Raw genomic sequence first — 57,671 nt, forward strand, 5'->3', positions numbered from 1 at the left:
GTGGACGAGTCGGTGCAGATCTATAACAACGAGCGGCCTCATCTGTCGCTGAAATACAAAACGCCCGATGCGGTGCATCGGGCGTTTTGAGGCTGAAACAGGTGTAAACCTATTTCAGGACTAGACAGCGGACCGCGTATCAATCGTCGTGCAGCAATCCTGAACTGTATTCGCCGAAGCTATTGCCGAGCGCGCTGCCATGGAAATTCATCTTGGCGGCATTGCTGTTGGTCGGACCCGGGCCAAAGCCAGCCGGCTGCACCGAGTCGGTCGAATAATCGCTATGGGAGCTCACACCGGAACAGGCGCTCAACAGCAAAGCACCGGCGATCAGCGAGACTTTGACAAGGTTTGCGATCATTTTTTTATTCCTGTGAGTTGAGGCGCGGGGACATGACCTTTGGTGGTCATCCTATGCCTCACTTCAACGACACATCATGAAACTTTTCGGCAAGTCAGCGTTGGTTCAGGCAATGCGATGTCTTAAAAAACGGTGCCACTGCTCAAAAAGAGCAGCGTCCTACACGACATCAGGAATTGTCCGTACACTCCGCCATTGCTGCGCCTTTGCCACGAGTCCTATAGTCCGACCCACGCCCTCACGGCGTGTCGGGTTTGGCGACTCGATTGCAATTGAACTGAAGTCTTCGACCATTTCGGAGCGCTTCGGAACGCACCTAGCTGCCTGTTTTATGGTGGCTGTGCGCGGGAGACCTCAGGGTCTGCCGGTTTCTCCATTGCCCGGTTCGCCAACCCGCGTACGGCTACCACCCTCTCGTTTTGGCGACGATTGAGTGATAGCTCTCATGAACTAATGGAGCTTCACTTATGAATGAGTACATCGCTTTAACCAGCAATGCCGATGACCTGCCCTCGCTGTTCGTCAACACCACACAACCTCTGCATTCACTGTTCAGCACCGCCAGCTACAGAATTCGAGCTGTGACGCAGATTCTTGAAAATCTTGCAATGCGTGGTGATATCACCAGCGATACGGTGGTTCTCAGCGACTTTGCGTTGTTGTGCTGCGTGCCATTGCGCGATGGTTGTGATGTGTTGGATGTGATTGCACGGCGGATGGATTCAGAGCCGTCCTGAAATCAGGAGGGGCGTTCTACTTGGGCGCCCCTTTGTAACGGTGTCCGCGTATCAATCGTCGTGCAGCAATCCTGAACTGTATTCGCCGAAGCTATTGCCGAGCGCGCTGCCATGGAAATTCATCTTGGCGGCATTGCTGTTGGTTGGCCCCGGGCCAAAGCCGGCCGGCTGCACTGAGTCGGTCGAATAATCGCTATGGGAGCTCACACCCGAACAGGCGCTCAACAGCAAAGCACCGGCTATCAGCGAGACTTTGACGAAGTTTGCGATCATTTTTCAGATTCCTGTGGGTTGAGGCGCAGGGGAAATAACATATGGCCATCAGCCTACGCCTCGTCTGTGCCGGACAACATGAAACTTTGTGGGGCGACAGCGTTGGCTCAGGAACCGTGTGCTCCTGGCGATATCTCACTCCCACTGCCTTGCGGATCGACATTGTCCAAAGCTCGATTCACCAACAACTCCCCCACCACCGCCAGTTGCTGAATCGACAACGCCAAACTGCGGGTTGAACCTTCGAGCTTGCAAGCCAGGTCAGTGGTCAAGACGTTCAACGAGGCGAGAGTTTCGCAGGCGTGACACAGGAGCGTTTCAGTGTCGACGTTGGGAAGAATGGTGAACACATGGCAGACGGGATCAGCGTGATTCGGGTTTCGCAGGCGTTTGCTGACCACCCGCTGAGAGTCAGCGGATAGTTGAGGAAGATCGAGAGAATCGGAAGCCATTGCGGTTTCCGGAGGGTCAGGCGTGATCTTTTTCATCATTTTCGTTCCTAGAATTAACCAAAGGAACTGCCAGCATCACTTCCACATGATGGGGTGGCAGCTGTGCACGGGTGTGGAAGACCGGGGATCTAGGAACCCGACGCACCCGAAAGTGCCCCGCGCACAGCCGCCATAATTTAACAGCAGACATGAAAAAAGCGCCTGCTTAAATTTAGGTGGCGCCCTGTGCGCCTAGATCTTGTGAAGGGCTTCCACACCCTTGTCGCTGAATTTGCAGCGACGAAGGGAGGTTAGCCGGGTGATCAGTGGGAGGGCAATATGGGCAATGGGGACGCGACTTGAGGGAAATTTCCTACTTTTTCGTGATGTTATCAACGCAATACCCAGCACCTGCCCAATCGTCCTGAGGCATGCCCAAGCTCCATCAGCCCATTCCTGATAAACTCCCTCACCTCCCAGCCTCACCGATTCCAGATCCCTCATGTCCGTAACCACCGCCACACCCGCCCCACTCTCCCGCCGTTTCTCCGTCGCGCCGATGATGGATTGGACAGATAGACACTGCCGCTTCTTCCTGCGCCTATTGTCGAAAAACGCCCTGCTCTACACCGAAATGGTCACCACCGGCGCCCTGCTTAACGGCGACCACGACCGCTTCCTGCGCCACAACGAAGCCGAGCACCCGCTGGCCCTGCAACTCGGCGGCAGTGTGCCGCTGGACCTGGCCGCGTGCGCGCGGATGGCGCAGGAGCACGGTTACGACGAAGTGAACCTGAATGTCGGCTGCCCGAGTGATCGGGTGCAGAACAACATGATCGGCGCGTGCCTGATGGGGCATCCGCAGTTGGTGGCCGATTGTGTGAAGGCGATGCGTGATGCGGTGTCGATTCCGGTGACGGTCAAGCACCGTATCGGGATCAACGGGCGCGACAGTTACGAAGAACTGTGTGATTTCGTCGGTACGGTTCGCGAGGCCGGCTGCACCAGTTTTACCGTGCACGCGCGGATCGCGATTCTGGAGGGATTGTCGCCAAAGGAGAACCGGGACATCCCGCCTCTGCGTTATGACGTAGCGGCGCGGTTGAAGGCGGACTTTCCGGAGCTGGAGATTATCCTGAACGGCGGGATCAAGACGCTGGAGGCCTGCCACGAGCATTTGCAGACGTTCGACGGCGTGATGCTGGGCCGTGAGGCGTATCACAACCCTTATGTGATGGCCGAGGTGGATCAGCAGCTGTTCGCCAGCACGGCGCCGGTGATCAGCCGGGCTGAGGCGCTGTCGCAGTTGCGTCCTTATATAGCGGCGCACATCGCTGCAGGCGGCTCGATGCACCACATCACCCGACATGTACTGGGCCTGGGCACCGGGTTCCCGGGGGCTCGCAAGTTTCGGCAGTTATTGTCGGTGGACATTCACAAGGCCAAAGAGCCATTGGCGTTGCTGGATCAAGCGGCGGAGCTGCTTGAGGGGCGTTAACGGTTAGCCGCTTCCCTGCGACCAGGCTGCATGTCCCGCAGCCTGGTGCGAGTGTCAGTGCGCTGCAGCCCCGCTCCAGTCAACCCAACCGAATACCCACGTTGCCAGAATCAGCAAACCGAATCCGATCCGGTACCAGGCGAACACGGCGTAACTGTGGGCGGCGATAAACTTGAGCAAACCACGCACGGCGATCATGGCGAAAAAGAACGCCGTCACGAAACCCAGCGCAAACACCGGCAAGTCACTGGCCAGGAACAGATCCCGATACTTATAGCCTGAATACACGGCGGCACCGACCATGGTCGGCATCGCCAGAAAGAACGAAAACTCCGTGGCAGCCTTGCGCGACAGGCCAAACAGTAACCCACCGATAATGGTCGACCCAGAGCGCGAGGTGCCCGGAATCATCGCCAGGCATTGCACGAAACCGACCTTGAGGGCGTCGGTCCAGCGCATGTCGTCAACATGGTCGACAGACACCACATGTCTGCGCTGCTCGGCCCACAACATGATGATGCCACCCACCACTAATGCCACTGCAACAGTGATTGGATTAAACAGATACTCATGGATCTTATCGGCGAACAACACCCCCAAGACCACTGCCGGAAGAAAACCGATTAACAGATTCAAGGTGAAACGTTGTGCATTGCGTTGGGTCGGCAAGCCGGTAACGATCTCGAGAATCTTGCGGCGGAACTCCCAGACAACCGCCAGGATCGCGCCCAATTGAATGATGATGTTGAAGGCCATGGCTCGCTCGCCGCCAAAGCCCAGCAAGTCCGCGACGATAATCTGGTGCCCTGTACTTGATATCGGCAAGAACTCCGTCAGACCTTCGACCATCCCTAAAATCAACACTGTGATGGTTGTCCAAAGATCCATTAAGCCCCCTCAACGACAAATACCCATGCATCGACTTCGCACTAATTCAACGCCAACACGATAGTAAAGCGCATCAGGCCGATTAATAAAACTCAATGTTATGAAATGTCCATGGGCGACACCACCAATACCAACGTTAGATAACGGTTAATATTCGAGAGTGCCGAGCCAGACAAGAGCAAAAAATCGCACTTGAAACCACAAAACCCTACCGCCTCATGACGCCCAAACAAAAAAAGTCAGGTGGCTGAAACTTTACCGACATGCACGGTCATATGGCTGCGAAAATACGGGGCATTGGACCAATAGATGGCACAATGCCATGCCCCATCAACCCCACGAGATTGCCATCGGTCATTAGGCACCTCGAACCACCGGTGGGCAAACGATCACGTCAGAATCACCGGCAATGTTAAAAAAACGAGACGGCCGTCTGAAAAAACAGTGAAATGTTACCAATTGTCAGTCACAAGCGAGAATTGGTGCTTTAACATTCGAATGCCAGCACCTATCCGAGTCAAAGCATGATGCTTACAGGGAAATTAACGACTACAGGCCACAGCGACGTGAAGGAGGAGACAGGTGTTCTCACCATTGGGCGAACCCATACGCTAGCTGAGGGCTTTAGGGAATTAGTCGCAAGCCACGTAGGCAAGGATATTGCCGTTGATGCAATGTGCTATAGCAACTCATTCAAAAGAAACAAGAATTCCAATTCATACCGTGCAATTTTTATCGTAATCGACAGCCCTCAGGCGTTTGTTGAGAGCCTCACCCTGGTAGAAAACATTCGCGCCGAAAATCTGGCGTCAATAATTTTCATCGCTATCACCGGTAGAGGCACCTACAACAAGATGAAATATTATCTTGCCGGGGCCGACTACTGTATTAATTGCGACACTTTTGCAGACGAAAATACCGATGCACTGTCGGAGTTTTTCAGCAGTCCAGAATGGCAAAAAAAGCATAACCTGCTTTTGGACCCCACCCGCATGTGCCTGATTGGCGACTATAAAAAGCTGGACGTATCGTTTGCGGAAATGAAAATTCTCGAGGCTTTCTCTCAAACGAAGAACCAGATATTGAGCCATGATGAAATCGCCAGAATCATGGGGCTGAATATAAATTTTTATGACCCAAGAGCCTTGGAAAAGTCGATCAGTCGCCTTCGCGGCAAAATAAAAGGCATGTATGGCAGCAACGCCATTCAAAGTATTCGTGGGCATGGATATCGTTTAATCAGGGGTCTGATCTCGACAACCTGATTCTTAATGTAAAAGGGAGTTTCTGTATTATGAACGCAACAGGGAGCGTGCGACTCTACGGTCACGCAGAGCATTACCTGTCTCGACAATTGATTCTCACTCGGGATGACTGCCCGTTTGGCAGCGAGATCAGAATACATTTTGACGACTCCGCCTGCGCGTCCCGCGCGCCAGAAGCGCATCAGATGAGTGGGATCTACAGTGAAGTACTGATGCAGACCAGGCTGATTGCCTTCTCGCTGAAAGATCACAACACCACCAACGGAAACAAATACCTGAGCCGTAGATTTGTTTGCGTAGGACAGTCAGATCTCGCCAGCTCTGCACTCACGGAAGAGCTGATACAGTCCGGCGCTGCTCTGCGCGAATTTGGCCAGACACTGGTTGTCGCGCTCAACGAGCTCCCCCTGTCGGCTATCAGCTTCGCAGAAAAAAAGAAAATCCTTCACAACGTATATCTGTTGAAAGATCACGGCATAGAAATCGCGCTCGACGACTACAACATCGACGATGAAAGTACCGAAATCTTTACCACCCTGAATCTATTCGACTATATAAAGATCTCCACCGCCTCTCTGGACTTGAGCCTCAAGCTCAGTGGCAACCCAGAGTTATTCAATCGTCTCCACGAACGTATGACCATGCTCACTCACAACACAAAAGTCTCGTTTATAGCGGACAGAGTCGAGCATGCTGCTAGCCATATACTGGCACGTGCACTGCCCTTTGATTACTTTCAAGGGAGTCACTACTCCCCTGCAGACAACCTTTAAACCAAATTCAAGACGTGCAACTAAGGAGAGAGCCATGGATAGCAGCACAAACCTCCCAAGAAAATACTTTGTCGTGGTTACACACAACCCCGCACTGCAACTGGAGCTTGAGGCATTACTGTCCAGCAAGCGATACAACAGTTACGGCACGTCACAGGCAAAAATGTTTTTTGAAGGCGTTGCCCCGCCAGCTTCTGCCCCCAAGCTTATGGAAATTATTTCCCCGCAAATGGCCAGAATGCTTCCGCCGGTGATCAAGCACGATACCCAGCGCATCCTTTCGACGTTCAAGTCCGAATGGCAAACCGCCCTAACCGTAACAAAGTTTACGCACTTCACATCAACCGCAGACAGCGCCAGGGATGACGCCAGGGAATTCGTTTCCCAGCCAGCCAAACCGCACACTCCAGCGGCTGAAACCTGGAGACTGAGCGACAGCAGTGGCGCGCTGATCAAGGATGACGTGGAAATTGTCTTGACTGGCCTGGAGGCCGCGCTGCTTAAAAAAATGCTGCACCATGAAGATCGCGTGGTCAGCAAGGACGACCTTATCCGCAGCATCGGCAGAGAACCTGAACAATATCGGGGTCTCGAAATGTGCCTGAGTCGACTGCAGGAAAAATTTAAAAAAGCCAGTCATGGCGAGCGCCTTTTTCGTGCAGTGAGAAATCGTGGGTACTGCGTGATACAAAAAATCGTACGCGTAAAAATCTAGTCTGAGAAATTCAGATTCACGCCTCGGCAGTGCAATACAACAATAATAGAGCACGCCAACTTATCCTCCCCCGCCTCCTCTATACAGTCGCGTTAAAAAGCTGAAGCCAGACCATTTCTAACGCCATTCTCACCCAGACATATCAACCAGATACATCACCCGCTCGTTAAAAGTCGTCAGACAGTGCCCGCACCAATAATTTAACCTATGAACTGATGACAGCGCCGCCCGTGTGGCGTTTCGGTCGTCAATGCATCGCAATCTAACATGAACAACAACTCTTACCGCATTGATTTTGGCTCTTGATTGTCGAAACACGAATGGACGTATTTTGGGGATATCGTATGGTTAACAATCTTCGTATCAATCGAAATACCACCCTCAAAGGACTGACCTTCTGGGGACAGTGGGCACTGGGTCAGGGCTTTGTTGTCGCCCTGTTACTTCTATTGGTTTATTACCAGACTGGAACGGTAGAGTTCTACTATCGAGTATGCGCAACGCTTACCGTGCTTGCATCGGTTCCGGCCTATACATGGTGCGGCGCCTATGCAAAAAAGGACAATTACCTGGAAGGGTTGATAAGACTGCTGATGGGTTGGTCAATGACACTGGCAGCGTTAGCTATTGTCGCCTTTCTCTGTAAGGCCAACGAACTGTTTTCTCGTCAAATCATCCTGATCTGGGCTTTCTGCAGCTACATCGGGCAGGCGGTTTTGTATGTCCCGCTGCATGGTTTTTCGAAGTACTACCAACGGGCGCTTCAAATTGAGCGTAGAACGCTGATTGTGGGTACTGGCGAGTTGGCACTGGGCCTGGCTAACAAGCTTCGTGCCCTGGAGCACTTTCCGTTGGTCGGCCTGGTAAGCTCCGACACCACGTCCTTGTTGGAGGCGGGCATGCCACCTGTCGTAGGTCCGCAAGAGGAACTGCTTGAACTGATCAAGACCCATGACATCCGACGCCTGTACATCACGCTACCCCTGAGCGAAGCGGCACAAATCGAAGAAATGTATGTCGACTTGCTGGATGCCAACGTTGATGTGGTCTGGGTCCCGGACTTGAACAGCCTGACGCTGCTCAATCACTCGGTCAGTGATGTGGATGGCATGCCGGCAATCCACTTGATTGAGTGCCCGCTGAGCAGCCAACCCACTGCCGCGCTGAGCAAAAGCCTGTTCGATAAAAGCCTGGCGCTGATGGCCATTGTCGCTCTAAGCCCGTTACTGCTGATCATTGGCCTGGCCGTCAAATTCACCTCCCATGGCCCGGTGTTTTTCAAACAGGACCGCCACGGGTGGAACGGGAAGGTCATCAAGGTCTGGAAGTTTCGCTCGATGCGCGTACACGACGATCACGAGGTCAAGCAAGCAAGCCGTAATGACTCGCGGATCACCCCGATAGGGCGCTTTATCCGTCGCACGTCCCTCGACGAGTTGCCGCAGTTGTTCAACGTCTTGCAGGGCCATATGGCGCTGGTCGGGCCACGCCCTCATGCCGTTGCGCACAACAACTACTACTCCGGCAAGATTCTCGCCTACATGGCGCGCCACCGAATCAAACCAGGGATCACTGGGCTGGCTCAAATCAACGGTTGCCGCGGCGAGACCGACACCATCGACAAGATGCAGAAACGCGTTGAGATCGACCTCAAGTACATCAATAACTGGTCGTTGTGGCTGGATGTGAAAATCCTGGCGAAGACACCGTTTACCTTGCTGTCAAAAGACATCTATTGATGGTGCACCTGCAGGCTAACCAGGCGACGCAAGCCATTTGCGTAGCGCGTTAGCCTCGTCACGCGTGGCTGGATCTTCACCAGCCACGCGTGCAACTGCAGCAACAGCGACAGGCTGTTCTGCTGTCGACTTTCGTGGCGATGTTCATCGCCAACTTCTTTTAAATCTCCGCCCGATACCGTACAGCTTGTTGACCCGATTCAGGGCGATATCGGCATGCCCGAACTTACCTTCAGGCAGGCGCAACGGCAGCAGTCGACCGCAAAAAAAGCATGAGCACGCTCCCCTGTAGGAGCTGGCTTGCCAGCGAAGGTCGTTAACGATAACGCGTATTTTCTGTCTAAACGCGGCGCTCTTGAGTCCATCGCGAGCAAGCTCGCTCCTACAGTTCCTCGGGAAGCCACTTCATTTTCAACCAAGACGCAGTCTGTAGGAGCTGGCGTGCCAGCGATGGTCGTTAACGATAACGCGAGTGAACCGGATAAATGCGGCGTCCTTGAGTCCATCGCCGGCAAGCCGGCTCCTACAGTTCCCCGGGATTGCGTGAAGAACCAAAAAAAGGATACCGGGTAATCGCGTGACGGCATAAACCTGTTCGCGAGCCGGAACGTCAGCTACGCCATAAAGATGCGGCCCTGACTGAGACCGCCACCTTCTCGGGGTTGCGAAAAAAGCTTAATGCCTACTAAGGGGAGGAGCGAGGACGAGAGCAACTGACCTTGTTGCCAGAATGGTATCTGCTCGTTGATTGGCTGGCTGGGACCAATGCACCGTATCAATGCTTACTGATATCAACCAGGGGGATGCTGATTCTTTGCTCACGTTGCAGCAGTGTCATCAGGAGCAACACACGCTGCTCTCCCTCCATCGCCAGGAAGATCGCTTCCACATCGACAAAAGGCCCCTCCTTGATACGCACCCGCTCGCCACAGGCAAACCGAGCATCCATTGGGGCTCCGTTATCGTGCTCATAAAGTCGGGCGATCAAGTCATCACCTACGGGCAACGGCTTGCCGCCAAAACTGACAACTCGCAATACACCGCGGGTAGAACGCAAAGGCGCCCAGCTCTCACCCGAGCCTAGCTGGATAAACAGATAACCCGGAAACAGCGATTCGCGAACAATCCTCCTGCGCCCCTGTAAATCACGTTCGCGCTGGTGCGTTGGGCGAAAACAGGTATACCCCTGGTTATCCAGATTAATCTCTGCACGCTCGTCCTGGTTCGCCTTGCATTGAACCAAATACCAGGCGCTAGCAGTGAGACTCTCAGACAAGGTCGCTTGAACCGCCAAAACACAATGGATGGACACAATCAACCCCTTCTACGCCTACGTGGCCAAGTAGCTCCGTGGTTATCTCCTCGACCTTGCGACGGATTTCTCCCAAGGATGGAAACGCACCCGAGAAACGGAATTGGCCGATCATGGAAACTGCGCCCTTTAAAAACACGCGAAACTCATTGGCAATAAACGAATGCTGGAGAGCGCTTTATCCAAAGCAATCCCCTACACTTATCATCAAACTGCACCTCACGTACGCCTAGCACACGCCAATGCAGAGCAACACAAAAAAAATCAAAAACGTTATAATTCGTCTGAAAAGATCAGAAAATGTTATTTAATATCTGGCTTTATGTGTGGATATTTTATCGCCATATAGCATCAACTAATCGCCTGCCATTTAATGGTTGATGTTGTCGTGGGTTGGCAGTTATGATTTTTAGCATAGCAGCTGTTAAGCACGCTCCACGTCCAGATTCCAGCAGACCAGAGTCTTCGCAGTGAAAAGCTTCATCCAGCACGGTAACTCCTCACGGAAAGAGGCACACACCCAATAGCTGCAAACCGTCAAAGAAGTGCCGTTGAAGAAAAACAGAATTTCAGTCTTTCCAATTGCACCATCACCGCAAGTGTGGAATTTCCAGGGAGGTTGCCTTGTTTAACAAGATTCTAATCGTTTGCATTGGCAACATTTGCCGAAGCCCCACTGCAGAACATTTGTTGCGAGATGCACTGGGCCGATCCGACATCGAAGTCAGCTCCGCGGGTCTTGGCGCGCTACAAGACCATCCGATCGAGCCCACCGCCCGGGTCGTACTGGAAGAGCATGGCCATCTGCCAAACGAGCACAAAGCCAATCAACTGACCCCTACCACCATCAGCGGATCGGATCTGATCCTGGTGATGGAGCAGTCGCACATAGACCGCGTTCTCAAGATCGCGCCTGAAGCGCGAGGTAAGGTCTTCTTGCTGGGCAAGTGGCAGAACAACCGCGAAATCAGCGACCCCTACCGTCAAGGCAAACCTGCTTTTGTACATGCTTACGCGTTGATTGAAGAAGCAGTAACCGCCTGGGCAAGGCGTCTCGCACGCTAAACCACTCCTCGAATATCTGTTAAAAAAGAACCCACTTATGCAGCAAACTCCAGCATTAACCTCACATGACGATGATGTAATCGACTTGATGGGCCTACTCGGGACACTGGTCGATCATAAATGGTTGATTGCCGGGATCACTGCTGCCTCTATGGCTGTTGGTACGGCGTATTCGGTGTTGGCCACTCCTGTTTACGAGGCAACCGCCTTGATACAGGTAGAGGCCAAAAAAAATGACATGCTCGGCTTCTCCGATATCAACAGCATGTTGGGTAAAGAGTCGCCTTCAGCCACAGAAATTGAATTAATCAAGTCGCGCGCCATTATCGGCAAGGTTGTCGACAATCTATCGCTCGACATCACTGTCGAGCCGAACCGTTTTCCGGTGATTGGCGAATTTATTGCTCGCCGGTTCAAACCAGACGCAGTTAATACGGTTGCGACGCCATGGTTTGGCATGAATAGTTTTGCCTGGGGTGGCGAAACCCTGAAAATATTCCAACTCGAGCTCCCACAAGAGCTACTGGGTCAGGAACTAACGTTCGTCAGCGGTGAAAGTGGCCACTTCACTTTGCTCGATGAAAACGACAATATCTTGGTCGAAGGCCAAGTGGGTCAAGCCTATGACCAAGACGGCATTAAACTGCAGGTCGAAGCATTGCAGGCGAATCCTGGTACGACGTTCAACATTGTACGTGACCCACGCCTGACCAGTATCTTGAAGTACCAAAAGGTACTTGATGTATCGGAGCGCGGTAAAGAATCCGGCATGATCGGAATGGCTCTTGAAAGCGAGGAACCGGCCGAAGCCATTCAAATCCTCAATGAAATCGCCAAGCTCTATGTAAGGCAAAATGTCGAGCGGACATCGGCCGAAGCCGCCCAAAGCCTGGAGTTCCTAAAAGATCAGCTGCCTCAGGTCCGAAAAGACCTGGAAAAAGCCGAAAACGCCCTGAACAAGTATCAAATTCGCAGTAAATCCATCGATATCAGCCTGGAAGCCAAGGCCATTCTCGATCAGATCGTGGCGCTGGATACCAGCATCTCCGAATTGAAATTGCAGCAAGCGGAAATGGATCGCAAGTTTACCCGGCAGCACCCCGCCTATCGGGCCTTGCTCAGCCAATTAGGCGAGTTGACAGCCAAGCAGGATGGCTTGGCCAAAAAAGTCGAGGGCCTGCCTTCAACGCAGCAAGAACTGCTTAGCCTCACCCGCGATGTAAAAGTCAGCACCGAAATTTATACCCAGCTCCTGAATAAATCCCAGGAACTGGATGTGATGCGTGCCGGCACCGTGGGTAACGCACGCTTGATCGATACCGCCGATGTGGATCTGCGCAAGCCCGTTAAACCCAAGAAGGTCCTGATCGTACTCATTGCCACCCTGCTTGGGGCTTTCCTGGCTACTGCATTGGTGCTTTTTCGCAGAGCCCTTAATCGCGGAGTTGAAAATCCAGACCAGATTGAACAGCTGGGGTTGCCGGTGTACGCATCGATTCCTTTCAGCACACTGCAAAAAAGTGAAGAAAGCAAAATCCTGCGAAGTGGTCGAGGCCGCGCTAACAATGCCACCCCCATACTGGCCAGCAGTCACCCCACCGACCTGGCTATAGAAGGATTGCGCAGCTTGCGCACCAGTCTGCACTTCGCCATGCTCGAAGCCAGCAATAATCGCCTGATGATCTCCGGCCCGAGTCCCAAGGTAGGTAAAACCTTCGTTTCTGCCAACCTCGCTGCAGTCATCGCTCAGACCGGACAGCGTGTATTACTGATCGACGTGGATATGCGCAAAGGGTATTTGCATAAAGTATTCGGAACACCCGCTGAAAACGGGCTTTCAGATTTACTCGTCAAACGCTGCGACCTGGCAACCGCGATCAATAAAACTGAATTCGAGCACCTTGACGTTATCGGCCGTGGACAAATACCGCCCAACCCTTCAGAACTGCTAATGCACGCGAACTTCAGTGCCTTTCTGGACCAAGTCAGCGCCCAGTACGACCTGGTGATTCTGGATACCCCGCCGTTGCTGGCAGTGACGGACGCGGCGATTGTCGGCCGCCAGTCGGGTACAAGTTTGATTGTGACGCGCTTTGCACTTAACCCGGCTCGTGAAATTGAATTGACCATGCGCCGCTTTGCACAAAATGGCATTGATTTAAAAGGCGCCATTTTCAATGGTGTTGAAAAACGCGCCTCGGCAAAGTATGGCTATGCCGACTATGGTTATTACAATTACGAATATAAGTCAGAAAGCGTTTAATTAACGCGCCACTCTTAATAAAAGCCGAGCGCGTCTGAGATTTAAGGCCGCTCATTTACTGCACGTGCAACATAAGATTCACACATCCAGGATACATATGAAAAAGATACTTGGGACATTAGCGGAACAGGGCGCCTATACGGGTGGTTTCTTCCTCACCCAAGTCATTGCTGCACGCGCACTGAACCTCAATGACTTCGCTTTGTTCTCCGCACTGTATTCGTCGGTGATTCTGCTCAGCATCATTCATGCCTGCACCGCCGCAGATATCCTACTGATGTTTGGCCGGCGCGGGCAGTCGCTCGAACCGCGCAGCCTGTTGAATATACTGTATCCGGTGGCTGCGCTCGCGGTAGTTGCCACGGGCTACTTCGCATTAACCACGGGCCGCCCATTGACGGTCGTCCTGATGCCGTTCTTCTTCATGGCGTTTATCATGTACTGGTCCTTGCGCAGCTTGGCCATTCTCAATCGCAAGACGTCCAGTCTGCTGGTTCCGCCGCTGTTGCAGGTGGCCGTACTGTCCACGCTGCTGCTCACCGAGAGCGCCTCGCTCGACTTGATCGTGACCCTGATTGCCCTATGCCTGGGCGCTCCTGCGTTGTTTTTTTGGCGACGCCTAGGCACTGGGGAACCATATGTCATCGAGCCCCGCGACTGGATTGGCTTCAGCATCAGCAACAGCGCCGCCCAAATTGTGTTGTGGACCATGACCCATGGCATGGTGATCTTCCTGCTGGCGTCCGGTGACACTGCTGGCTCGGCCTTTTTTCGCGTTGTCATGACCTTGATCCTGCCGGCTCAATACTTTGGTATTGCTCTGTCCAATCACTACCTGCCAAGGCTGATGAAACTGCGGTTAGAGGACAACGGTGCCTACTATCGCCAATGCGCGCAGTTGGCATTGTTGGGAGTAGGAGCAAGCGCAGTGTATGGCGGGCTGTTAATTTTGGGTGGCGATCGCATTCCCGCCTTGATCTTCGGCGAAGCATTCAGCGGCATCGGGCTGTCGCAGCTGGCGATCCTGCCAGTCAGCCTTGCAGTCATCCAGTCTGGCCGTACCATTCTAAAATCGTCCGGATTCAACCATTACGTGCTGCTGGCCATGCTGGTCGGCCTTGCCGGCTTCACCCTGCACTTAATCAACCACCACTACACCTTGACCACTGGCGCGATGTTGCTAGGGGTCAACCTGACGGCGGCAATCATCGTGCTAGCCGTGTTGCTGACGGCTTTGTTGACCCGCTTTCATTCTACTCAGGAGCGCGCATGAATATCGTGATTGGAGGGGTTCCGTTCAGTCAGAACCTAGGCGACGGCATCATATTTGAAAACATCAAGAACTTGTACAACAGCACCGAGAAGGTCGCGAAGGTGTCACCTTTGGACATTGCCGGGCGGGATGACTTCGACACGGGCGCGACGTCCTCGGATCTTAAATTCAGGATGCTCCACGCTATCCCGGCCGTCGGCCGCAAACCTTTACTGGCGCTATTTTTCTATCTGAAATACCAATGGGTGTGGCGCAAATCCTGGCGATCCAAACTTGCCGAGGCTGATTTGCTGACCGTAGGCGGTGGACAACTGTTTCTCGATGAAGAGCTCAACTTCCCGCTTAAAATGTATTTTCTGTCGTTGACTGCCAAGCAATTGCCAGCTTTGAAAACCGTGATCGCGTTTGTCGGCGTATCACCCACGCTGAGCCCTCTGGGAAAACTACTGTTTCGACGGGCGCTGAAAAACTTCAATCCACAATCGATCTCGGTGCGCGACGAAGAGTCCAGGCAGAATTTCATCCGTTTGATCAATCCGAACCTTGACGTCAAGGTCGTTCCCGACCCGGGGGTCAATTCCAAGCAGTGCTATAAAGTTGAAAGCGTGCCTTGCGATCAGCACAAAAGGATTGGCATTTGTATTTCCAATCCCAAGGGGCTAGATGTCCAAGGGCGACTCGGCAAGCCATTCCAAGAGCATACCCGCAGTTATTTCAGAAGCCTGGTCGAGTTGCTTGATCGACAGGGGTATCACGTCTCACTGTTTACCAACGGCGCGAGCGAAGACGAGCTCCTGAAAGACGAAATTTACAACGCGTGTAGACCATTGGTCGACGTGTGTGAAGAGAAACCGAAAACGCCCAATGATCTGGTGAACACTATCAACCGCTACGACCTGATAGTGGCGCATCGGTTGCACGCCAATATTATTGCCTACTCGCTGGGTATCACGTCTATTGGCCTGCGCTGGGATACTAAGCTTCATTCGTTTTTTAAGTCGATCAATCGCGAACACCTGTTTATCGACACCGTACTCCCAACAGCCGAACAGACAGTCGAGTTAATCGATGAACACCTGAATTTCGGCATGACCAGCTCTGGCTCTGCGTTGATTCATGAGTTGATGGACGAAGTCGAAAGTCACTTGGCGTAATGATCAATAATGGATAACCGTCGGAATGTAACTCTGGGGGCGCGGCTGTTGCTGTGCCTATTGTTGATGTCGTTTGTGCTGGCGATCTATATGTTTCAGGACGTGTTGTTGCCCAAGCATTTCTTTACCGATGCCGGCACCATTAGCAACTTGATAAATTACGTCGACCTAGATAGTGCCCAGACCGACTCGTTCGTCAGCACCGCCTGGGTGTTCGACAACTTAGGGGTCAACGGATCGCAAGTATTCCTGCTGGTCGGCGTTATCTGCGTCGTGCTGCTGATGTCGTTTCGCTCCCAGCGCTACGAACTGGTCGCTTTCACCTTGTTGTACATGGTGCCGTTCACCTTATTCAATTTGAAGCTCTCGAAAGAGGCGATTGTGATCGCCATGAACTTCAGCTGTTGCCTGGCTTGCCTGTCGGGCCGCAGCAAAGTGTTCAAGGTGGTTTTCGTGGCTTCGTTGTACCTGCTGTATGCCTACTTCTTCAGGTTCTACTACGCGTTCATTGCTGTGGGCATGGTGTTTTTAACCTGTTTCTTTTCCGCACGTGGACGCTTGCGTACGACCTTGTTGTGTCTGGCGCTGGTGGCCTGCCTAGTGCTGCCTGGCGACGTCTGGACGCAGTTGCAACTGGCCCGGGATACCGTCAATACCAGTCGAGAAGGCCTTAGTGATTCGAAAACGATTTTCTCGAACCTGTTGACGCCCAACGGTATTATCACCGCCTTGCCCAATTCGTTGTACGGCGCCGTGAGGTTTTTGTTTGCACCGGCGTTCTCTTTTCGGCCCCAGGAGCTCCTGCTCTCCATGGTGCTGTGGAGCGTGATCGTACTTATGGTCAAAAACAAAAATTACGGCCACCCGCTGATGGCCTTGCTAATGGCTAACTTCCTGATCCAGACCTTTTTCGAACCGGACCTTGGTTCGTTCCTCAGGCATATGACTGCCTATGCCTTTTGTCTTTACGCAGTGCCCAGGGTACCAGCCACCTACGCTGTGGACGGGGCACGAGCATGAATAGAACGCGCCGCTTATTAAACGTCGCCGAGACGGCAAAAAGGGGCATCGCCAGCTACCTGAATATACTGGGGGTCAAGCGCGAGGCCTTGATCTGTGGGTATTCCTATCTGGTCCCCGAAGCTCACAAAGCCCAGGTCATCTCCGACAGTGTGATTGCCCATGATTGCGGGCGAGAGGTGTTCCGGACCTTCTTACTGGCGGTCAAACTGGTGTCGGCGATCCGGCAGATACGGTTCGACGTGATCCTTGCACGTAGCGCCTTTGCCGTAATCAGCCTTTGTCTAGCGCACCCGTTCTTCCTGGCCAAACACATCAAGACGTTGTACTGCCCTCATGGCTGGACGAGCTTTCGCGACAGTTCAGCGCGGATGAAGAAGGTTATCCAATTCATCAGGCGCGCTATGTCGCTCATTCCGCGGCGTACGGTAAACATTTCCCAATATGATCACCGCAAGACTCGAGATCCGGGTTTCTCCAGTAAGTGCACGTTGATCGAAAACACCGTGCTGCACGCCATATCGCAGCTTACAACGCGAACTCAAGCCTGAGGGTATTAACGCTAATTATTTCATCAGTCTCTCGGGTATTTATTACCAATTCCGAGCCGACGCAGGAGAATCAAAGATATTGCGACTGAGAGAGCTTACCAGTCACAAATACACCTCCGACTAAAATTCAATATTTTCCTCTTGATGCGAGACCATATGAAAGTTCTACATGTTGCGGAGACTATAAAGGGTGGCGTTGCGACCATAGTTAGACAGCTTATGCTTTCCCAAATCAATTCCGGACTCGAATCCACCTGTCTTGTGCCGAAAACACAAGCTGTCGAGTTGATTGATGTTTCGCTGAACAATATCGAAACCTACAACTCGACCGGCCGAAATATTCCGTCATTGCTTAAGTTCATAATAGCTCTTTCTATAACCCTGCACACACGAAAACCTGATATTGTTCACCTCCATAGCACGTTCGCTGGTCTTTGCGGACGAGTTATATTGTTTTTTATGCTACCTTTTTACAGACCAAAAATTATTTATTGCCCTCACGGATGGGCGTTCATAATGGATGGCGGAAACGCTAAAAAAAGAGCATTTGCATTAATTGAGCGACTACTCCTAAAGATCACTGATACTGTAATATGCGTTAGCAAATTTGAAAAAGAGGCAGCGCTTTCCCAAGGATTCTCGAAAGAAAAGATAATCATCGTAAACAACTGTGTCGAACCGCCTCAACCAGTTCAGGCTACCAATCATTTCGACCGTGACGTTGTGAACCTACTTTACGTAGGCAGATTCGACTATGCCAAAGGATTTGATATTTTGGTGGATGCAATGGTCCAGCTTGAGGGACACCCCTTTCGCCTCACAGCAGTAGGAGACACTGTACAGGGTGGTCCTCCACCAAAAAAACTGAATAACATTAACTACGTTGGATGGCTGCACCCCTCCGATTTGGCCGGTTATTTTAGTAACGCTGATGTGTTGATCATGCCCAGCAGATGGGAGTCGTTCGGCTTGGTGGCGGCAGAGGCCCACAGTTATGGCTTGCCTGTGGTTGCTAGCCGATGCTGCTCGCTTCCGGAGGTTGTAGCGGAAGGGGTAACCGGTTTTTTGTTTGAACCTGGCTCTTCCCATGAACTCGTGGCTCTTTTGAAAAGAACACCTCACTCAACGTGGAGCAAACTGGGGAGAAATTCTCATGAGCGTTACGAGGCAAAGTTCAAATCTGGAATTATGTGCGCTGCAGTCTTAAGCATTTATAACAATAGTCCGACATCCAAGAATCTTTAAACAAATGAAGCATAAACATGCGCGCAATCAAAATTAAGCTTAAAAGAAACTCATTCCTAAGCCGACGTGCAACATCGGCGATATAGTTATCCCCTCTACCACCGCTGGATTGGCCCCGAGGTCATTGACTCCTAATAGCCGTCCGCCGATTTCCTGGTAGTGCCACCGCGGTGCGAGGGAGTTGGCCGACGGACATATGAGTGCGCTGCTGAGAGACCTCCTAACAACCGGGGTGAACATCTGTAATCTGGGTATTGGTATCGGCTACAGCGTGCTGGAAATGATTCGGGCCTATGATCAGGCCAAGGGCCCAGCAGTGCCTCAAAAAGTGGTTGAGCGTCGCCCCGGGGGATATTGCCCTGCGCTAGGCTGAACCGAAAAAGCCGCCCCATGAAGTGGACTGGATGACCAAGCGTGGCTTACAGAGAATGATGGCCGATCCTTGGCGTTGGCAAGCCGTTAACCCGCAGGCAATGGCCAGTAGCATCTCTCGTATGGCGTAGGGATCAGGCGCGAACCGTGACATCTGCAGCATATACCCGATATCAATTGTTATAAACAGAGGGCACGTTAGAAAACGTCAGACCTACCGACCCTCCTACACAGGTATTCTTAAGGCAATGATCGCAAGATAAGTCTCACTGAGGAATGACCCAGAGGTCCGCTCTCAACGAGTTCGAATCAATACTATCCTTAACGTTACTGGACGCTCAGAGTTTTTGGCCTTGCACACTCGTTTCTCAGTTTCACCGCCAATACCGACGATGCATCAAAAAGGAATCTACCATGACCAAACTACTTGCTTCCGCTCTAATGCTTTCTTTAAGTGCCTCCGTTTTCGCCGCTGAGCCTTCCACAGGGTCTTCTGCTCCAGGCACACCTGCAAAACCCGCAGCAAACGCTTCTTTGAATCAGCCCACCCCCCTCGTGGGCAACCTGACCACAGAGTCCGCGCTCGGCCTCGGCGCCGTGATTGTAGGCGGAGTCGCTGCACTGTCATCCAGTGGCGGAAGCAGCAATGGCGGCGGCACTACCGGCACCACTGGCACCACCGGTACACGCTAAGCGCACCGCGAGGTCGATAGCCTTCTACCACCCGGAGCAATCCGGGTGGTTTCGTTCTGATGTGTTCCCTCCACAAGTGTCCTCAATCATGATTCGTAGTTTGTCGCTCGCTGTGCTTGCAGGTGTTGCCCTGCAGGGCTGTATGTTCTCGCCTGGTCAACACCTGGATACCAGTCAGGTTGGCCGTGAAGGCTCACCGGAAAGCACTCGGATCGAGTTGATTCCGATAACGCCCAAACTGATTGCCCAGAACGCGGCGACAAAAGTGCAAGCCTCGGTGCCCGCCGAGTTGCTGGCGTACAAGCCGGGGGCCTACCGGATTGGCGCCAATGACGTGTTGTACATCACTGTGTGGGACCATCCTGAGTTGACTGCGCCATCGGGTGCACAACAGCAGATTGATGCGAACGGTCGCCTGGTACGCCCGGACGGCACCATGTTTTACCCCTATATCGGTAATATTCATGCCGAAGGCAAAACCATCGAGGAGCTTCGCGCTTTTATTGCCGAGCGCCTGACTCAATTCGTCGACAGCCCCCAGGTTGACTTGAGCGTGTTGCGCTTTGCCAGTCAAAAGGTCGTTATTTCCGGCGCCATTTTGAAAGCCGGTCAACAACCCATTACCACATCGCCGCTCAGTGTCGTCGAAGCCATGGGCACTGCTACTGTCGATCCTTTGAATGCCGACCTTGCCGGCCTGACACTGACCCGGGACGGACGTGAATATCCGCTGGACCTGGACTCGCTTAACGGCAAAGGCTCGGTGTTGCATAACGTCTATTTGAAAGACGGCGATCAGTTGTACCTGCCCTATAACGACCGTAAAAAGATCTACGTCATGGGCGAGGTCAACCAGCCTCGGGCGCTCACGTTCAAAATCAATCGGATGAATCTGGCGGATGCGGTCGGAACGGTCGGTGGACTGAACCAGGCCACCTCCAATGGTAATGCGCTGTACGTGATTCGAGGTGCCGAGAACCTTGAAACCGAGCCGGCAAAAGTCTTTCAACTGGACGCCGAATCGCCTACCGCGTTTGCTCTCGCCAGCCGCTTCGATCTGCACCCCCAGGACATTGTCTACGTCGGCCCTGCAGGCGTGACCCGCTGGAACCGCTTGATCAGCCAGTTGCTGCCATCTGCCGTTGTCCTGGGTACCGGAGCAGCGGCCGCAAACAATCTCAGTGAAGCCAACACTCGATAAGGTTTGAGCCGCTTTGAAAACTTTGCGTAACAGCTCATGCCTGGCGGTGGGTTTACTGCTGTGTGGCTGCAATCCGTTGATGCAGGCGTCCCTGGATACCTTTAAAGCCTCCACACTGGGCGCCCCGTCGCTGGAATTGACTGCGGCGCAAGTGGAGGCCGTGCCCTATGCGCAGATCAAGGTCACCACGGACGTAAGCGACGGTGTGTTGGCCAAGCTACGCCAGCAGGGTGACCTGGAGTTCTGGGTCGCCTCCGGCAAACAGGTGCTGTTGATGCGCGACGGTCTGGTCGTGCGCAGCGTCGGCCTGAGTATCAATCTCGATGGCACGCGCTTCGACGGCGAGTCGCCGTTCAAGCTTGGCTTGCAGCGATTGCCCGACGGCTACAGCAGTACCCGCTGGATAGATGTCTATCAGGGGCCGCGTGTCGGAATGGCGGTCAACAGTCGCTTCAGTCGGCAGGCCATCGAAACCGTCACCATCCTGGACAAGGATTATGCGTTGCAGCGCATAGACGAACGCATCGACATCCCCGAGCTGGGATTCAAGGCCACCAACCGTTTTTGGGTCAGGCCTGACGATGGCTTGATCCTGCAGAGCGAACAACATCTGACGCCGGACCTTTTCTTGAAGATTGTGCAATTGCGCCCTGACCGGGAGACGGCTCGATGAGATATTCGAAAACGCTGTCGGCTTGCCTGTTGCTGGCCAGTTCTGCGATGACTCAGGCCGCGGTCACGGTCACGGGTGATGTAAAAAACCCCGGTTCCTTCGCCTTCGTGCCAGGTGCACGCTTGCTCGATGCCGTCAGCCAGGGAAACCCGAACGCCGAAAGTTACTGGCTGGCCGCCGCCTGGCTGCACCAGCCACTGGTGGAGCAGCAAATCCGCCTTAAAGCTGGTGTGCTGTTCGATCTGAAATTGCTGCAACGTGGGGCCTTGCTTGAAGAAAAAAGCAGCCTTGCAGCCTTGGCTGCGCGCCTGTTGGAAGAGGTCAGCCGACTGCCCGTTACCGGCCGCAGAGTCGCGGTGCTCGACCCCGTGGCGCTGGAGGTTGCGTTCGCCCGCAATTACTCGCTCAGTGACGGCGACCAGCTGATTTACCCGCTACGCCCGACGACGGTCACTGTCCAGGGCGCAGTTGAACAGCCCTGCGCGCTGCCTTATCGCGCCATGCAGCCCGTTCAGGAATATCTCAAGAGTTGTCTGCCGGTGACAGACGCAGATGCCGATTACTTGTGGTTGATTCAGCCCGATGGCCAGGTCAAGCGAGTCGGCAACGCCGCCTGGAACCGCGAAGACGGGGTGTTTGCCGCCGCAGGCAGCACGATTCTGGTGCCCGTGCGCAACGATGATCCGGACCTGCCCACCCCCGACTTGAACGAGCAGCTTGCCCAGTTTCTCGCCACCCAACCGCTGCCCGAGGTGGCCCCTTGAAGTTACGTTTCGCCGCCGTAGTGTTGTTACCCTACAGCCTGGCTCATGGAGAGCCGCGTTTTACCCAGAATGATTTCGGTGGCGTGGGTTTGTTGCAAACCCCCACCGCACGGATGGCACCCGCCGGCGAATTCAGCCTGAACGCCAACCGGACCGACCCTTATTCGCGCTATAGCATTTCAATACAGCCTCTTGACTGGCTGGAAGGTAGTTTCCGTTATACCTCCATCAGCAACCGTGATTACGGGCCCGAGTCACTCAGCGGCAACCAAAGCTATAAAGACAAAGCTGTCGATGTCAAAGCCCGCCTCTGGCAAGAAAGCCACTGGTTGCCCGAGGTCGCGCTCGGTTTTCGGGATGTCGGGGGCACCGGCCTGTTCTCCAGCGAATACTTTGTGGCGAACAAACGTTACTACGATCTGGATTTCAGCCTGGGCATTGCTTGGGGCTACATCGGTAACCGCGGGGATTTAGAAAACCCGCTGGGGTACCTCGATGAGCGCTTTGATACACGCCCGGTAAACTCGGGCACGGGCGACGTCAATACCAACTCGTATTTCCGCGGCTCGCCCGCGTTGTTTGGCGGCGTGGCCTATCAGACGCCCTGGGCGCCCTTGAGCCTGAAACTCGAGTTCGACGGTAACGACTACGAGCACGAACCGCAAAACAATAACCAGAAGCAGGACTCGCCCATCAACATCGGGGCGGTGTTCAAGCTAACTGACTCAGTCGATTTGAGCGCCGGTTGGGAGCGCGGCAACACCGCGTTGTTCGGTATTACTTTTCACACCAATTTCACCAGCCGCAAGGCGCCGGCCAAACGCTACGACCCCGCTGTCGAAGCGCTGCCGGCACGCGAGCCCACCACGCCGCTCGATCAGGTCGACTGGGCGGGGGTTTCCAAACGGCTGGAAAACAACGCAGGTTATAAGGTCGAGCGTATTGCTCAGCGCGATTCCGAGCTGATTGTGTATGGCGAGCAGTCGCGCTATTTCTACTCCGCCAAGGGCGTGGGCCGGGCCAGCCGGATTCTGGACAACAGCGCGAATGACGACATCGACTGGTTCACAATGGTGAACAAGCGTTACGACATGCCTGTGGACGAAGTCAGTGTGCCGCGCGACACCTTCCGGGCCGTGGTGAACAACCAACAAGACCTTGCAGACCTGCACCGTACCACCGAATTGAACCGGGCCACGCCACACATTGAAAACACGCTGTACTCCCAGGCCCTCGAGCGTTTTACCTATGGTATCGGCTTGGGTTACAAGCAAAACGTAGGCGGTCCTGACGGTTTGCTGTACCAGCTGACCGCTGATGTGGACGCAGAATACCGCTTTACCCGCAGCACCTGGACGAGCGGGGTCATCAGCACCAATCTGCTGAACAACTTTGACAAGTTCACGTACGACGCGCCGAGCAACCTGCCCCGAGTGCGGACCGACTTGCGCAAGTACGTCATCACCTCTGATGTAACGATGCCGACATTTCAGCTCAACCATGCCAAGCAACTGGATCAAGACTTGTATGGCATGGTGTATGGCGGTTATCTGGAGTCAATGTTCGCCGGGGTCGGCGGTGAATTGCTGTACCGCCCGATGGGCGAGCGCTGGGCCCTGGGTGCTGATTTGAACTATGTACGCCAGCGTGACTTTGACCAGGGTTTTGGTCTGCGCGATTACAAGACCGTGACCGGTCACATCACCACCTATACCGAACTGCCGTTCGATTTGCAGGCTGCGGTCAGCGTTGGGCGTTACCTGGCGCGCGATTGGGGTGCCACGTTTGATGTGTCGCATGAGTTCAGTAACGGCGTGAAGTTCGGTGGCTGGGTCACCCGCACCACAGCCTCGGCAGAAGAGTTCGGCGAGGGCAGTTTCGACAAGGGTATCTATATTTCGGTTCCCTTCGACGAGTTGATGAGCGTTTCCACGATGCGTCGTGCCAATCTGATCTGGGCTCCTTTGACTCGCGATGGTGGCGCGCGTCTTAACCGCCAATATTCGCTGTACACAATGACCAATGGCCGCGACAAAGATGCGTTCTATAAAAACTTTGAGAAAATCACCGAATGAGTTCGTTACTCCTCGGTGTCACACAACTTTCCCAAAGCATACGCACGCTATTTTTCATCGGCGTCAGTGTGGTCTTGCTGACCGCCGCCTTGCGAGCGCAACCGATTCCCGAAGCCTTTGCCCAGGAAGACAAGCTGCATCACCTGGTTGGTTTTTTCGTGTTGGCTTTTAGTTGTCGGCTGGCATTCCCGCGGGTCAAGGCGTACTGGATTGCCTTGGGCTGTCTGCTGACGGGGATCCTGATCGAATATGCACAAGCACTGATGCCGCTGCGCACGGCAACACCTTACGACGCCTTGGCCAATGCTGTCGGCGTATTGCTCGGCTTGATTGCGTGGCGTTGGGTGCAGCCCGTCCAACAGTCCGCTGAGCTCCCGGACACTTAAGACGATGGCTTGCCCCGTGAGCATAACGACAACACGCCTGAAAACATCAAAACACTGAATCGACGCCCCCATTTCTGTTATGCGGTTTTGTATAAGAAAGGCCTGTAAACGTCAGTCAGGCGAATGTGATCTTCTGTAGGAGCGAGCTCGCTCGCGATGGTCGTTAACGATAACGCGTACTTACTGGCTAAACGCGGCGTTCCTAAGCCCATAGTCGGAACGCCGCCCAGACCAAGCTCGCTCCTACAATTTCCTTAACTGAACAGCATTGCTGTAAACGGTATTTTTTGCTCTTGGGTGCCGCATTTCTTGAGCGGCCATAAACTTTTTCAAGGCAGACCACTATGAACGCTTCCGGATCACCGATCGACTCCGTCTATAAATCGCTGGACCCTTTTGCACCCGGCAATATGGTTTTGGGGCAGAGGTTCACCGAGGGCAACAGTGGATTGATGGCCTGGTTGCGGACATACGAAAGTACTCCCCCCACTATCACCCCACAGCCAAAGTTGTTGGTGGAGCGCATCGGGCTCTTTCCTTCCTCGGGTGATATTCGGCGCATGGTCGGCAATCCCGTTGCGCTACTCGAGTACTTGCGGGCCCTGTATGCCAGTGAAGCACTGGATGTGGATGACAGCGACGGCCTGAGCCTGACGTTCACTGAATGGCGCTTCAAGATCTGCCCAGCGCAGAGCGAGATCCTGTTGAAGGTTGAGAGTCGTGGCGATGTTGCACTGATGCAGAAAAAAACTGCAGAGCTGCTGGATCGGATCGAAGAGAAAAACAGTCGTGAGTCCTGGTGACGCCACTTCGCCAGAACTCACAACCGAAGCAAAAACTACAACTTTGACGATTCTCCGCGAGTGCGCCAGTCAGGCTGCCTGAATGCCTTCTCTGCCCCCGAAAGAGTGACGGCGAAAGAGTTCAAGAGCCTCTCGGCGGTATATTTTGGAAGACTCGTACTCAGCATGATAACCGCGAGCCCTAGCATGAGGGCCGTCCGGGGAATTTTGCGGATTTCCTTTCTCTCCAGTCTGAAAAGAAATACACACGCCGCGACTGACCCCACGACCGCCCCGGCAATCGCTTCCGGCAGCGGATGAATCGTCTGCCCGACATACTGGACGCTGAACCACCAGGTCGACAGCAGCCCTGCCCCCAATGCCAGCCATCGAAGGCGATGATCCAGTTGGCGCAATAGCAAACTCAGGACCACGGTCGACACCAGGCAGGCGTTCATCGCGTGGCCGCTGATGACCGCGATATTCAGGCTTTCCAGGCCGATTCCCCAGCCTTTGAACAGCACCTTACTGAGACCGACGACGAAATAGGCTACGAACAGTACGCCTAGCCATAAAAGGGCGAGTTTTCTGGATGCCATGCACCACAGCCAACCGGCGACGACCATGGCCGCTGGAAGCATGACGGTGATGCCGGCGTATTGAGTGATGTACAGTTTTGACTCCAATCTACTTCCTCACGTCTCGTGCAATTTTCCAGTGCAATGGGCACTGGGCGCGTGTTCAGTAGGTACAACGCTCATCGATCCAGAAAGCACTTCAGGCGATTCTCTACGACAACCACCGAATAGCTCGCGATGTGCATTGCCAGTCCGTCCTCTATCAGGGCTTCGAGCAAGGCAGCTTGTGCCGCGAAGCGCAGGTCGCGGTCGAGTTTTCGAGAGGCGTGCATCTGATCGATCAGAGCATGCGTGACTTGATAAGGGGTGCAGCCTCTCAGACGCCCCAGCCAGACGGGGATTTTTTTTGCGGCTTTGGATTGTCTGATACCCAGCACGCACGTTGTCTTGTCCGAAGCGGTGTTTTTCGAAACCACTTCGATCTCTTCAAACACGTCGGTCAATTTTTTTAGTGCGTAGCCAAGCATCAAATCATCAAACGCATCCAAAAACATATACCTCTTCACGTTGTGAAGTTATTTCTACAAACACACATTTCCGATTATTACATTACACTTTATTTCATGTATGTACTGGACGTATTCTAACGATCAATACACCTGCTAAATAACATTACATTTGTTAGCGCGAAGACTAACTTTGCCAGTGTATTAATTGACTTTTTATAACAATAATTGAGCCTGCAATCGAACTATATAGACTTCAACGATATCGGTAATTACACGCAAGGTGCGGCGAGCGTTATCAGAGGATTCAGGGGTCAGATGATCGGGTTGCAAGGCTCTGACCGTCAGATCGGTTGAACCTGTGAGCCTGCCTGGCATCTTATTTATCGACACCGCGCCCTACCTTTCAAACACCTGTTTTCAGGTTGTTGCCGCAGGGGGCATCGATACACGCACGCACCCTTGAGTGGCTGTCAGCGCTCGGGTAATGTCATCAGACCCATAGGACAGAGCACGCCCATGACTTCCAAGCTGGAACAACTTAAACAAATGACCACCGTGGTTGCCGACACCGGCGACTTCGAAGCTATCGCTCGCGTTAAACCCGTGGACGCCACCACCAACCCTTCCCTGCTGCTCAAGGCCGCGGCCATTCCGGCGTATGCCGAGCTGCTGAACGCCTGCGTCAATGACTGCAAGGGTGATGTGGGCCTGGCCAGCGACCGTTTTGGCGTGGCCGTGGGGCAAGAAATCCTGAACGTGATCCCGGGCCGTATTTCCACCGAAGTGGATGCGCGCCTGTCGTTCGACACTGACGCCGTGTTGAAGCGTGCGCATCGCCTGATCGAGCTGTACGACAAGGCCGGTATTGGTCGCGACCGCGTGCTGATCAAGGTCGCGTCCACCTGGGAAGGCATCCGCGCTGCCGAGATCCTGGAGAAGGAAGGCATCCAGACCAACCTGACCCTGCTCTTCTCCTTCGCCCAGGCAGCCGCTTGCGCCGATGCCGGGGTGTTCCTGATTTCGCCATTCGTAGGCCGCATCTACGACTGGTACAAGAAAGCCAACGGCAACGACTACACCGGTGCCGATGATCCAGGCGTGCAGTCGGTGACACGCATCTACAACTACTACAAGGCCAATGACTACAAGACCGTGGTCATGGGGGCGAGCTTCCGCAATCTGGGCCAGATCGAGCAACTGGCCGGCTGCGACCGCCTGACCATCAGCCCGGACCTGATCGACAAGCTGGCGGCGGATACCGGCAAGCTGGAACGCAAGCTGGCACCGGGCAATGCCGGTGAAGCGCGCCTGAGCCTCAACGAGGCGCAGTTCCGCTGGTTGTCCAACGAAGATGCAATGGCGACCGAGAAGCTGGCTGAAGGCATTCGTCAGTTCGCGCGGGATCAGGAGAAGCTTGAGGCGTTGTTGCAGGCCAAGCTGTGATCTGAAGCGGTGAAATGCAAAAAGGGCGAACCTTGCTGGATTCGCCCTTTTTTGTGGATGCGGGGTTCTTGCGGACGCCTTCGTCGGAACGCCGCCCGGAGCAAGCTCGCTCCCACAGGGATTTGTGGGATGGCTGAGGTCGTGTGCTGAACGAAAAACCTGTGGGAGCGAGCTTGCTCGCGATGGGGCCGGTCCGGCCCACATCAATTCAGGGGATCAATTGCGTTCGAGTGCATTCACCAGATCATGGAACGCTTCACGATTGGTGTCGTTCAGGCCCATGAGGATCTTGTGCGCTTCGAGCACTTTGATCCGCACCACTTCTTCGGACTGATCCTGGTCTGGCAGGTCGTCCAGGCATTCCGGGCAGGGTATCGGCTTGTCGACGATGTTGAACACCTGCTCGAAGCCCATGGACTGCAGCAGACGGGTGATGTCTTCGTGGGTGGTGACGACGGTCGGCAACAGGCCGACCTGTTGCCGCGACAGGATCGACAGCTTGGCCAGCAGGCCCAGGGTGGTGCTGTCGATGCTGCGGGTTTCGGTCAAATCGATCACGATCGCGTTGAAGTTCTTCGCGGTGAAGATTTTCTCTATAGTCGCATCCAACGCCGAACACAGGGTCAGGCGAACTTCACCGACGAACTTGAGGACGAAGGTGCCGTTCTGCTCGGCGAACTGGATTCTACCAGTACTCATCAGAGATTCCTGCTCAACACCAACAGGGCGATATCATCCGGCATCTCCCCTAGCGTGGCCAATCCAAAAACCTGCCGCAGCCCATCCAGGGTGCCGCCCGCAGCCTTGACCCGTTGGGGCAACGCCGCCTCTTTTTCTTTGAGTGTGGGTTCTGGCAAAAGGTCCAGAATACCGTCAGACATCAGCGTCAGGCTGAACGTCGGTGGCAGTTCCAGCACGTGGTCTTCGTAGGTGGCTTCGTTGAAGAGACCCACCGGCAAACCACGCCCTTCCAGATAACGAACACTGTCTGGCGTGTACAACACTGGCAACGGCAGATGACCGCCGATGCTATAGGTCAACAAACCGGTCTCCTCGTCGATGACTCCACCGACCATTGTGACGTGTTTACCCAGCTTACAACTGATCAGGCCCCGGTTGATATGACCAAGAACCTCTGAAGGCTTGAATTCCGGCAAGGTGCCGCTGCGCCTGGATTCGAACAGCAAGCGCGTGGTCATGAACTTCAACAGCACGGTGACGAAGGCTGAAGAGGCGCCATGACCGGAAACGTCCGCCAGGTAAAAGGCGACCCGGCGCTCGTCGACCCGGAAGTAGTCGACGAAATCACCCGACAGGTACAGCGACGGGATGATCTGGTGAGCGAATTTGAATTCGTTGATGGCCCAGGGGCTGACCGGCAGCATGTTCATCTGCACCTGGCGACCGGCGTTCTGGTCCTCCTGGAGCAGGTTCAGGCTGGCTTCGAGCTCGCGGTTGGCCTTCTCCAGCTTTTCGCGGTAGCGCTGGTTCTCCAGCAACAGGCGCGCACGATCCAGGGCCCGGCGCACGGAGTGCTCGAGCACGGCCAGATCTTCGAGAGGCTTGATCAGGTAGTCCGCTGCGCCCAGGCGCAGGGCTTCGACCGCGTCGTTCATCACGCCCGCACCCGACACCACAATCACTGGCGTTTGCGGCGACAGTTCGGTGACCTGGCGGATGAGTTCGAGCCCGCCCATCTGCGGCATGCGCAGATCGCAGATGACCAGGTCGGGCTTGTCTTGCTCGAATACCTGAAGGCCCTGCTGACCATTGCTGGCCTGCAAGACGCTGAAACCACTGTCTTCCAAATAGGCGGCGAGGCTCGCGCGAACTACTTCGTCATCATCGATTATCAGCAGCGTGGCACTGGTTTTTCGCATGTGGGCAAACGGCGCCAGAATTAGGTTGGCGTAGCAGGCGGGGAACTTTGGCCCGGCGCTGACTACTGGATTCGCTTTCTAGCCTCTCTGTCGCACCGCTTTCGGGCATTTGCCCTACACACGTGTTCACCAGAGGTGCCCTTCTAAGGCGCAGACGGTACTCCCATCCGCGGGGCGTTTCAAGCTCACGCCGATGGTCGCTTGACGTCTTTATTTGTCAAATCACCGAGAGTTATAAGAACCGGCAAAACCGTAACCCAATGGAAGGTTCGAACCCATGAGTCAAACCGGCCGGGACTACGGTGAAAAGCGCGATTACATCCGCATGCGCGGTCTTCACAGACAAAAAAGGCGGCCTGTTGATGGCCGCCTTTTTCAGTTTACCGGTCGAGATCAAAAATCGTCTTCAACCTTACCGTCTTTCACCTTGAACTCACGGTTCTGCAAGTATGCATTGCGGATGAAGGTGTACTTGTCGCCGGTGATCAGCTTCTCGCTCGACAGCAGGTTGGCGCGGGTATCGATGACATCCAGGGCAAAGAACGAGTTACGCACCGGAACGTCGTTAACGTAACGATAAGCACCGGTATAGCTGTCGACGTACTTGGACGGCGCATCACGCAAGGTGCTTGGGCCCAGGAATGGCAGCATCACGTAAGGGCCGCTGCCGACACCCCAGTAACCCAGCGTCTGACCGAAGTCTTCGTCATTGCGCTGCAGGCCCATTTTGGTGCCGACATCAATGACGCCCAGCAAGCCGAAGGTGGTGTTGAAAATGATTCGTGCGGTATCAACGCCTGCGGCGCGAGGTTTGACCTGCAGGATATCGTTGGCCAGGTTGCGCACATCGCCGATGTTGCGGAAGAAGTTGTGAACGCCGTCTTCGACAAACTGCGGCGTTATGTACTGGTAGCCCTGGGCCAGGGGTTTGAGCGCATAGGTGTCGATCACGTCGTTGAACTTGTAAATCGGGCGGTTGACGCTTTCCCAAGGATCCTCTTCCGTGGCTGCCTGAGCAACGAACGGAACCAGCATCACACTGGCGCACACACAAATCCTGGCTAGATGATTGCTCCAGCGCATAGAAAAAAACTCCTTGGTTTGTACTGGCCCGGGCACTTGGCCCAGGCAATAAGTTGCCAAGTATAAGACGTAAACGCCGTTTAAGGCACTTTGCACGAAATTCACATTGAAGGAATCGTGCCAAATGCGAGCGATTCACGTCCATGTCACTCAACTGTCACCGTCGCTCGCTAACCTTCAGGCTATTTCAGGGACGTTGACATGCCACTCGCCGAAGCCTTGCCCCAAACCGCACCCAGCCTGACCGCCGTACTGTTCGGCCTCAGTGGCTGCCTGGTGGATTTCGGCGCACACACGCGCCGGCACGGCAGCCACTCGGCCGAACACGCCGAGGCCACACCCGGCGCACTGGATAGCCTGCGCAGCTTGCAGCGGCGGAAAATCCCCTGCGCCTGGCTCGATGAGCTGCCCCCTGCCCTGAGCCAATCCCTGGCCGCGGCGTTGCCTGAATGGATCAAGCCATCGCAACATCTAGCAACAAATACCCCATGGCCCGCCCCGAACGCCTGCTGGCAAGCCTTGATGACCCTGAACGTCGAGCGACTCGACGGCTGCGTACTGGTGAGCGGCGAACCCCGCCTGCTGCAAGCGGGGCTCAATGCCGGGTTGTGGACCATTGGCCTGGCGTCCTGCGGCTCGCTGTGCGGATTGACGCCTCAGGAATGGCAAGCGCTGGCCCCGCAGGGGCGCGACATCAAACGCGCCAAGGCCACGATGCAACTGTTCGGTCTGGGTGTGCATTCGGTGATCGATCACCTCGGTGAACTCGACACCTGCCTGGCCGATATCAGCTTGCGTCGGCTCAAGGGCGAAAAGCCCTGACCGAGATCATGCACGTTGCGCGCGAGTGGATTAATCTAAAGGTCAGCCATCGACCTTTGGCTCGCTGCCTTGGTCTATGCCAGTGCCTATCGATAGAAGGAAGAACGCCATGCCTGCCCGCGAACTGCAAGAACAACTCAATGCCCTGCGCGAGCAATTGGAACAGAATCCTCCGTTGTCCGAAGCCGAACGCGCCGAGTTACACGAACTGATGCAACAGATCGAGTTGAAACTTGAACTCGAAACCAAAACCCAGGACTCCAGCCTCGCCGATGGCGTCAACCTGGCTGTCGAGCGCTTCGAACTCGAACATCCAACGCTTGCCGGCACCCTGCGCAACATCGGGCAGGCCTTGGCCAACATGGGAATCTGAACCCAACAATGCCTTTGTAGGAGCGAGCCTGCTCGCGATGGAGTGTCAGCTACCTTGGCGTCTACTGACACACCATCGCGAGCAAGCTCGCTCCTACAATTGGATCGTTACTGGCGGACCAGGCGATGGTTTGGCAGCTGCACTTCTTCAGTACTGCGATACGGGTTGATATCCAGCCCGCCGCGCCGCACATAACGCGCATACACCGTCAGTTTCTCCGGTTTGAGCAACCGCTGCAGGTCGAGGAAGATCCGCTCTACACACTGCTCATGGAAGTCCGAATGCTGGCGGAAGCTGACGATGTATTCGAGCAGGCTCGCGTGATCCAGCGCCGCGCCACGGTACTCCACCGCCACGCTGCCCCAGTCCGGCTGGCTGGTGACCGGGCAGTTGGACTTGAGCAAATGGCTGTGCACGCTCTCCTCGACAATGCGCGAGTCATCGCAACGCAGCAGTTCCGGCCGCGGATGCTCGTAGTTGCTGACGCTGATATCCAGCTCGTCGATGCACACGCCCGGCAAGGCCACGACGCCTTCGCTTTCGACATCCTTGAGACTGCGAATGCGCACGCCCACCGGCTTGCCGGCAGCCGCCGACAAATCCTTGACCAACGTCGCCTCGAGGCTCGCGGTATCGGCAAACGGCGTCTGGTTCAGGGAGTTGAGGTACAACTTGAACGACTTCGATTCGATGATGTTCGGCGAATCCGCCGGAATGCTGAATTCGCCGATCGCCACCACCGGCTTGCCCGACGGCAGCAGCCAGGACAATTCGAAGCAGTTCCAGAAGTCCACGCCTTTATACGGCAGGGTTTGCGCCGTCAGGCCCAGTTCCGCCCACTTCGCGGTGCGCGGGATCGGGAACAGCAAGGACGGCGTGTAGGTGGCGATGTATTCGCTGGACTTGCCCAGCGGCGAATGTTCGGCTGCGGGATGCATGGCGGAAACCTGACTGAAGAATCAGCGGATTCTATCAGCCTTTGCTCCCGCCTTTGAGTGCTTACTGACTGACTGTCAGTTTACCGACCATGCCGGCCTGATAATGACCGGGAATGTTGCAGGCAAACTCGAGGCTGGTGGCCTTGCTGAAGGTCCAGGTCAGCTCGGCGGTCTTGCCCGGCTCCACCAGCACGCTGTTGGGGTCGTCATGCTTCATGCCTTGGTCCATTTGGCCGTGATCCATGCCGACCATGTTGCCGTGGTCCATTGCCTTCATGCCGGTCGGCATCAGCATGCCGCTCTGTTGCATCTGTAGCATTTCCTGCTGGTGTCTGGCGTGCATCGCCGCATCCCCCAGGTTGAACTCATGCAACAACTGGCCTTTATTGACCAGCACGAAGCGCACGGTTTCCCCGGCCTTGATGTCGATGGCCTGCGGCGTGAAGGACATGTCACCCATGACCAATTCGACGCTGCGGGTCGCCTTGGCCGCCGAGGCCGGTTGACCGAAATCGTAGGAATGCCCGACCTCCGCCCACACCGGTGAACTCAGCGCCAGCAAACACAGGATTTGCGCCACGGATTTGCGTAAAAACATCGTCATACTCCAAGAAGATAAGGCTCGGCATGCGAAAAACTCTAAACTGCCAGCACTGCCCGCAACCTGACAGCCTGATTACAACTTTGTCAGGTTGCCCTGTAAGAACGCCGCCCACGGTATAAAGCGTTCGTTCCATTTGCCATGAGTCGCCCATGAAACTGCTGATCGTCGAAGACCAACCGAAAACCGGCCATTACCTGCGCCAAGGCCTGGCCGAGGCCGGGTTCAACACGGAACTGGTGGCCGATGGCAACACCGGCCAGCAATTGGCCCTCAGCGGCGAATATGCCCTGCTGATTCTCGATGTGATGCTGCCGGGTCGTGACGGCTGGCAGATTCTGCAAGCGGTGCGCAGCGCTGGCCTGGACACGCCGGTACTTTTTCTGACGGCGCGTGACGCCGTGGAGGACAGGGTTCACGGCCTCGAACTGGGCGCCGATGACTATCTGGTCAAGCCGTTTGCCTTCTCCGAACTGCTGGCACGAGTGCGCAGCCTGTTGCGTCGCGGCAGTGCCACGCCTCAGGAGACCAGCCTGCAACTGGCCGATTTGCGCCTGGACCTGATCCGTCGCCGGGTCGAACGCAGCGGCCAGCGTATCGACCTGACCGCCAAGGAGTTCGCCCTGCTGGAAATGCTCCTGCGCCGCCAGGGCGAAGTCCTGCCCAAGTCGCTGATTGCGTCCCAGGTCTGGGACATGAATTTCGACAGCGACACCAATGTCATCGAGGTGGCGATCCGTCGTCTGCGCCTGAAGATCGACGATGAATTCCCCAACAAACTGATCCACACCGTGCGCGGCATGGGTTACGTCCTCGAAGAGCGCCCCGCCTGATGCGCCGGCTGTCCTTGAGCAGCCGCCTGGCGCTGTTGTTTGCGGCGTGCACCGCCGTGGTGTCGTTGTTCGCCGGGGTACTGTTCAGCCGCGCCAGCGAGGCGCACTTCATTGAGCTGGACCAGCAACTGCTGGTCGGCAAACTGATTGGCTTGCGTCGGGCCTTGCACGACTTCCAGTCGAGTGACAGCGAAGTGAAACTGGCCAAGGAACTGAGCCGGCAGGCTGGCCTGCCCCTACGAATCACCGGCAGCGATGGCCAGCGCTGGTTTGACAGCTCGACCAACATTCCGCAGACATTGCCGCGCCAGCCCGGGTTGTCGACGGTGAGCCATGAAGGCATGGATTACCGCGTGCTGAATGCGCCGCTTTTCGCGGACAAACCCGAGTCCCCGCAACTGACCCTGCTGCTGGACATCACCCACCACCAGCATTTTCTGCAACGCATGCAGCGTTTGATCTGGCTGACCGTCGGCCTGTCAGCCCTGGCCACCGCACTGCTGGGCGCCTGGGCGGCACGCAGCGGCTTGCGCCCGTTGCGGCGGATCAGTGCGGTGGCCAGCGGCGTTTCCGCGCAATCGCTGAACGCGCGCTTGCCTGAAGAAAACATGCCGCCGGAACTGGCGGAAATGGCCCACAACTTCAACGCCATGCTCGGACGCCTCGACGACTCGTTTCAGCGCCTGTCCGCGTTCTCCGCCGACATTGCCCATGAACTGCGCACGCCACTGTCGAACCTGCTGACCCACACCCAGGTCACCCTCACCCGCCCTCGCCCCATCGAAGACTATCGCGAAGCGCTGCACAGCAACCTCGAAGAACTGCAATGGATGGCGCAACTGGTCAACGACATGCTCTACCTGGCCAAGGCTGACCATGGGTTGTTGATCCCCAAGCGCGAAGCGCTGGAACTGGCCGAAGAAGCAGACCTGCTGCTGGAGTTTTTTGCGCCACTGGCGGAAGACGCGCGGGTAACACTGAGTCGTGACGGCAATGCCCGTATCGAAGGTGACCGCAGCATGTTGCGGCGGGCGCTGTCGAACCTGCTGGACAATGCACTGCGGTTCACACCGGCCGATGGCGATGTTCGGGTGCGAATCGTCGATCAACCAAAAGAATTGCGCCTGACTGTTGAAAATACCGGCCAACAGATTCCCGAAGATCTATTGCCGCGGCTATTTGACCGCTTTTACCGTGCAGACCCGGCACGCCGCGAAGGCAGCAGCGAACATGCGGGACTGGGACTGGCGATCACCCAGTCGATCATCCGTGCCCATGGCGGGCAGATTCGTTGTGAATCGGAGAATGGGTGGACCAGGTTTGTGATCGAGCTGCCAAGGGGAGATTGAGGCCAACAGTTCTGGCCTCCATCACCTGTAGGAGCTGGCTTGCCAGCGAAAGCGGCTTCCGAAAGGGACATTGAGGCTGGCAGGACCGGCCTCTTCGCGAGCAGGCTCGCTCCCACAGTTGACCGAGTTGACTCAGATCTAATGTGGGAGCGAGCCTGCTCGCGAAGGCAGTGTTACGGGTTACGAATATCTCAGTGCATGAGCCGGCTCGATCTTCGCCGCCCGCCACGCCGGGTAAACCGTGGCCAGGAAGCTCATGACGAAGCCCGCCGTGCAGATCAGCGCCACATCCGCGCCTTGCAGCTCGGACGGCAGGTTGCTGACGAAATACACGTCGGAACTGAAGATATGCTGCCCGCTGACCCGCTCGATCCAGCCCACGATCTGGCTGACGTTCAACGCGGCAATCACGCCCAACACACCGCCAATCAGGGTGCCGACGATACCGATCACGGTGCCCTGCACCATGAAGATCGCCATGATCTGCCGTGGCGTGGCGCCGATGGTACGCAGGATCGCGATGTCCGCGCCCTTGTCGTTCACCACCATGATCAGGGTCGCGATGATGTTGAACGCCGCCACCGCAACGATCATCAGCAACAGCAGGCCGATCATGGTTTTTTCCATTTTCATCGCACTGAACAGGCTGCCCTGGGTGTGGGTCCAGTCGTCAGCCTTGTAGGCGGCGCCCAGCCCCGTGGCGATATCGCTCGACACCTGCGGCGCGGCATACAGGTCCTTCACCGCCAGGCGCACGCTCTGCACCTGATTCGGCTCCCAGTGCTGCATCTGCGCGGCATCGGCCATGTGGATCAGCGCCATGGTGCCGTCCAGTTCGGCGCCGACCTTGAACACACCGACCACATTCAGCCGTTGCATGCGCGGGGTAATGCCACCCGGCGCATTGCTGACTTCCGGCACGATCAGGGTGATCTTGTCGCCGACGTTCAAGCGGAAGCGGCGCGCCGTGATCTCGCCGATCACCACACCGAATTCGTCCGGTTTCAGGGCTTCGAGACTGCCCTGGACGATGTGCTTGGCGACGATCGACACCTGGCCTTCCAGCGCCGGATCGACGCCGCTGACCTGGATTGGCTGCATCGTGCCCTTGTAGGACAGCATGCCTTCCATCTCGGTGAACGGCACCGCCGCCGTCACTTCCGGATTTTTCATCGCGGCCGCTGCCACGGGTTTCCAGTCGTCAATCGGGTTGACGCCGACGATGGTGGCGTGGGGCACCATGCCAAGGATGCGCGAGCTCATTTCGCGCTGGAAGCCGTTCATCACCGACAACACCACGATCATCGCCAGCACGCCGAGGGCGAGGCCGATCATCGAGGTCATCGAGATGAAGGAAACAAAGCGATTGCGGCGCTTGGCGCGGGTATAGCGCGTGCCGATAAAGATCGATAACGGTCTGAACATTCGCTGGGGCACCGTATGGAAATAAATGACCCGACGCCTTTCCAGGCATCGGGTTTCAGCCAATCAGATAGGCGTGAGGCAACCTTCCTGCAGGTGCAGGACGCGGTCCATCTGGCGGGCCAGGTTCATGTCGTGGGTCACCACCAGGAACGCCGTGCGCATCGAGGTGCTGAGTTCCAGCATCAAGTCCTGAATGCCCTGGGCGGTGTGGGAGTCGAGGTTGCCGGTTGGCTCGTCGAGCATCACCAGGCCCGGTGTGTTCACCAGGGCGCGGGCGATGGCCACACGCTGACGCTCGCCACCGGACAATTCGGCCGGTTTGTGCTCCAGGCGATGGCCCAGCCCTACCCGCTCCAGCAACGCCGTGGCACGCTGACGCGCCTCGGGGATCGCGGTCTTGCCGATCAGCAGCGGCATGCAGACGTTTTCCAGCGCAGTGAATTCCGGCAGCAGGTGGTGGAACTGATACACGAAGCCGAGGGCGCGATTACGCAGCAGGCCGCGTTTCTTCTCGCTCAGCGCCGACAGCTCTTCACCGTCGAGCCAGACGCTGCCCTTGGTCGGCGTATCGAGGCCGCCCAGCAGGTTGAGCAAGGTACTTTTGCCCGAGCCCGACTTGCCGACAATCGCCACGCGCTCTCCCGGGTGCAACTCCAGTTGCAGGCCGGCCAACACTTCCACCGATTCCGGGCCTTCCTCGTAGGACTTGCCCAGGCTGCGGCAGCTCAAGATTGCTTTATCACTCATGCCCGACTCACTCATAACGTAGCGCCTCCGCAGGCTGGGTGCGCGCGGCACGCCAGGCTGGATACAGGGTGGCGAGGAAACTCAGGACCAACGCCGCAGAGCAGACCATCACGACGTCCTGGCTCTGCACTTGCGATGGCAGGTAATCGATGAAATACACGTCGGCGTTGAGGAATTTGTGCCCGATCAGTCCTTCGAGGGCCGAAATCGCGGCACTGACATTCAGCGCGGCGAAGATGCCGACCACAGCGCCTATGGCCGTGCCGACCACGCCAATCACTGTGCCCTGCACCATGAACGTGCGCATGATCGTGCCCGGCGTGGCGCCCAAGGTGCGCAGGATCGCGATGTCGCCCTTCTTGTCGTTCACCACCATCACCAGCGTGGAAATGATGTTGAACGCCGCGACCGCGACGATCAGCAGCAGCAACAGGCCGATCATGGCTTTTTCCATGCGGATCGCCTGGTACAGGTTACCGTGGGTGCGGGTCCAGTCGCGGGCGTAGAAGCGGTCTTCACCGAGATCGCGGGCGATGCTCCACGCGGTGCGCGGCGCCTGGAACAGGTCGTCGAACTTCAGGCGCAAGCCCTGGACCTGATCCGGTTTCCAGCGATGCAGCCGGGCCAGGTCCTGCAGGTTGGTGACGCCCAGATAGCCATCGAGCTCGCCGGCGCCGACATGGAAGATGCCGACCACGGTAAAGCGCTTCATGCGCGGGAACATCCCGGCCGGGGTCACGGTGACCTCCGGGGCGACGAAGGTCAGCTTGTCGCCGATCACGGCACCGAGCTTGGCCGCCGCCTTGTCGCCGATGACGATGCCGAACTCACCCGGCACCAGATCGTCGAGTTTTCCCTGGGTCATGAAGTGATCGATGATCGACACCTGACGCTCTTGCGCCGGGTCGATGGCATTGAGCAGGACTTTCGAGACCTTGCCGTTATTGGTCAGCAAGCCCTGCATTTGCGTAAACGGCGCCACGGCCGTCACCTGCGGGTTCTGCTTGACCTTGGCCGCCAGGCTTTGCCAATCGCTGATCGGCTCGCCGGACTCGATGGTCGCGTGGGGCACCATGCCCAGCACGCGGGTGCGCATCTCATGATCGAAGCCGTTCATCACCGACAGCACCACGATCATCACGACCACGCCAAGGGCGAGCCCGATCATCGAAGTCAGGGAAATGAATGACACAAAATGATTGCGACGCTTTGCACGGGTGTAACGCGTGCCGATAAATACGAAGAGAGGTCTGAACATGTCGGGGCTTGTTCGGAGGGAAAAGGAACGTCCTTGTGGCGGGGGTCGATAACCAGCTTTACACTCAGACCACCGCCGCTACCATGGGTTCGCCATGTCGACATTAGATGAAGAAGATCGCCGCGAATACTACCGTATCGAGGATACGATCGCACTGGAAATTCGGCTCCTGTCCGCTGCTGAAGCCACAGGCCAGGAAGTGTTGCAGGATGCTTCCCCACTCTTCAACTTGCTCAGCGAACTGCACCTGAGCGAATTTGAGTCGCAACACCTGTTGCGCCAGCTCAGCGAACGCGACCGCACGACCGCCGCATTCCTCAAATCCCAGAACAAACGCATCGATTTGCTGAGCCAGGTCGTCGCTCTGACAGTGCTCGGGCAGATCGGCGAACCGCAGCCGGTGATCATCTCCGAAGGCGGCATCGACTTTCAGCATCCAACGCCCATTGCCGCCGGCGCACACCTGTCGGTCAAGCTGGTGCTGATGCCGCAAGCCCTGGGCCTGCTGCTGCGCGCTCGCGTCACCCATTGCGACCGCAAGGGCGATGGCTATGACGTCGGCACCGAGTTCGAACACCTGACCGACGCCCAGCGCCAACTGCTGGCCCGCCACATCTTGCAAAAGCAGGCCCAGGAACGACGACTGGCCCGCGAACAACTCGAATCAGGCAATTAATTTAAGGAAGAACCGTGACCCTCATCTACGGCCATCGCGGCGCCAAGGGCGAAGCACCGGAAAACACCCTGACCAGCTTTCAGGAATGTCTCAAGCACGGCGTGCGTCGCTGCGAACTGGACCTGCACCTGTCCATGGATGGCGAGCTGATGGTCATTCACGACCCGACCCTCAAACGCACCACGGACCGTCGCGGCAAGGTCGTCGAACACACGGCGGCGGAGCTTGTGACCTATGACGCACGCATGGGCGGCCCGGGCTGGATCAAGCCGTGCCCGATTCCGACGCTGGAAGAACTGTTCGAGAAATGCGACTTCGATCACTGGCAGCTGGAGGTCAAAAGTGCATCAAGGATGCGTGCCGCGACCACCGTGCTGGCGATTCGCGAAATGGTCCAGCGTCATGGCCTGATGGACAAGGTGACGATCACTTCGAGTTCCCGTGAAGTGCTCAAGGCGGCGCTGGAACTGGTGCCGGACGTATCCCGCGGGCTGGTGGCCGAGTACGCCTGGCTCGACCCGCTGAAGGTCGCGGCCAGCTATGGCTGTGAGATCCTGGCGCTGAACTGGACCCTGTGCACGCCGGAACGCCTGCAAAGGGCGCAGCGTCAGGGGCTGCATGTGTCGGTATGGACCGTCAACGAGCCCGCGCTGATGCGCAGGCTCGCCGACTTCGGCGTTGACAGCCTGATTACAGACTTTCCCGGTTTGGCCACCGCCACGCTCGAGAATTGCTGAAATCGGTCTCCCCGGCCGGCTCAGGCCACCGGCCGGAGCCGCTCAAAAAAGCCGGTTGAGGCCGTCGTATGCCGCTACCCGATAGGCTTCGGCCATGGTCGGGTAGTTAAACGTGGTGTTGACGAAGTACTTCAGGGTGTTCTGTTCGCCCGGCTGGTTCATGATCGCCTGACCGATGTGCACGATCTCCGACGCCTGATAACCGAAGCAGTGAACACCCAGCACTTCCAGGGTTTCACGGTGGAACAGGATCTTCAGCATGCCTTGCGGCTCGCCGGCGATCTGCGCCCGCGCCATGCTCTTGAAGAACGCCTTGCCGACTTCGTACGGCACCTTGGCCTGGGTCAGCTCCTGCTCGTTCTTGCCGATCGAGCTGATCTCCGGAATGGTGTAGATGCCGGTCGGCACGTCATTCACGAAACGCCAGCTACCGTTATCGACGATGCTGCCAGCGGCCGAACGACCCTGGTCATGGGCGGCACTGGCCAGGCTCGGCCAGCCGATCACGTCACCGGCGCCGTAGATGTTCGGCACGCAGGTGCGGTATGCCTCGTCGACTTCGATCTGGCCACGGCTGTTGACCTTCACGCCGATGTTTTCCAGACCCAGCTGATCGGTGTTGCCGGTACGACCGTTGCACCAGAGCAAGGCGTCGGCCTTGATCTTCTTGCCGGACTTGAGGTGCAGGATCACGCCATTGTCCACGCCTTCGACGCGGTCGTAGTCTTCGTTATGGCGAACCGTGATGTTGTTGTTGCTGAAGTGGTAGCTCAGGGCCTGGGAGATTTCCGAGTCGAGGAAGCTCAGCAGTTGCCCACGGTTGTCCACCAGTTCAACCAATACACCCAGACCGCTGAAGATCGAGGCGTATTCGCAACCGATCACGCCGGCGCCGTAAACGATGAGTTTGCGCGGGGTGTGGCCGAGGCTCAGGATGGTGTCGCTATCGTAGATACGCGGGTGGTGGAAATCGATGTCCGCCGGGCGATAAGGACGCGAACCGGTGGCGATGATGATGTGCTTGGCCACCAGCTTTTCGACCACGCCGTTGGCGCAGACCACTTCGATGGTTTGCTCGTCGGCGAAGCTGCCGGTGCCGAAGAACACGTCGACGCGGTTACGGGCGTAGTAGCCGGTACGCGAAGCGACTTGTTTGGAAATGACTTTCTCGGCGCTTTTCAACACGTCCGGGAAGGAGAACCAGCGCGGCTCACCGATGGCTCGGAACATCGTGTTGGTGTTGAACTGCATGATCTGCCGCACCGAGTGACGCAGTGCCTTGGACGGGATGGTGCCCAAGTGAGTGCAGTTGCCGCCGACCTGGCGACGGCTATCGACCATCGCGACCTTGCGCCCTGCCTTGGCGGCGTTCATTGCCGCGCCTTCTCCCGCCGGGCCGGAACCCAGCACCACCACGTCGTAGTTGTAGACAGCCATGCGTACTCCTCAGAACAGGCCGCGGCACCCTCGGCACCTGCGGCTAAATCACGCCAATGCGTGGCATGAAGGAACAATTTGGGGCCAGTGCAGAACCCGGACACAGTCTATAGAAGCGTCAACGCCGCGCACATTAACCCTTGGTCGCGTCGTAGGCTACTTTTGCCTGCACTACAACGCCAGTTTTCAATGCTCAAATCGCCACAATCACTCGGTTTTTTCGCCACTGAGGCGTTCAAAAGCGAGACTGCTGCGCGTGACGAAACCTGTATCGGCACGAATCACAAAAAATGCGCCGATAGCGTGTTTTTCTGCGTAGTCCCAACCGCGCTCAGGACCAAGAATCAGCAACAGCGTCGATAAGCCATCGGCCATCAACGCCGAAGGATGAATCACCGTGACCGATGCCAGACGGTGTGAGACCGGCGCACCGCTGCGCGCATCGAAAGTGTGGGAAAAACGCTGGCCGTCCTGCTCGAAGTAATTACGATAGTCGCCGGACGTGGACAGGCCATAACCATCGACAACAATGACCCGCTCGGCCACCTGCCGGTCATCCCGAGGTTCTTCCAAGGCGATGCGCCATGGTGAGCCGTCGGGCTTCTTGCCAGCGGCCTTGAGTTCGCCGGTGACTTCGACGAGGTAATCGTGGATGCCTTTTTCCTCGATCCTTGCAGCAATCGTGTCAACGGTGAAACCGGCGGCGATGCTGTTGAAGTCGACCTCGACCGCGGCGTCCTTGCACAACCGGTCGCCCTCGATGCGCAAGTGTTCGTGGCCGACGCGCTGGCGGGCTTCGGCGAGCGCTTCGGCGCTCGGGACTTTTTCCCCGCGGGCCTGCGGACCAAATCCCCAGAGATTGAGCAACGGCTCCACCGTCAGATCGTAGGAACCGTCGCTTTGCACTGACAGCTGCTCACCCACGCGGACCAATTCGAGGATCGACGCCGGCATTGCCTGACAGCGGTTGGCCGGTAATGCATTGAAGCGCTCGATGTCCGAGTCGCTGCGGTAGGTCGACATTTTCCGGTCAATATCAGCGAGGATCTGCTCAACCTGGACACGGACCTCGTCCTGCGCCGGCAGGCCGGCATGGCGCACATACTTGATCGAATAAGTGCTGCCCATGGTCGGGCCGCCGAAGGTTTCGAGGGCGTCGCCGTTACCACAACCTGATAGTGCGCCGAGCAGCAAAAATGCCACCCCCTGCCACCTGATCAACAATTCCCGAGTTCCCCGAAACATCCCCTGACACGCCGCCAGGGCCAGCCATTATGCGATAGAACTGTGGGAGCGGGCTTGCTCGCGAAGAGGCCGGCACATTCAACAGAGGTGTCGACTGATCCACCGCTTTCGCGAGCAAGCCCGCTCCCACCATTTTGATCTTCAGTGACCGCCAATCCCACGGCCGGCCACAATCCCTGTGAGAGCGGGCTTGCCCGCGATGAGGTCATCACAGTCAACATTGATATTTCTGTCAGACCGCTATCGCGAGCAGGCTCGCTCCCACATTGAATGGCTGGCGTAATCACTACCGCGCAAACACCACCAAACCCTGTGGGAGCGAGCCTGCTCGCGATGGTCGTCAACGATAACGCGTGCTCACTAGTTAAACGCAGCGTTCTTGGCTGCATCATCGGAACACCGCCCGGAGCAAGTTCGCTCCTACTAAATACTTGACCGAACAGCAACGGCTGCAAACGGGGTCTTTTCATGGAGTCGCGGTATCGGTGACGCATTGTTTTAGTCGACCCGAATCCGTGCCGCTGCCTTCGCTGTGATCAATGTCGCCGTTGGCATTGAGGTAAATATGCGTATTGGGCCACCTAGGGGTTACGTTGACGCAATGTCGGAGCGCGCCATCGTTCCACCAGGAAATTTCCATGAAAAAATTCTCATCCGGAAACAGAAAGCCATAATCACGCGTACCGCCTCCGGGTTGCATACGCCCCTTGAAAATACGGTCCTGCACGTTCCATATGTATTTAAGTTCGCCACGAGCATCTTCGGAGTAGTGAACAGTCACAGTAGGTAACGCAATATCCCAATGAGTGATGGCCAAAAACACAACTGGAATCCACAACCATCGCTTATACCGTCTCCGGGATTTACTTGCAGTCGTGGACACGAATTCCATCTCCCAGAATCGCACTGCATGTCGCTTTGATCCCTTGGCTCTTCATGGGCTCGCTGTATCAGTGATGCATTGTTTTAGTCGATGCGAATCCGTACCGCTGCCTTCGCTGTGATCGATATCGCCGTTGGCATCGAGGTAGATGTGCGTATTGGACCATGTCGGCGTTATATTGACGCAGTGCCGGAGATCTTTATCGTTCCACCAAGAGATCTCCATGAAAAACTTCTCATCTGGAAACAAGAACCCATGGTCCCGTGTGCTGCTGCCGGGGGGAGGTCTCCTTTGTAAATCCGGTGCTGCACATTCCAGATGAACCGCAGTTCGTCAACGCCATTCTTGGAGTAATGGACGGTTGCGGTAGGAAGCACAATAATTCGCCAGAGGACAATCAGCAAAAGCACCAGCAGGGGCAGCAATAGCGGTAGCAACGGAATCCATAGCCACCGAATGTAGCGCGACCGAGGTTTTTTAGGCGTGAACACGGACTTCATACCCCCCAAAGTCGCACTACAAATTGTGTAGTCGTTTTTATTCCTTTGCCTCTTTCATGGGCTAGCCGTGTCTGTTTTGCATTGTTTTAGTCGGTCCGAATCAGTGCCGCTGCCTTCGCTGAGATCAATATCACCATTGGCATCAAGATAGATATCCGTATTAGGCCACTTCGGAGTTATGTTGACGCAGTGGGCACGAACATTTTTGCTCCACCAGGAGATTTCCATAAAAAAATTATCATCCGGAAACAAAAAACCATTATCGACCGTACCTCCGCCGGGTTGCATCCCGCCTTTGTATATCCGGTGCTGGACATTCCAGATATACCTGAGTTCCTCCCTTCCATTTTCGGAGTAGTGAATGGTTACAGTCGGAAGTGCAATATCCCAGTAGCTAATGGCCAGATACACAAATGGAATCCACAACCACCTTCTATACCTCGGACCTGTTTTACGTACAGGTGTGGACACGGACTCCATCCCCCCAATTTTCGGGTGCGACTGCCAGCACTTCGGCCATGATAATTTTAGCTGTCACCCCACCACTTGAGTGTCGATTGGCGAGTTTCACACCAATACTTATCGCCACTCTATCTGCGATATCGTCAAATGCCCGCAGCCCATCAGATAGACTCGCCGTTAGATGCGGCCCGGGGTTCTTCTTACGGTCTTCTAACCACCTTTTTGTGTCCGAACCTATTTGTTCAACTCCCGCGCCATCTAACAATACGCTTTCTGAAAGCCCTCCTACGATGCCGACGTACCCATAATGGATATTCGACCAAATATCGTAGTAGTACTCGTACCTCCCTTGCTTGTGCCGAACGACACCGTCATACATCGCCTCCAGCTTCGGCTTGTGATCCCACTCCATATTCTGACCCACCTGCTTCGTCCAAATCGCCATCGCCTCAAGCTTCTTCGTCCATGCAATTCCGTTGAAATTTGGTGGTCCAGCCAGTCTGGCGTACCAGGGTAACGCCCGAAATTTCCTGGCTTGCGCGCTGCTGTCGTAGCTCATCAGCTCTTTCATTTTCAACACGGACGGATGCTTGATGTTCCTATTCATCTCACCTGCGATGTAGCTGGCAAGCTCTTCCATCTGGTCTGGATGGTTACAGGCTTCGCTTCCACCAAGGTCGCCGGGTGGTGCAGAGATCTTATCTGCCAGCTTCAGATCAACCACCTGAGGCTTGGCCGTAAAGCTGTTTTCAGCCGGAGCCGCCGGTGAGCCTGCAGCCCTCGCGGCCGGCTGCACAGGGCTTGCGTTGCTTTGATACGTGGCCGTCATTACGGTGGGGATCAGCCGAGCTTTACAGGGGCAGTTGCTGTAACTGTCCAGCGTACCAGCCATGAGCTTTCCATGACTGATCATGTGCGAAATACCACCGACGATCCGATAGGTCTTCCCGTCTTTTCCACACGTGACTCGATCACCATCGCGGGCATGCGCGACGCCATACATCATGATCCGGGTGTCACCATCGAGAACTTTTCCACCGCAGGTGGTTCGGTCATTCAGACCGATGAAATGTCCTTCTTTCATTGAATTTCTTCTCCATTACTTCCGGCCGAGCCCAGAAGGTTTAAGGCCATGGGTTGCGACCGTCAGCTGCGTGAGCATTTAAGCAACGCAGCACTGAGACAGCTTTGGACAGCGCCAGACTTCGCCACTTAATCCGCGACCGATGGCAAAAAATCCTCGCCCATCGACACACCTTCGCGCGCAATAAACACGTAGCCGCCTTGCGGTGTATTGATGATTTCGTCGCCATTGCTGAGCATGCTGCCGACCAGCGCCACATCATTGTTGTCTTGCCCTGCGCCGGTGATGATTTGCGCCGTACTGTCATCGGCATACAGGACGTAGTCGCCTTTTCGCGCTACGCGCACCGAGCGTCCATTTTCCAACTTGAACTCCAGCGGCCCTGTCCCTTGCTGGATCACCCCGCCGTTACGGGTGTGGCTGCCCTCGGTTGCGCACCGGAAGATGGCGATAGCAGGATGAGCGTCGATGTAAGCCTGCTGTTGACGCACAACCACTTGGGCGTGCTCATGAAATTGCGCAATTTGCTGCTCAGTGAAGTGTGGATTGTCCAGACTGCGCAGATACTCTGGGGAAACATCGTTGGTATACAAAGGCTGCAAGGGTGCATTCATTTCAAAATCCATATCCTGGGAAGGGTGTTCAGAAATAATGCGGCGGACGCTAACAGCGTCGCGACCCTCACGGCAGGGTCAAAGGAATGATTCAGAAGTTTCGCCAATAGAAACGATCCTTTTCCTACAGGATTGTTTCTAAAGCGTATTTATTGCGGAGCGCACAAACAAAAACGCCCCGACCAAAGTCGGGGCGCTTCATGTGCCGCTAAAGGCTTAGCGCGGGAAGGCTGGCGGGTTTACACCGGCCATGTCTTCCATCACGCGAACTACCTGGCAGCTGTAACCGAACTCGTTGTCGTACCAGACGTACAGAACAACGCGGTTATCCTGGGTGATGGTCGCTTCCGCGTCCACTACGCCTGCGTGGCGCGAGCCAACGAAGTCGGTGGAAACCACTTCCTGGGAGCTCACGTAGTCGATCTGCTTGTGCAGGTCCGAGTGCATGGCCATCTGGCGCAGGTACTCGTTGATCTCTTCGCGAGTGGTGGCCTTTTCCAGGTTCAGGTTCAGGATGGCCATCGACACGTTCGGCGTAGGCACGCGAATCGCGTTGCCGGTCAGCTTGCCCTTGAGCACTGGCAGCGCCTTGGCGGCTGCGGTGGCGGCACCGGTCTCGGTGATAACCATGTTCAGCGGCGCGGCGCGGCCACGACGGCTGCCCTTGTGGAAGTTGTCGATCAGGTTCTGGTCGTTGGTGAACGAGTGAACGGTTTCGACGTGGCCGTTGATGATGCCGTACTTGTCGTTGACTGCCTTGAGCACCGGCACGATGGCGTTGGTGGTGCAGGAAGCCGCCGAGATGATCTTGTCGTCAGGGCTGATGTCGCCGTGGTTGATGCCGTGAACGATGTTCTTCAGCGCGCCCTTGCCAGGTGCGGTGAGGATCACGCGGGCAGCGCCCGGGCAGGCCAGGTGCTGGCCCAGGCCGTCGGCGTCACGCCATACACCGGTGTTGTCGACGATCAGAGCGTTTTCGATGCCGTACTGGGTGTAGTCGACTTCGGCCGGGCTCTTGGCGTAGATCACCTGGATCAGGTTGCCGTTGGCGGTGATGGTGTTGTTGGCTTCATCGATGGTGATGGTGCCATCGAACGGACCATGAACCGAGTCGCGGCGCAGCAGGCTGGCACGCTTGACCAGGTCGTTCTCGGCGCCCTTGCGGACCACGATGGCGCGCAGGCGCAGGCCGTCGCCACCACCGGTTTTCTCGATCAGGATGCGCGCCAGCAGACGGCCGATACGACCGAAGCCGTAGAGGACAACGTCGGTGCCTTTGCGGGCGGATGCGTTTTGCTGGCCAACCACGTCAGCCAGTTCTTCACGGACGAACTGCTCGGCGGTACGGCCATTGCCTTCGGCCTTGAATTTGGCTGCCAGCTTGCCCAGGTCCACCGAAGCGGCGCCGAGCTTGAGCTCGCTCATCGCCTTGATAAGCGGGAATGTTTCGTGGACGGACAGCTCGCTTTCGTCGGACTGACGGTGACGAGCAAAGCGGTGAGCTTTGAGAATCGCAATGACTGAACGATTGATCAGGCTGCGGCCATAGATCGAGCTCACCACGTTGTTATTGCGGTAGAGCTGACCGATAAGCGGAATCATCGCTTCTGCGAGTGCTTCACGGTCGATCCATTCACCAAGACACTGGTCGGGCTTCTGAGTCACGGGAACCTTCCACTATGTAGGGGCAGAAAAAAGGGGCTACATTATGCCGCCGAGTGACCGCCGTAGCAATGCGCGCCCGTCGTACTTTTCGTAACAATTCATCGTTCAAAAAACTTACGCCTCGCGCCAGCCCAATAAAACCGGGGCTTTCAGCGCAGTCAATTTTTTGGAGGTCACGCCTCGTTGTCCGTAACCCTCCGTAACACTCGTTGTTTTTGCCACTACATATTCAGTAATTTCTGGCAAAAAACCGCCGAATTTTGTCTTTACCACTACATTTCACCAAACCCGTGCTTTAGACGCAGTCTGCAACTGACAGGCGGCATCGTAGACCGCTACAATTACCGACTTTGTCGCAACGCTTGGAGCTCAACCTTCCGTGCCCGTTCTGCGTCTACCGCTTCTCCCTGCCGCGGCAGGTAAACAGCACTGGGGCAACCTGCCCGGTGCCGCCCTGAGCCTGGCCATCGCCGAGGCCGCCAGCGCTGCCAAGCGCTTTACCCTGCTACTGACCGCCGACAGCCAAAGTGCCGAACGGCTGGAACAGGAGCTGGGCTTCTTCGCCCCGGATTTGCCCGTATTGCACTTTCCCGACTGGGAAACCCTGCCCTACGACCTGTTCTCGCCGCACCAGGACATCATTTCCCAGCGCATCGCCAGCCTGTACCGGCTGCCGGAACTGAGCCATGGCGTGCTGGTAGTGCCGATCACGACCGCCCTGCACCGCCTGGCACCGACCAAATTCCTGCTCGGCAGCAGCCTGGTGCTGGATATCGGCCAGAAGCTCGACGTCGAGCAAATGCGCACCCGCCTTGAAGCCACGGGCTATCGCTACGTCGATACCGTGTATGAACACGGCGAGTTCACCGTTCGCGGTTCGCTGATCGATCTGTTCCCGATGGGCAGCAAGCTGCCGTATCGCATCGATCTGTTCGACGACGAAATCGAAACCCTGCGCACCTTCGACCCGGAGAACCAGCGCTCCATCGACAAGGTCAACTCGGTCAAGCTGTTGCCGGCCAAGGAATTCCCACTGCAGAAAGAAGCGGTCACCCGCTTCAAGGCGCGCTTCCGCGAGCGTTTTGACGTCGATTTCCGCCGCTGCCCGATTTTCCAGGACTTGAGCAGCGGGATTACCCCGGCCGGTATCGAGTACTACCTGCCGCTGTTCTTCGAAGAAACCTCGACGCTGTTCGATTACCTGCCCCAGGACACGCAAGTGTTTTCCCTGCCGGGCATCGAGCAAGCCGCGGAAAACTTCTGGAACGACGTGCGTAATCGCTATGAAGAGCGCCGCGTCGACCCGTCCCGTCCTTTATTACCGCCCGCCGAACTGTTCCTGCCGGTGGAAGACTGCTTCGCGCGCCTGAAGAACTGGCCGCGCGTAGTGGCCAGTCAACAGGATGTAGAAAGCGGTAGCGGTCGCGAGCGTTTCCCGGCTCGCGAGTTGCCCAACCTGGCGATCGAAGCCAAGGCCACCCAACCGTTGGCGGCACTGGCCGACTTCCTCGACCAGTTCCCCGGTCGCGTACTGTTTACCGCCGAATCCGCAGGCCGCCGCGAAGTGCTGCTGGAACTGCTGGAACGCCTGAAGCTGCGACCGAAGACCGTCGACAGCTGGCCAGACTTTGTCGCCGGCAAGGATCGCCTGGCGATCACCATCGCCCCGCTCGACGAAGGCTTGCTGCTGGACGACCCGGCCCTGGCCCTGGTTGCCGAAAGCCCGTTGTTCGGCCAGCGCGTGATGCAGCGCCGTCGCCGCGAAAAGCGCACCGATGCCAACAACGATGCCGTGATCAAGAACCTCACCGAGCTGCGCGAAGGTGCACCGGTGGTGCACATCGACCACGGTGTCGGTCGCTACCTGGGCCTTGCGACCCTGGAAATCGACAGCCAGACCGCCGAGTTCCTCGCCCTGGAATACGCCGAAGGCGCCAAGCTCTATGTGCCGGTGGCCAACCTGCACTTGATCGCCCGCTACACCGGCAGCGACGACGCCCTGGCCCCGCTGCACCGCCTCGGCTCCGAGACCTGGCAAAAAGCCAAGCGCAAAGCCGCCGAACAGGTGCGCGACGTGGCCGCCGAGTTGCTCGACATCTATGCCCGCCGCGCCGCCCGCGAAGGCTACGCCTTCGCCGATCCGAAAGCCGACTACGCCACCTTCAGCGCCGGTTTCCCGTTCGAAGAAACCCCGGACCAGCAAACCACCATCGAAGCGGTGCGCGAGGACATGCTCGCGCCCAAGCCTATGGATCGCCTGGTGTGCGGCGACGTTGGCTTCGGCAAGACCGAAGTGGCGATGCGCGCGGCGTTCATTGCAGTCCACGGTGGACGCCAGGTGGCGATCCTGGTGCCGACCACCCTGCTCGCCCAGCAGCATTACAACAGCTTCCGCGACCGCTTCGCCGACTGGCCGGTGACCGTGGAAGTGATGAGCCGTTTCAAGTCGGCCAAGGAAGTGAATGCGGCGGTCGCGGACCTGGCCGAAGGCAAGATCGACATCGTCATCGGCACGCACAAGCTGCTGCAGGACGACGTGAAGATCAAAAACCTTGGCCTTGTGATCATCGACGAAGAACACCGTTTCGGTGTCCGTCAGAAAGAACAGCTCAAGGCGCTGCGCAGCGAAGTCGACATCCTGACCCTGACCGCCACGCCGATTCCGCGCACGCTGAACATGGCGGTGTCGGGCATGCGCGATCTGTCGATCATCGCCACGCCGCCGGCCCGTCGCCTGTCGGTACGCACCTTCGTCATGGAGCAGAACAAGAGCACGGTCAAAGAGGCCTTGCTGCGTGAGTTGCTGCGTGGCGGCCAGGTCTACTACCTGCACAACGACGTGAAGACCATCGAGAAATGCGCCGCCGACCTCGCCGAACTGGTACCGGAAGCCCGGATCGCTATCGGCCACGGGCAGATGCGCGAACGCGATCTCGAACAGGTGATGAGCGACTTCTACCACAAGCGCTTCAACGTGCTGATCGCCTCGACCATCATCGAGACCGGCATCGACGTACCGAGCGCCAACACCATCATCATCGAGCGTGCCGACAAGTTCGGCCTGGCACAGTTGCACCAGTTGCGCGGCCGGGTCGGACGCAGCCACCACCAGGCGTACGCCTATCTGCTGACGCCACCGCGCCAGCAAATCACCCCGGACGCGGAAAAGCGTCTGGAAGCGATCGCCAACACCCAGGACCTCGGCGCGGGCTTCGTGCTCGCCACCAACGACCTGGAAATCCGCGGCGCTGGCGAACTGCTCGGCGACGGTCAGAGCGGGCAGATCCAGGCGGTCGGCTTCACGCTGTACATGGAAATGCTCGAGCGCGCGGTGAAGTCGATCCGCAAGGGCGAGCAGCCAAACCTCGACCAACCGCTCGGCGGCGGTCCGGAGGTCAACCTGCGGGTTCCGGCGTTGATTCCCGAGGACTACCTGCCGGACGTTCACGCCCGCCTGATTCTTTACAAGCGCATCGCTTCGGCCACCGATGAGGAAGGCCTCAAGGATCTGCAAGTGGAGATGATCGACCGTTTCGGCCTGTTGCCGGAACCGACCAAGAACCTGATCCGCATCACTGCATTGAAATTGCAGGCCGAGCAACTGGGCATCAAGAAAGTCGATGGCGGCCCGCAAGGCGGTCGCGTCGAGTTCGCCGCGCAGACGCCGGTCGACCCGCTGACCCTGATCAAGCTGATCCAGGGCCAGCCAAAACGCTACAAATTCGAAGGCGCCACGATGTTCAAGTTCATGGTTCCGATGGAGCGCCCGGAAGAGCGCTTTAATACTGTAGAGGCGCTGTTCGAGCGCCTCGTTCCGAAAACTGCTTGAAGGACGCCGCATGCGCCTGTTTCGCTCACTGACCCTGCTGACCCTGCTCATTCCAGCGCTGGTCGCACCCACGGCATTTGCCGATGACCTGTATCAGGTCGAAATGATTCTGGTCCGTCAAAACGCCGTACCGGCGATTGTCAGCCGCGCCGCACCGGAAGACTGGGCCGCTGGCGCCCAACCGGTCAGCGCCGACAGCTTGCGTACGCCAAGTCTGAATGGCGAGGTGGAAAAACTCACCAGGAGCGCCGACTACACGGTGTTGCTGCACAAGGCCTGGCAACAGCCCCTCGGCGAAACTGCCAGCAAAGTGGCGATCAGCGACGGCAAGGAACAATATGGTCAGTTCCCGATCGAAGGCACGCTGAACATGACGCTGGGACGCTTTACCGACGTCGACGCCGATTTCTGGGTCAATCAGATCGATGCCAATGGCATGGTGACCGCCAGCGAGCGCCTGAAACAGGAAAGCCACACCAAGAACGGCCAGTTGAACTTCCTCGACAACGGCCACCTCGGCCTGCTGATCAAGATCACCTCGCTGACCGCCCCCGCACCACGGCCAGTCCCCGATGAAATTCCGGACTGATTGAAGTCCTTATGTCCGCGACCCTGAGCAAACCCCTGGCACCCTCCTGGGTCAGCCGATTCAAGGAACAGAGCCTGGAGCGTGGCCGCCGCTACGCGCTGGAGAACCGTGTCAGGATCGTCGAGGCCGGCGACGCCACGATCATCGCCGTTTGCGAAGGCTCTGGCAGTAACGTTTACCGTCAGACCATTCGCCTGCGCGAGTCAGCCAAGGGCACGCTGCTGATGGTCGACGCCACCTGCTCGTGCCCGGTCCACAACAACTGCAAACATTGCGCAGCGGTGCTCCTGCAAGTGCAGGAAACCCTCGACTACCCCGCTGCCGCCAAAGACGCCGAACTTCTGGAAAAACTCCAGGCAGTCCTGGAAAACCGCAGCCCGAAAGCCCCGCCGCAAGTGCTGGTGGACAATGTGCAGCCCCTCCCGCGCCTGTGGCTGGCCAGCATCGAGTTCAGCGCGTTCGAACCGCGCAACGGTCGAATGCAGCGATACATCCAGCATCGGGCGGCGCTGTCTTTCAGTTACCTGGACGAGTACGTTTGCGGACAGAAAAACGCCGACATCCTGATTCGTCAGGAAAGCCAGACGCTGCGGATAAAACGCCACCCGGAAGTGGAACAGTCCTACCGGGAACAGCTGCGAATCCTTGGCTTCAAAGTCGCCACCCGGCAAAGCAAGGCCCTGCCGGAAAGTGCCGGCGAGCTGTTCGAGATGATCAATGACAGCGCCTGGCTGACCTTTACCCTCAATGAACTGCCGAAGTTGCGCACCCAGGGCTGGGAATTGCAGATCGACGAGGACTTCGGCTTCGACCTGACGGCGGTAGACGACTGGTACGCCACGGTCGAACAGGTACCGGAGCGCGACTGGTTCGATCTGGAACTGGGGATCATCGTCAACGGCGAACGCCTGAGCCTGTTGCCGATCCTGCTCAACCTGATGCGCTCCCACACCGAAATCCTCAACCCGGAACGCCTTGCCCGACGCCGCGACGACGAGCTGATCCTGGTCAACATCCCCAATCGCCCGAACTCCGAGCACGGCCCGCTGCAAGTCGCCCTGCCCTTCGGCCGCTTGAAGCCGGTGCTGGCCACCCTCGGCGAGTTCTACCTGCAGGAGCCCGGCGACACCACGCTGCGCCTGAGCAAGGCCGATGCCACGCGCCTGAACCCGCTGGAAGACATGCCGCTACTGTGGGAGGGCGGCGAACAGATCCGCACCTTTGCCCAGCGCCTGCGCGACATCAAGGACCACACGGCCGCCGCCCCGGACGGCCTGAATGCGACGCTACGTCCGTATCAGCTCGAAGGCTTGAGCTGGATGCAGTCGCTGCGGCAGCTGGAAGTGGGTGGAATTCTCGCGGACGACATGGGCCTGGGCAAAACCCTGCAGACACTGGCGCACGTGCTGAGCGAGAAAAACGCCGGCCGCCTCGACCGGCCGTGCATGGTCGTGATGCCGACCAGCCTGATCCCCAACTGGCTCGACGAAGCGGCGCACTTTACGCCGCAGCTCAAGGTACTGGCACTGTACGGTGCCAGCCGCAAAAAGCACTTCGACAAGCTGGCCGACTACGATCTGATCCTGACCACCTATGCGCTGCTGCCCAAGGATGTCGAACGCCTGGCGGCGCAGCCCTTGCACATACTGGTGCTGGACGAAGCGCAATACATCAAGAACCCTGGCAGCAAGGCAGCCCACGCCGCCCGCGAACTGAACGCCCGGCAGCGCCTGTGCCTGAGCGGCACACCGCTGGAAAACCATCTCGGTGAACTCTGGTCGCTGTTTCACTTCCTCTTGCCCGGCTGGCTGGGCGACGTCAAAAGTTTCAACCGCGATTACCGCGTGCCGATTGAAAAACGCACCAGCGAGGTCAGGCTTGAGCACCTCAACGGTCGGATCAAACCTTTTCTGCTGCGCCGCACCAAGGAACAGGTGGCCACCGAGTTGCCGCCGAAAACCGAGATCATCCACTGGGTCGAACTCAACGAGGCCCAACGCGATGTGTACGAAACCATGCGCCTGGCCATGGACAGGAAAGTCCGCGACGAAATCACCCGCAAAGGCGTGGCCCGCAGCCAGATCATCATTCTCGAAGCCCTGCTCAAGCTGCGCCAGGTGTGCTGCGATTTGCGCCTGGTCAACGAGGCGACCCTGCCAACCCGTGGCAGCACGTCAGGCAAGCTCGACAGCCTGATGGAAATGCTCGAAGAACTGTTCGAGGAAGGTCGGCGGATCCTGCTGTTCTCGCAGTTCACCTCAATGCTGTCGCTGATCGAAGACGAACTGAACAAACGCGGCGTGGCCTACGCCCTGCTGACTGGCCAGACTCGCGACCGCCGCACGCCGGTGAAAGAATTCCAGAGCGGCAAACGTCAGATATTTCTGATCAGCCTGAAGGCCGGTGGCGTTGGCCTGAACCTGACCGAAGCGGACACGGTGATTCATTATGATCCGTGGTGGAACCCGGCGACGGAAAACCAGGCGACTGACCGGGCGTATCGCATCGGTCAGGAGAAGCCGGTGTTCGTTTACAAAATGATTGCGCGCGGCACAGTGGAAGAAAAGATTCAGCACCTGCAGAAGGAAAAATCCGACCTCGCGGCCGGCGTGCTGGATGGGCGCAAGGCCGGGGACTGGAAACTGCAGAACGATGATATCGAGGCGCTGTTTGCGCCACTGCCGGAAAACCTTGAAAAGCGCTGATATCTGCGGCGCCTTTTAGATCGCCATCGCGAGCAGGCTCGCTCCCACAAGGTCCGCGCCATACACAAACTCTGTGTACACCGCTAAACCTGTGGGAGCGAGCCTGCTCGCGATAGGGTCAACTCGGTGCCGAGGCTAACTCAGCCCTTGAGCACCCGCGCCAGGGTCGATTTGACCTTGCCCATGCCGTCATGTAACGCCTGCTCGATCTCGGCCATGGTGATCACCGCCGTCGACTTGCCCGCCGCCGGATTCACCACCAGCGCCAGACAGGCGTAATCCAGTTCCAGTTCCCGGGCCAGGGCTGCTTCCGGCATACCGGTCATGCCGACGATGTCGCAGCCATCGCGCTCCAGCCGGGCGATTTCAGCCACTGTCTCCAGGCGCGGCCCTTGAGTGCACGCATACACGCCATGACTGCTGTAGCCCACACCTTCGGCCGCCAATGCCGCGATAAGTTGCTGGCGCAACGGTTCGCTGTAGGGGTAGCTGAAGTCGATATGGGTGACGTGCTCCAGGTCATCGGCAAAGTAGGTGTGCTCACGACCGCTGGTGTAGTCGATCAACTGATGCGGCACGCAGAAATGCCCTGTGCCCATGGCCGAGTGAATTCCACCCACGGCATTGACTGCAAGAATGGCTTCGGCGCCAGCCTGCTTCAACGCCCAGAGGTTGGCGCGGTAGTTGACCTGATGCGGCGGAAACCGATGCGGATGACCGTGACGTGCGAGGAACAACACTTCCTTGCCGGCATACTCGCCGATCTGAACGTCGGCCGAAGGTGCACCATAAGGCGTGTCCACTGTCAGTGACTGGCGAATGCTCAGGCCTTCGAGTTGAGTCAGGCCTGTGCCACCGATAATCGCGTAAACCGTCATAACGAACAGTCCTTAATCAATCAATTGAGCTTCTTTGAGCGCGCCGACAGCGGCCAGCCAGCGCGGGTCCTGACGGTATTCAGAGTTGGCAAACGACTGGCCGCGCATCCGCGCAATGCGCTCGGACGGCTTGACCTTCAAACGCTGGGCAGCGCTCAGGGCGAGCTCGGCAGCCGCACGGTCGTTGCACACCAGGCCCATGTCGCAACCGGCAGTCAGCGCAGCTTCAATACGACTGGCGGCATCGCCGACCACGTGAGCGCCTGCCATGGACAAGTCGTCACTGAAAATCACCCCGTCGAATTGCAACTCACCGCGCAGGATGTCCTGCAACCAGCGGCGGGAGAAACCGGCGGGCTGGGAATCGACTTGTGGATAAATAACGTGGGCCGGCATGACCGCGGCCAGTTGCTTGCTCAATTTGGCAAACGGCACCAGGTCGTTGGCGCGGATCTCGTCGAGGCTGCGTTCGTCGTTGGGAATCGCGACGTGGGAATCCGCTTCCGCCCAGCCGTGGCCGGGGAAGTGCTTGCCGGTGGCCGCCATGCCCGCACTGTTCATGCCACGGATGAATGCACCAGCGAGCAAGGCAGCGCGTTCGGGATCACCCTCGAACGAACGGGTACCCACCACCGCGCTGCGCTGGTAATCGAGGTCGAGCACCGGGGCGAAGCTCAGGTCCAGGCCAACGGCCAGCACTTCGGTCGCCATGATCCAGCCGCACTGCTCGGCCAGGTACTCGGCGTTCGGGTTGTCGGCGATGGCGCGCATGGCGGGCAAGCGCACGAAACCCTGGCGCAGGCGCTGCACACGACCGCCCTCTTGGTCCACAGCCAGCAACAAGTCGGGACGGACGGCGCGGATTGCCGCACTCAATTCACGCACCTGACGTGGGTGCTCGATGTTGCGGGCAAAGATGATCAGGCCGCCCACTTCGGGCTGGCGCAACAATTGGCGATCTTCAGCCGTCAGCCAGGTACCGGCGACGTCCACCATCAACGAGCCTTGCAAGCCAGCAG

55 protein-coding genes (1 of these 55 running past the window's edge) are annotated in these 57,671 nt (G+C 56.9%); 31 read left to right on the top strand and 24 right to left on the bottom strand.

Translation table 11 applies throughout. The features are described 5' to 3' along the window. Positions 1-90, top strand: a 90-nt coding sequence (locus KGA83_RS09405; protein WP_146615305.1) for an integrase core domain-containing protein, incomplete at its 5' end; no start/stop codon positions are given. A 49-nt stretch (positions 91-139) separates the two neighbouring features. Here KGA83_RS09405 and KGA83_RS09410 read toward each other — a convergent pair. Continuing rightward, on the bottom strand, positions 140-361 hold the full coding sequence (locus tag KGA83_RS09410) for a hypothetical protein (RefSeq protein WP_223462685.1): 222 nt from the start codon (positions 359-361) through the stop codon (positions 140-142). A 467-nt stretch (positions 362-828) separates the two neighbouring features. On the opposite strand from KGA83_RS09410, the gene KGA83_RS09415 reads away from it, so the two are divergent. Then, positions 829-1,098 carry a short-chain dehydrogenase gene (locus KGA83_RS09415; protein ID WP_223529517.1) on the top strand — a complete coding sequence of 90 codons (270 nt, stop codon included), beginning with the start codon at positions 829-831 and terminating at the stop codon, positions 1,096-1,098. Positions 1,099-1,149: 51 nt separating this feature from the next. Here KGA83_RS09415 and KGA83_RS09420 read toward each other — a convergent pair whose 3' ends face one another. After that, complete coding sequence (locus KGA83_RS09420; protein ID WP_223529519.1) at positions 1,150-1,371, bottom strand: hypothetical protein; 222 nt, start codon at positions 1,369-1,371, stop codon at positions 1,150-1,152. A gap of 107 nt (positions 1,372-1,478) precedes the next feature. Further along, complete coding sequence (locus KGA83_RS09425) at positions 1,479-1,859, bottom strand: DUF6124 family protein (RefSeq protein ID WP_223529598.1); 381 nt, start codon at positions 1,857-1,859, stop codon at positions 1,479-1,481. Between the two features lie 445 nt (positions 1,860-2,304). On the opposite strand from KGA83_RS09425, the gene dusA reads away from it, so the two are divergent. Beyond that, positions 2,305-3,300: a tRNA dihydrouridine(20/20a) synthase DusA gene (gene dusA / locus KGA83_RS09430; RefSeq protein ID WP_223529520.1), complete on the top strand. Its 996-nt coding sequence runs from the start codon at positions 2,305-2,307 to the stop codon at positions 3,298-3,300. 54 nt (positions 3,301-3,354) lie between these two features. Here dusA and KGA83_RS09435 read toward each other — a convergent pair whose 3' ends face one another. Continuing rightward, on the bottom strand, positions 3,355-4,188 hold the full coding sequence (locus KGA83_RS09435; protein ID WP_223529522.1) for an undecaprenyl-diphosphate phosphatase: 834 nt from the start codon (positions 4,186-4,188) through the stop codon (positions 3,355-3,357). Positions 4,189-4,712: 524 nt separating this feature from the next. On the opposite strand from KGA83_RS09435, the gene KGA83_RS09440 reads away from it, so the two are divergent. From KGA83_RS09440 to KGA83_RS09455, 4 genes are all read left to right on the top strand, one after another. Continuing rightward, positions 4,713-5,453, top strand: coding sequence for a winged helix-turn-helix domain-containing protein (locus KGA83_RS09440; RefSeq protein ID WP_223529524.1), 741 nt, complete (start codon positions 4,713-4,715; stop codon positions 5,451-5,453). Positions 5,454-5,482: 29 nt separating this feature from the next. Beyond that, a complete protein-coding gene (locus KGA83_RS09445) occupies positions 5,483-6,226 on the top strand; it encodes an EAL domain-containing protein (protein ID WP_223529525.1) in 744 nt (247 codons plus the stop codon). Between the two features lie 34 nt (positions 6,227-6,260). Beyond that, entirely contained in the window at positions 6,261-6,941 is a 681-nt protein-coding gene (locus KGA83_RS09450) for a helix-turn-helix domain-containing protein (RefSeq protein WP_223529526.1), read from the top strand. Between the two features lie 344 nt (positions 6,942-7,285). Then, the gene (locus KGA83_RS09455; RefSeq protein WP_223529600.1) at positions 7,286-8,680 is read left to right on the top strand and encodes an undecaprenyl-phosphate glucose phosphotransferase; all 1,395 of its coding nucleotides are present in this window, start codon (positions 7,286-7,288) and stop codon (positions 8,678-8,680) included. Between the two features lie 775 nt (positions 8,681-9,455). Here KGA83_RS09455 and rfaH read toward each other — a convergent pair. Beyond that, on the bottom strand, positions 9,456-9,992 hold the full coding sequence (gene rfaH, locus KGA83_RS09460; protein ID WP_223529602.1) for a transcription/translation regulatory transformer protein RfaH: 537 nt from the start codon (positions 9,990-9,992) through the stop codon (positions 9,456-9,458). 624 nt (positions 9,993-10,616) lie between these two features. Here rfaH and KGA83_RS09465 point away from each other — a divergent pair. The 14 genes from KGA83_RS09465 (at position 10,617) to KGA83_RS09530 (ending at position 25,530) form a co-directional block, all read left to right on the top strand. After that, positions 10,617-11,057, top strand: coding sequence for a low molecular weight protein-tyrosine-phosphatase (locus KGA83_RS09465; RefSeq protein WP_223529527.1), 441 nt, complete (start codon positions 10,617-10,619; stop codon positions 11,055-11,057). 37 nt (positions 11,058-11,094) lie between these two features. Then, positions 11,095-13,320 carry a polysaccharide biosynthesis tyrosine autokinase gene (locus KGA83_RS09470; RefSeq protein WP_223529528.1) on the top strand — a complete coding sequence of 742 codons (2,226 nt, stop codon included), beginning with the start codon at positions 11,095-11,097 and terminating at the stop codon, positions 13,318-13,320. A 97-nt stretch (positions 13,321-13,417) separates the two neighbouring features. Further along, entirely contained in the window at positions 13,418-14,593 is a 1,176-nt protein-coding gene (locus tag KGA83_RS09475) for a hypothetical protein (RefSeq protein WP_223529529.1), read from the top strand. Further along, the gene (locus tag KGA83_RS09480; protein WP_223529531.1) at positions 14,590-15,747 is read left to right on the top strand and encodes a polysaccharide pyruvyl transferase family protein; all 1,158 of its coding nucleotides are present in this window, start codon (positions 14,590-14,592) and stop codon (positions 15,745-15,747) included. Before KGA83_RS09475 ends, KGA83_RS09480 begins: the two co-directional genes overlap by 4 nt. A gap of 9 nt (positions 15,748-15,756) precedes the next feature. Next, complete coding sequence (locus tag KGA83_RS09485; RefSeq protein WP_223529533.1) at positions 15,757-16,767, top strand: hypothetical protein; 1,011 nt, start codon at positions 15,757-15,759, stop codon at positions 16,765-16,767. Further along, the gene (locus KGA83_RS09490; RefSeq protein WP_223529535.1) at positions 16,764-17,318 is read left to right on the top strand and encodes a glycosyltransferase; all 555 of its coding nucleotides are present in this window, start codon (positions 16,764-16,766) and stop codon (positions 17,316-17,318) included. Before KGA83_RS09485 ends, KGA83_RS09490 begins: the two co-directional genes overlap by 4 nt. Before the next feature lie 156 nt (positions 17,319-17,474). Further along, a complete protein-coding gene (locus KGA83_RS09495) occupies positions 17,475-18,563 on the top strand; it encodes a glycosyltransferase (protein ID WP_223529537.1) in 1,089 nt (362 codons plus the stop codon). 786 nt (positions 18,564-19,349) lie between these two features. Continuing rightward, positions 19,350-19,628, top strand: coding sequence for a hypothetical protein (locus KGA83_RS09500; RefSeq protein ID WP_223529539.1), 279 nt, complete (start codon positions 19,350-19,352; stop codon positions 19,626-19,628). Positions 19,629-19,716: 88 nt separating this feature from the next. Continuing rightward, the gene (locus tag KGA83_RS09505) at positions 19,717-20,829 is read left to right on the top strand and encodes a polysaccharide biosynthesis/export family protein (RefSeq protein ID WP_223529540.1); all 1,113 of its coding nucleotides are present in this window, start codon (positions 19,717-19,719) and stop codon (positions 20,827-20,829) included. Between the two features lie 13 nt (positions 20,830-20,842). Beyond that, positions 20,843-21,502 carry a YjbF family lipoprotein gene (locus KGA83_RS09510; RefSeq protein ID WP_317850584.1) on the top strand — a complete coding sequence of 220 codons (660 nt, stop codon included), beginning with the start codon at positions 20,843-20,845 and terminating at the stop codon, positions 21,500-21,502. Further along, positions 21,499-22,266, top strand: a complete 768-nt coding sequence (locus tag KGA83_RS09515) for a capsule biosynthesis GfcC family protein (RefSeq protein WP_223529541.1) — start codon at positions 21,499-21,501, stop codon at positions 22,264-22,266. The genes KGA83_RS09510 and KGA83_RS09515 overlap by 4 nt, the downstream gene beginning before the upstream one ends. Further along, positions 22,263-24,341, top strand: coding sequence for a YjbH domain-containing protein (locus KGA83_RS09520; RefSeq protein WP_223529542.1), 2,079 nt, complete (start codon positions 22,263-22,265; stop codon positions 24,339-24,341). The genes KGA83_RS09515 and KGA83_RS09520 overlap by 4 nt, the downstream gene beginning before the upstream one ends. Continuing rightward, the gene (locus KGA83_RS09525) at positions 24,338-24,727 is read left to right on the top strand and encodes a VanZ family protein (protein WP_223529543.1); all 390 of its coding nucleotides are present in this window, start codon (positions 24,338-24,340) and stop codon (positions 24,725-24,727) included. The genes KGA83_RS09520 and KGA83_RS09525 overlap by 4 nt, the downstream gene beginning before the upstream one ends. Positions 24,728-25,071: 344 nt before the next feature. Beyond that, positions 25,072-25,530, top strand: a complete 459-nt coding sequence (locus KGA83_RS09530; protein WP_223529545.1) for a mannose-1-phosphate guanylyltransferase — start codon at positions 25,072-25,074, stop codon at positions 25,528-25,530. 35 nt (positions 25,531-25,565) lie between these two features. On the opposite strand, the gene KGA83_RS09535 is transcribed toward KGA83_RS09530, so the two are convergent. Further along, complete coding sequence (locus KGA83_RS09535; RefSeq protein WP_223529547.1) at positions 25,566-26,195, bottom strand: hypothetical protein; 630 nt, start codon at positions 26,193-26,195, stop codon at positions 25,566-25,568. Positions 26,196-26,266: 71 nt separating this feature from the next. Beyond that, positions 26,267-26,635 carry a hypothetical protein gene (locus tag KGA83_RS09540; RefSeq protein ID WP_223529549.1) on the bottom strand — a complete coding sequence of 123 codons (369 nt, stop codon included), beginning with the start codon at positions 26,633-26,635 and terminating at the stop codon, positions 26,267-26,269. Between the two features lie 477 nt (positions 26,636-27,112). Between KGA83_RS09540 and tal the strand changes: the two genes are divergently transcribed. Beyond that, positions 27,113-28,039: a transaldolase gene (gene tal, locus KGA83_RS09545; protein ID WP_223529551.1), complete on the top strand. Its 927-nt coding sequence runs from the start codon at positions 27,113-27,115 to the stop codon at positions 28,037-28,039. 216 nt (positions 28,040-28,255) lie between these two features. Here the strand turns inward: tal and rssC are convergent, their stop codons facing one another. The 3 genes from rssC to KGA83_RS09560 form a co-directional block, all read right to left on the bottom strand. Next, entirely contained in the window at positions 28,256-28,738 is a 483-nt protein-coding gene (rssC, locus tag KGA83_RS09550) for an anti-sigma factor antagonist RssC (RefSeq protein WP_223529553.1), read from the bottom strand. Next, complete coding sequence (gene rssB, locus KGA83_RS09555; RefSeq protein WP_108219258.1) at positions 28,738-29,919, bottom strand: two-component system response regulator RssB; 1,182 nt, start codon at positions 29,917-29,919, stop codon at positions 28,738-28,740. The genes rssC and rssB overlap by 1 nt, the downstream gene beginning before the upstream one ends. Before the next feature lie 393 nt (positions 29,920-30,312). Further along, positions 30,313-31,002, bottom strand: coding sequence for a VacJ family lipoprotein (locus tag KGA83_RS09560; RefSeq protein WP_223529555.1), 690 nt, complete (start codon positions 31,000-31,002; stop codon positions 30,313-30,315). A gap of 201 nt (positions 31,003-31,203) precedes the next feature. Here KGA83_RS09560 and KGA83_RS09565 point away from each other — a divergent pair, with 201 nt between their 5' ends. Both KGA83_RS09565 and KGA83_RS09570 read left to right on the top strand, forming a co-directional pair. Continuing rightward, positions 31,204-31,824 carry a phosphatase gene (locus KGA83_RS09565; RefSeq protein WP_108219256.1) on the top strand — a complete coding sequence of 207 codons (621 nt, stop codon included), beginning with the start codon at positions 31,204-31,206 and terminating at the stop codon, positions 31,822-31,824. A 109-nt stretch (positions 31,825-31,933) separates the two neighbouring features. Then, positions 31,934-32,197 (top strand): DUF4404 family protein, encoded by a 264-nt coding sequence (locus tag KGA83_RS09570; protein ID WP_008053327.1) that lies wholly within the window; start codon positions 31,934-31,936, stop codon positions 32,195-32,197. A 107-nt stretch (positions 32,198-32,304) separates the two neighbouring features. On the opposite strand, the gene queF is transcribed toward KGA83_RS09570, so the two are convergent. Both queF and KGA83_RS09580 read right to left on the bottom strand, forming a co-directional pair. Further along, positions 32,305-33,135, bottom strand: a complete 831-nt coding sequence (gene queF, locus KGA83_RS09575; protein ID WP_218428821.1) for an NADPH-dependent 7-cyano-7-deazaguanine reductase QueF — start codon at positions 33,133-33,135, stop codon at positions 32,305-32,307. A gap of 61 nt (positions 33,136-33,196) precedes the next feature. Next, positions 33,197-33,733 carry a plastocyanin/azurin family copper-binding protein gene (locus KGA83_RS09580; RefSeq protein WP_223529557.1) on the bottom strand — a complete coding sequence of 179 codons (537 nt, stop codon included), beginning with the start codon at positions 33,731-33,733 and terminating at the stop codon, positions 33,197-33,199. A 155-nt stretch (positions 33,734-33,888) separates the two neighbouring features. Here KGA83_RS09580 and KGA83_RS09585 point away from each other — a divergent pair, with 155 nt between their 5' ends. Together KGA83_RS09585 and KGA83_RS09590 are read left to right on the top strand one after the other, a co-directional pair. Beyond that, a complete protein-coding gene (locus KGA83_RS09585) occupies positions 33,889-34,569 on the top strand; it encodes a heavy metal response regulator transcription factor (protein ID WP_007995297.1) in 681 nt (226 codons plus the stop codon). Next, positions 34,569-35,918 carry a heavy metal sensor histidine kinase gene (locus KGA83_RS09590; protein ID WP_223529559.1) on the top strand — a complete coding sequence of 450 codons (1,350 nt, stop codon included), beginning with the start codon at positions 34,569-34,571 and terminating at the stop codon, positions 35,916-35,918. Before KGA83_RS09585 ends, KGA83_RS09590 begins: the two co-directional genes overlap by 1 nt. Before the next feature lie 180 nt (positions 35,919-36,098). Here the strand turns inward: KGA83_RS09590 and KGA83_RS09595 are convergent, their stop codons facing one another. From KGA83_RS09595 to KGA83_RS09605, 3 genes are all read right to left on the bottom strand, one after another. Beyond that, positions 36,099-37,343: a lipoprotein-releasing ABC transporter permease subunit gene (locus tag KGA83_RS09595; protein WP_223529561.1), complete on the bottom strand. Its 1,245-nt coding sequence runs from the start codon at positions 37,341-37,343 to the stop codon at positions 36,099-36,101. 63 nt (positions 37,344-37,406) lie between these two features. Continuing rightward, positions 37,407-38,090, bottom strand: a complete 684-nt coding sequence (lolD, locus tag KGA83_RS09600) for a lipoprotein-releasing ABC transporter ATP-binding protein LolD (protein WP_177323267.1) — start codon at positions 38,088-38,090, stop codon at positions 37,407-37,409. A gap of 7 nt (positions 38,091-38,097) precedes the next feature. Beyond that, positions 38,098-39,348, bottom strand: a complete 1,251-nt coding sequence (locus tag KGA83_RS09605; RefSeq protein WP_115947572.1) for a lipoprotein-releasing ABC transporter permease subunit — start codon at positions 39,346-39,348, stop codon at positions 38,098-38,100. A gap of 94 nt (positions 39,349-39,442) precedes the next feature. On the opposite strand from KGA83_RS09605, the gene KGA83_RS09610 reads away from it, so the two are divergent. Both KGA83_RS09610 and KGA83_RS09615 read left to right on the top strand, forming a co-directional pair. Then, positions 39,443-40,024 carry a PilZ domain-containing protein gene (locus tag KGA83_RS09610; RefSeq protein ID WP_108219250.1) on the top strand — a complete coding sequence of 194 codons (582 nt, stop codon included), beginning with the start codon at positions 39,443-39,445 and terminating at the stop codon, positions 40,022-40,024. A 14-nt stretch (positions 40,025-40,038) separates the two neighbouring features. After that, entirely contained in the window at positions 40,039-40,761 is a 723-nt protein-coding gene (locus KGA83_RS09615) for a glycerophosphodiester phosphodiesterase (protein WP_115947571.1), read from the top strand. Between the two features lie 42 nt (positions 40,762-40,803). Here KGA83_RS09615 and sthA read toward each other — a convergent pair whose 3' ends face one another. The 7 genes from sthA to KGA83_RS09650 all read right to left on the bottom strand — a co-directional run bounded on the left by sthA (position 40,804) and on the right by KGA83_RS09650 (position 48,651). After that, positions 40,804-42,198, bottom strand: a complete 1,395-nt coding sequence (gene sthA / locus KGA83_RS09620; protein ID WP_108219248.1) for a Si-specific NAD(P)(+) transhydrogenase — start codon at positions 42,196-42,198, stop codon at positions 40,804-40,806. A gap of 207 nt (positions 42,199-42,405) precedes the next feature. Continuing rightward, positions 42,406-43,443: an FAD:protein FMN transferase gene (locus tag KGA83_RS09625; protein ID WP_223529563.1), complete on the bottom strand. Its 1,038-nt coding sequence runs from the start codon at positions 43,441-43,443 to the stop codon at positions 42,406-42,408. Positions 43,444-43,909: 466 nt separating this feature from the next. Further along, complete coding sequence (locus KGA83_RS09630; RefSeq protein ID WP_108219246.1) at positions 43,910-44,266, bottom strand: hypothetical protein; 357 nt, start codon at positions 44,264-44,266, stop codon at positions 43,910-43,912. Positions 44,267-44,880: 614 nt separating this feature from the next. After that, positions 44,881-45,237, bottom strand: coding sequence for a hypothetical protein (locus KGA83_RS09635; RefSeq protein ID WP_108219245.1), 357 nt, complete (start codon positions 45,235-45,237; stop codon positions 44,881-44,883). A 40-nt stretch (positions 45,238-45,277) separates the two neighbouring features. Further along, a complete protein-coding gene (locus KGA83_RS09640; protein ID WP_223529565.1) occupies positions 45,278-46,372 on the bottom strand; it encodes a polymorphic toxin type 44 domain-containing protein in 1,095 nt (364 codons plus the stop codon). Between the two features lie 128 nt (positions 46,373-46,500). Next, complete coding sequence (locus KGA83_RS09645; protein ID WP_223529567.1) at positions 46,501-46,986, bottom strand: hypothetical protein; 486 nt, start codon at positions 46,984-46,986, stop codon at positions 46,501-46,503. A 216-nt stretch (positions 46,987-47,202) separates the two neighbouring features. After that, complete coding sequence (locus KGA83_RS09650) at positions 47,203-48,651, bottom strand: glyceraldehyde-3-phosphate dehydrogenase (RefSeq protein ID WP_108219243.1); 1,449 nt, start codon at positions 48,649-48,651, stop codon at positions 47,203-47,205. A gap of 379 nt (positions 48,652-49,030) precedes the next feature. Here KGA83_RS09650 and mfd point away from each other — a divergent pair, with 379 nt between their 5' ends. From mfd to KGA83_RS09665, 3 genes are read left to right on the top strand one after another with little or no spacing between them, the layout of a single operon-like run. After that, positions 49,031-52,480, top strand: a complete 3,450-nt coding sequence (gene mfd, locus KGA83_RS09655) for a transcription-repair coupling factor (RefSeq protein WP_108219242.1) — start codon at positions 49,031-49,033, stop codon at positions 52,478-52,480. Between the two features lie 10 nt (positions 52,481-52,490). Next, a complete protein-coding gene (locus tag KGA83_RS09660) occupies positions 52,491-53,069 on the top strand; it encodes a CsiV family protein (protein ID WP_223529569.1) in 579 nt (192 codons plus the stop codon). Between the two features lie 11 nt (positions 53,070-53,080). Beyond that, positions 53,081-55,774, top strand: a complete 2,694-nt coding sequence (locus KGA83_RS09665; RefSeq protein WP_223529571.1) for a DEAD/DEAH box helicase — start codon at positions 53,081-53,083, stop codon at positions 55,772-55,774. A gap of 140 nt (positions 55,775-55,914) precedes the next feature. On the opposite strand, the gene KGA83_RS09670 is transcribed toward KGA83_RS09665, so the two are convergent. Together KGA83_RS09670 and nagZ are read right to left on the bottom strand one after the other, a co-directional pair. Continuing rightward, positions 55,915-56,652, bottom strand: a complete 738-nt coding sequence (locus tag KGA83_RS09670; protein ID WP_108219239.1) for an S-methyl-5'-thioinosine phosphorylase — start codon at positions 56,650-56,652, stop codon at positions 55,915-55,917. Between the two features lie 12 nt (positions 56,653-56,664). Next, positions 56,665-57,671, bottom strand: partial view of a beta-N-acetylhexosaminidase gene (gene nagZ / locus KGA83_RS09675; protein ID WP_223529572.1) — the 3' portion only. It continues 4 nt past the right edge of the window; 1,007 of the gene's 1,011 nt are visible here — the last part of the coding sequence; the start codon falls outside the window, past its right edge; the stop codon is at positions 56,665-56,667.

It is taken from the genome of Pseudomonas sp. GL-R-19 (genome assembly GCF_019956375.1).
In the GTDB taxonomy this organism is placed as follows: Bacteria; Pseudomonadota; Gammaproteobacteria; order Pseudomonadales; family Pseudomonadaceae; genus Aquipseudomonas.

Excerpts from the sequence above, each read along its gene's own strand:
- KGA83_RS09505 (WP_223529540.1), top strand. The coding sequence starts at position 19,717 with ATGATTCGTAGTTTGTCGCTCGCTGTGCTTGCAGGTGTTGCCCTGCAG.
- tal (WP_223529551.1), top strand. The coding sequence starts at position 27,113 with ATGACTTCCAAGCTGGAACAACTTAAACAAATGACCACCGTGGTTGCC.
- queF (WP_218428821.1), bottom strand. The coding sequence starts at position 33,135 with ATGCATCCCGCAGCCGAACATTCGCCGCTGGGCAAGTCCAGCGAATAC.
- KGA83_RS09455 (WP_223529600.1), top strand. The coding sequence starts at position 7,286 with ATGGTTAACAATCTTCGTATCAATCGAAATACCACCCTCAAAGGACTG.
- KGA83_RS09450 (WP_223529526.1), top strand. The coding sequence starts at position 6,261 with ATGGATAGCAGCACAAACCTCCCAAGAAAATACTTTGTCGTGGTTACA.
- KGA83_RS09645 (WP_223529567.1), bottom strand. The coding sequence starts at position 46,986 with ATGAATGCACCCTTGCAGCCTTTGTATACCAACGATGTTTCCCCAGAG.
- KGA83_RS09580 (WP_223529557.1), bottom strand. The coding sequence starts at position 33,733 with ATGTTTTTACGCAAATCCGTGGCGCAAATCCTGTGTTTGCTGGCGCTG.
- KGA83_RS09435 (WP_223529522.1), bottom strand. The coding sequence starts at position 4,188 with ATGGATCTTTGGACAACCATCACAGTGTTGATTTTAGGGATGGTCGAA.
- sthA (WP_108219248.1), bottom strand. The coding sequence starts at position 42,198 with ATGGCTGTCTACAACTACGACGTGGTGGTGCTGGGTTCCGGCCCGGCG.
- KGA83_RS09610 (WP_108219250.1), top strand. The coding sequence starts at position 39,443 with ATGTCGACATTAGATGAAGAAGATCGCCGCGAATACTACCGTATCGAG.
- KGA83_RS09660 (WP_223529569.1), top strand. The coding sequence starts at position 52,491 with ATGCGCCTGTTTCGCTCACTGACCCTGCTGACCCTGCTCATTCCAGCG.
- KGA83_RS09410 (WP_223462685.1), bottom strand. The coding sequence starts at position 361 with ATGATCGCAAACCTTGTCAAAGTCTCGCTGATCGCCGGTGCTTTGCTG.
- KGA83_RS09440 (WP_223529524.1), top strand. The coding sequence starts at position 4,713 with ATGATGCTTACAGGGAAATTAACGACTACAGGCCACAGCGACGTGAAG.
- lolD (WP_177323267.1), bottom strand. The coding sequence starts at position 38,090 with ATGAGTGATAAAGCAATCTTGAGCTGCCGCAGCCTGGGCAAGTCCTAC.
- rssB (WP_108219258.1), bottom strand. The coding sequence starts at position 29,919 with ATGCGAAAAACCAGTGCCACGCTGCTGATAATCGATGATGACGAAGTA.
- KGA83_RS09415 (WP_223529517.1), top strand. The coding sequence starts at position 829 with ATGAATGAGTACATCGCTTTAACCAGCAATGCCGATGACCTGCCCTCG.
- KGA83_RS09490 (WP_223529535.1), top strand. The coding sequence starts at position 16,764 with ATGAATAGAACGCGCCGCTTATTAAACGTCGCCGAGACGGCAAAAAGG.
- KGA83_RS09485 (WP_223529533.1), top strand. The coding sequence starts at position 15,757 with ATGGATAACCGTCGGAATGTAACTCTGGGGGCGCGGCTGTTGCTGTGC.
- KGA83_RS09445 (WP_223529525.1), top strand. The coding sequence starts at position 5,483 with ATGAACGCAACAGGGAGCGTGCGACTCTACGGTCACGCAGAGCATTAC.
- KGA83_RS09530 (WP_223529545.1), top strand. The coding sequence starts at position 25,072 with ATGAACGCTTCCGGATCACCGATCGACTCCGTCTATAAATCGCTGGAC.
- dusA (WP_223529520.1), top strand. The coding sequence starts at position 2,305 with ATGTCCGTAACCACCGCCACACCCGCCCCACTCTCCCGCCGTTTCTCC.
- rssC (WP_223529553.1), bottom strand. The coding sequence starts at position 28,738 with ATGAGTACTGGTAGAATCCAGTTCGCCGAGCAGAACGGCACCTTCGTC.
- KGA83_RS09670 (WP_108219239.1), bottom strand. The coding sequence starts at position 56,652 with ATGACGGTTTACGCGATTATCGGTGGCACAGGCCTGACTCAACTCGAA.
- KGA83_RS09595 (WP_223529561.1), bottom strand. The coding sequence starts at position 37,343 with ATGTTCAGACCGTTATCGATCTTTATCGGCACGCGCTATACCCGCGCC.
- KGA83_RS09625 (WP_223529563.1), bottom strand. The coding sequence starts at position 43,443 with ATGTTTCGGGGAACTCGGGAATTGTTGATCAGGTGGCAGGGGGTGGCA.
- KGA83_RS09470 (WP_223529528.1), top strand. The coding sequence starts at position 11,095 with ATGCAGCAAACTCCAGCATTAACCTCACATGACGATGATGTAATCGAC.
- KGA83_RS09665 (WP_223529571.1), top strand. The coding sequence starts at position 53,081 with ATGTCCGCGACCCTGAGCAAACCCCTGGCACCCTCCTGGGTCAGCCGA.
- KGA83_RS09585 (WP_007995297.1), top strand. The coding sequence starts at position 33,889 with ATGAAACTGCTGATCGTCGAAGACCAACCGAAAACCGGCCATTACCTG.
- KGA83_RS09515 (WP_223529541.1), top strand. The coding sequence starts at position 21,499 with ATGAGATATTCGAAAACGCTGTCGGCTTGCCTGTTGCTGGCCAGTTCT.
- KGA83_RS09495 (WP_223529537.1), top strand. The coding sequence starts at position 17,475 with ATGAAAGTTCTACATGTTGCGGAGACTATAAAGGGTGGCGTTGCGACC.
- KGA83_RS09640 (WP_223529565.1), bottom strand. The coding sequence starts at position 46,372 with ATGAAAGAAGGACATTTCATCGGTCTGAATGACCGAACCACCTGCGGT.
- KGA83_RS09570 (WP_008053327.1), top strand. The coding sequence starts at position 31,934 with ATGCCTGCCCGCGAACTGCAAGAACAACTCAATGCCCTGCGCGAGCAA.
- KGA83_RS09500 (WP_223529539.1), top strand. The coding sequence starts at position 19,350 with ATGACCAAACTACTTGCTTCCGCTCTAATGCTTTCTTTAAGTGCCTCC.
- KGA83_RS09525 (WP_223529543.1), top strand. The coding sequence starts at position 24,338 with ATGAGTTCGTTACTCCTCGGTGTCACACAACTTTCCCAAAGCATACGC.
- KGA83_RS09480 (WP_223529531.1), top strand. The coding sequence starts at position 14,590 with ATGAATATCGTGATTGGAGGGGTTCCGTTCAGTCAGAACCTAGGCGAC.
- KGA83_RS09605 (WP_115947572.1), bottom strand. The coding sequence starts at position 39,348 with ATGTTCAGACCTCTCTTCGTATTTATCGGCACGCGTTACACCCGTGCA.
- KGA83_RS09590 (WP_223529559.1), top strand. The coding sequence starts at position 34,569 with ATGCGCCGGCTGTCCTTGAGCAGCCGCCTGGCGCTGTTGTTTGCGGCG.
- KGA83_RS09425 (WP_223529598.1), bottom strand. The coding sequence starts at position 1,859 with ATGAAAAAGATCACGCCTGACCCTCCGGAAACCGCAATGGCTTCCGAT.
- KGA83_RS09420 (WP_223529519.1), bottom strand. The coding sequence starts at position 1,371 with ATGATCGCAAACTTCGTCAAAGTCTCGCTGATAGCCGGTGCTTTGCTG.
- KGA83_RS09475 (WP_223529529.1), top strand. The coding sequence starts at position 13,418 with ATGAAAAAGATACTTGGGACATTAGCGGAACAGGGCGCCTATACGGGT.
- KGA83_RS09565 (WP_108219256.1), top strand. The coding sequence starts at position 31,204 with ATGCCACTCGCCGAAGCCTTGCCCCAAACCGCACCCAGCCTGACCGCC.
- KGA83_RS09560 (WP_223529555.1), bottom strand. The coding sequence starts at position 31,002 with ATGCGCTGGAGCAATCATCTAGCCAGGATTTGTGTGTGCGCCAGTGTG.